The sequence below is a fragment of the Gordonia sp. SCSIO 19800 genome (assembly GCF_018132775.1).
Classification (GTDB): Bacteria; Actinomycetota; Actinomycetes; order Mycobacteriales; family Mycobacteriaceae; genus Gordonia; species Gordonia hongkongensis.
In genome coordinates this window covers 56,335-113,352 of the sequence record NZ_JAGRQM010000006.1, presented here as the reverse complement: position 1 = coordinate 113,352, position 57,018 = coordinate 56,335, and the positions used below count along the sequence as shown (strand labels likewise).

The 57,018-nt window shown below is 68.5% G+C and carries 50 protein-coding genes and 1 tRNA gene; 28 read left to right on the top strand and 23 right to left on the bottom strand.

Annotated features, from left to right (window positions below):
- Positions 1 to 44 precede the first annotated feature (44 nt).
- Positions 45 to 119 (top strand) — tRNA-Thr (locus KB201_RS09470).
- Between the two features lie 71 nt (positions 120 to 190).
- Here the strand turns inward: KB201_RS09470 and KB201_RS09465 are convergent.
- Positions 191 to 544, bottom strand: coding sequence for a Fe-S protein (locus KB201_RS09465; RefSeq protein ID WP_065631513.1), 354 nt, complete (start codon positions 542 to 544; stop codon positions 191 to 193).
- Between the two features lie 72 nt (positions 545 to 616).
- Here KB201_RS09465 and KB201_RS09460 point away from each other — a divergent pair, with 72 nt between their 5' ends.
- A complete protein-coding gene (locus tag KB201_RS09460) occupies positions 617 to 2,254 on the top strand; it encodes a carboxylesterase/lipase family protein (protein WP_175401152.1) in 1,638 nt (545 codons plus the stop codon).
- 241 nt (positions 2,255 to 2,495) lie between these two features.
- Here the strand turns inward: KB201_RS09460 and KB201_RS09455 are convergent, their stop codons facing one another.
- Entirely contained in the window at positions 2,496 to 6,269 is a 3,774-nt protein-coding gene (locus KB201_RS09455) for a PD40 domain-containing protein (RefSeq protein WP_211539030.1), read from the bottom strand.
- A 498-nt stretch (positions 6,270 to 6,767) separates the two neighbouring features.
- Between KB201_RS09455 and KB201_RS09450 the strand changes: the two genes are divergently transcribed.
- The 4 genes from KB201_RS09450 to KB201_RS09435 are packed head-to-tail and all read left to right on the top strand — an operon-like array spanning position 6,768 to position 9,869.
- A complete protein-coding gene (locus tag KB201_RS09450; protein ID WP_211539028.1) occupies positions 6,768 to 7,976 on the top strand; it encodes a winged helix DNA-binding domain-containing protein in 1,209 nt (402 codons plus the stop codon).
- Between the two features lie 42 nt (positions 7,977 to 8,018).
- On the top strand, positions 8,019 to 8,381 hold the full coding sequence (locus tag KB201_RS09445; protein WP_165630605.1) for a helix-turn-helix transcriptional regulator: 363 nt from the start codon (positions 8,019 to 8,021) through the stop codon (positions 8,379 to 8,381).
- Positions 8,378 to 9,466, top strand: coding sequence for an ACR3 family arsenite efflux transporter (gene arsB, locus KB201_RS09440; RefSeq protein ID WP_211539026.1), 1,089 nt, complete (start codon positions 8,378 to 8,380; stop codon positions 9,464 to 9,466). Before KB201_RS09445 ends, arsB begins: the two co-directional genes overlap by 4 nt.
- Positions 9,459 to 9,869, top strand: a complete 411-nt coding sequence (locus KB201_RS09435) for a low molecular weight phosphatase family protein (RefSeq protein WP_211539024.1) — start codon at positions 9,459 to 9,461, stop codon at positions 9,867 to 9,869. Before arsB ends, KB201_RS09435 begins: the two co-directional genes overlap by 8 nt.
- A 324-nt stretch (positions 9,870 to 10,193) precedes the next feature.
- Here KB201_RS09435 and KB201_RS09430 read toward each other — a convergent pair whose 3' ends face one another.
- On the bottom strand, positions 10,194 to 10,679 hold the full coding sequence (locus tag KB201_RS09430; protein WP_211539016.1) for an ArsI/CadI family heavy metal resistance metalloenzyme: 486 nt from the start codon (positions 10,677 to 10,679) through the stop codon (positions 10,194 to 10,196).
- A 101-nt stretch (positions 10,680 to 10,780) separates the two neighbouring features.
- Between KB201_RS09430 and KB201_RS09425 the strand changes: the two genes are divergently transcribed.
- A complete protein-coding gene (locus KB201_RS09425; protein ID WP_211539014.1) occupies positions 10,781 to 11,143 on the top strand; it encodes an Rv2640c family ArsR-like transcriptional regulator in 363 nt (120 codons plus the stop codon).
- A gap of 37 nt (positions 11,144 to 11,180) precedes the next feature.
- Here KB201_RS09425 and KB201_RS09420 read toward each other — a convergent pair whose 3' ends face one another.
- Entirely contained in the window at positions 11,181 to 11,420 is a 240-nt protein-coding gene (locus KB201_RS09420; protein WP_211539012.1) for a three-helix bundle dimerization domain-containing protein, read from the bottom strand.
- Positions 11,421 to 11,577: 157 nt separating this feature from the next.
- On the opposite strand from KB201_RS09420, the gene KB201_RS09415 reads away from it, so the two are divergent.
- From KB201_RS09415 to KB201_RS09400, 4 genes are all read left to right on the top strand, one after another.
- The gene (locus tag KB201_RS09415; protein ID WP_137810474.1) at positions 11,578 to 11,790 is read left to right on the top strand and encodes a hypothetical protein; all 213 of its coding nucleotides are present in this window, start codon (positions 11,578 to 11,580) and stop codon (positions 11,788 to 11,790) included.
- 87 nt (positions 11,791 to 11,877) lie between these two features.
- The gene (locus tag KB201_RS09410; protein ID WP_211539010.1) at positions 11,878 to 12,564 is read left to right on the top strand and encodes a DUF899 family protein; all 687 of its coding nucleotides are present in this window, start codon (positions 11,878 to 11,880) and stop codon (positions 12,562 to 12,564) included.
- 93 nt (positions 12,565 to 12,657) lie between these two features.
- Positions 12,658 to 13,380, top strand: coding sequence for a response regulator transcription factor (locus KB201_RS09405; RefSeq protein ID WP_058251237.1), 723 nt, complete (start codon positions 12,658 to 12,660; stop codon positions 13,378 to 13,380).
- Positions 13,381 to 13,441: 61 nt separating this feature from the next.
- On the top strand, positions 13,442 to 14,836 hold the full coding sequence (locus KB201_RS09400; protein WP_175404308.1) for a cell wall metabolism sensor histidine kinase WalK: 1,395 nt from the start codon (positions 13,442 to 13,444) through the stop codon (positions 14,834 to 14,836).
- Here the strand turns inward: KB201_RS09400 and KB201_RS09395 are convergent.
- Positions 14,833 to 15,672, bottom strand: coding sequence for a hypothetical protein (locus KB201_RS09395; protein ID WP_058251235.1), 840 nt, complete (start codon positions 15,670 to 15,672; stop codon positions 14,833 to 14,835). The genes KB201_RS09400 and KB201_RS09395 overlap by 4 nt on opposite strands.
- Before the next feature lie 17 nt (positions 15,673 to 15,689).
- Positions 15,690 to 16,685 carry a DNA adenine methylase gene (locus KB201_RS09390; RefSeq protein ID WP_211539139.1) on the bottom strand — a complete coding sequence of 332 codons (996 nt, stop codon included), beginning with the start codon at positions 16,683 to 16,685 and terminating at the stop codon, positions 15,690 to 15,692.
- A gap of 200 nt (positions 16,686 to 16,885) precedes the next feature.
- Between KB201_RS09390 and KB201_RS09385 the strand changes: the two genes are divergently transcribed.
- Entirely contained in the window at positions 16,886 to 17,311 is a 426-nt protein-coding gene (locus KB201_RS09385) for an HIT family protein (RefSeq protein WP_004020640.1), read from the top strand.
- Positions 17,312 to 17,402: 91 nt separating this feature from the next.
- Here the strand turns inward: KB201_RS09385 and KB201_RS09380 are convergent, their stop codons facing one another.
- Positions 17,403 to 19,523, bottom strand: a complete 2,121-nt coding sequence (locus KB201_RS09380; RefSeq protein WP_211539008.1) for an ATP-dependent DNA helicase RecQ — start codon at positions 19,521 to 19,523, stop codon at positions 17,403 to 17,405.
- A gap of 137 nt (positions 19,524 to 19,660) precedes the next feature.
- Between KB201_RS09380 and KB201_RS09375 the strand changes: the two genes are divergently transcribed.
- Genes KB201_RS09375 through purD form a run of 3 tightly spaced genes read left to right on the top strand, consistent with a single transcriptional unit; the run spans position 19,661 to position 24,309 of the window.
- A complete protein-coding gene (locus tag KB201_RS09375) occupies positions 19,661 to 20,926 on the top strand; it encodes a bifunctional glycosyltransferase family 2/GtrA family protein (protein WP_078111678.1) in 1,266 nt (421 codons plus the stop codon).
- The gene (locus KB201_RS09370) at positions 20,923 to 23,001 is read left to right on the top strand and encodes a glycosyltransferase family 39 protein (protein WP_078111677.1); all 2,079 of its coding nucleotides are present in this window, start codon (positions 20,923 to 20,925) and stop codon (positions 22,999 to 23,001) included. Before KB201_RS09375 ends, KB201_RS09370 begins: the two co-directional genes overlap by 4 nt.
- A gap of 54 nt (positions 23,002 to 23,055) precedes the next feature.
- Positions 23,056 to 24,309, top strand: coding sequence for a phosphoribosylamine--glycine ligase (purD, locus tag KB201_RS09365; RefSeq protein ID WP_175401151.1), 1,254 nt, complete (start codon positions 23,056 to 23,058; stop codon positions 24,307 to 24,309).
- Between the two features lie 68 nt (positions 24,310 to 24,377).
- Here purD and KB201_RS09360 read toward each other — a convergent pair whose 3' ends face one another.
- The 3 genes from KB201_RS09360 to KB201_RS09350 form a co-directional block, all read right to left on the bottom strand.
- A complete protein-coding gene (locus KB201_RS09360) occupies positions 24,378 to 25,322 on the bottom strand; it encodes an alpha/beta hydrolase family protein (protein ID WP_058251229.1) in 945 nt (314 codons plus the stop codon).
- Between the two features lie 80 nt (positions 25,323 to 25,402).
- A complete protein-coding gene (locus KB201_RS09355) occupies positions 25,403 to 25,894 on the bottom strand; it encodes a nucleoside deaminase (protein WP_058251228.1) in 492 nt (163 codons plus the stop codon).
- Positions 25,895 to 25,947: 53 nt separating this feature from the next.
- Complete coding sequence (locus KB201_RS09350; protein WP_058251413.1) at positions 25,948 to 26,703, bottom strand: DUF6882 domain-containing protein; 756 nt, start codon at positions 26,701 to 26,703, stop codon at positions 25,948 to 25,950.
- A 181-nt stretch (positions 26,704 to 26,884) separates the two neighbouring features.
- On the opposite strand from KB201_RS09350, the gene KB201_RS09345 reads away from it, so the two are divergent.
- From KB201_RS09345 to purB, 3 genes are all read left to right on the top strand, one after another.
- Entirely contained in the window at positions 26,885 to 27,478 is a 594-nt protein-coding gene (locus KB201_RS09345) for a TetR/AcrR family transcriptional regulator (RefSeq protein WP_175404307.1), read from the top strand.
- Between the two features lie 99 nt (positions 27,479 to 27,577).
- The gene (locus KB201_RS09340; protein ID WP_058251411.1) at positions 27,578 to 27,979 is read left to right on the top strand and encodes a hypothetical protein; all 402 of its coding nucleotides are present in this window, start codon (positions 27,578 to 27,580) and stop codon (positions 27,977 to 27,979) included.
- A 63-nt stretch (positions 27,980 to 28,042) separates the two neighbouring features.
- A complete protein-coding gene (gene purB / locus KB201_RS09335; protein ID WP_211539006.1) occupies positions 28,043 to 29,470 on the top strand; it encodes an adenylosuccinate lyase in 1,428 nt (475 codons plus the stop codon).
- 252 nt (positions 29,471 to 29,722) lie between these two features.
- Here the strand turns inward: purB and KB201_RS09330 are convergent, their stop codons facing one another.
- Positions 29,723 to 30,010: a SelT/SelW/SelH family protein gene (locus KB201_RS09330; RefSeq protein ID WP_211539003.1), complete on the bottom strand. Its 288-nt coding sequence runs from the start codon at positions 30,008 to 30,010 to the stop codon at positions 29,723 to 29,725.
- An 89-nt stretch (positions 30,011 to 30,099) separates the two neighbouring features.
- Here KB201_RS09330 and KB201_RS09325 point away from each other — a divergent pair, with 89 nt between their 5' ends.
- Complete coding sequence (locus KB201_RS09325) at positions 30,100 to 30,996, top strand: phosphoribosylaminoimidazolesuccinocarboxamide synthase (RefSeq protein ID WP_078111676.1); 897 nt, start codon at positions 30,100 to 30,102, stop codon at positions 30,994 to 30,996.
- Entirely contained in the window at positions 30,996 to 33,164 is a 2,169-nt protein-coding gene (locus tag KB201_RS09320) for a S9 family peptidase (RefSeq protein ID WP_078111675.1), read from the top strand. Before KB201_RS09325 ends, KB201_RS09320 begins: the two co-directional genes overlap by 1 nt.
- Positions 33,165 to 33,337: 173 nt before the next feature.
- Here KB201_RS09320 and KB201_RS09315 read toward each other — a convergent pair whose 3' ends face one another.
- Together KB201_RS09315 and KB201_RS09310 are read right to left on the bottom strand one after the other, a co-directional pair.
- Complete coding sequence (locus KB201_RS09315; protein WP_058251223.1) at positions 33,338 to 34,885, bottom strand: DHA2 family efflux MFS transporter permease subunit; 1,548 nt, start codon at positions 34,883 to 34,885, stop codon at positions 33,338 to 33,340.
- 132 nt (positions 34,886 to 35,017) lie between these two features.
- Positions 35,018 to 35,524, bottom strand: coding sequence for a MarR family winged helix-turn-helix transcriptional regulator (locus KB201_RS09310; protein WP_058251222.1), 507 nt, complete (start codon positions 35,522 to 35,524; stop codon positions 35,018 to 35,020).
- Between the two features lie 126 nt (positions 35,525 to 35,650).
- On the opposite strand from KB201_RS09310, the gene KB201_RS09305 reads away from it, so the two are divergent.
- The 4 genes from KB201_RS09305 to KB201_RS09290 all read left to right on the top strand — a co-directional run bounded on the left by KB201_RS09305 (position 35,651) and on the right by KB201_RS09290 (position 38,466).
- Entirely contained in the window at positions 35,651 to 36,133 is a 483-nt protein-coding gene (locus KB201_RS09305; protein WP_058251221.1) for a glutathione peroxidase, read from the top strand.
- Between the two features lie 95 nt (positions 36,134 to 36,228).
- Entirely contained in the window at positions 36,229 to 36,468 is a 240-nt protein-coding gene (gene purS, locus KB201_RS09300; RefSeq protein ID WP_010844201.1) for a phosphoribosylformylglycinamidine synthase subunit PurS, read from the top strand.
- A 10-nt stretch (positions 36,469 to 36,478) separates the two neighbouring features.
- The gene (gene purQ / locus KB201_RS09295; RefSeq protein ID WP_058251220.1) at positions 36,479 to 37,159 is read left to right on the top strand and encodes a phosphoribosylformylglycinamidine synthase subunit PurQ; all 681 of its coding nucleotides are present in this window, start codon (positions 36,479 to 36,481) and stop codon (positions 37,157 to 37,159) included.
- 14 nt (positions 37,160 to 37,173) lie between these two features.
- Complete coding sequence (locus tag KB201_RS09290) at positions 37,174 to 38,466, top strand: M18 family aminopeptidase (protein ID WP_078111960.1); 1,293 nt, start codon at positions 37,174 to 37,176, stop codon at positions 38,464 to 38,466.
- Positions 38,467 to 38,832: 366 nt separating this feature from the next.
- On the opposite strand, the gene KB201_RS09285 is transcribed toward KB201_RS09290, so the two are convergent.
- Both KB201_RS09285 and KB201_RS09280 read right to left on the bottom strand, forming a co-directional pair.
- Positions 38,833 to 39,597 carry a lytic transglycosylase domain-containing protein gene (locus tag KB201_RS09285; RefSeq protein ID WP_078111674.1) on the bottom strand — a complete coding sequence of 255 codons (765 nt, stop codon included), beginning with the start codon at positions 39,595 to 39,597 and terminating at the stop codon, positions 38,833 to 38,835.
- A gap of 217 nt (positions 39,598 to 39,814) precedes the next feature.
- Positions 39,815 to 41,125: a PQQ-binding-like beta-propeller repeat protein gene (locus tag KB201_RS09280; RefSeq protein WP_211538996.1), complete on the bottom strand. Its 1,311-nt coding sequence runs from the start codon at positions 41,123 to 41,125 to the stop codon at positions 39,815 to 39,817.
- 117 nt (positions 41,126 to 41,242) lie between these two features.
- Between KB201_RS09280 and KB201_RS09275 the strand changes: the two genes are divergently transcribed.
- Positions 41,243 to 41,716 (top strand): DUF1772 domain-containing protein, encoded by a 474-nt coding sequence (locus tag KB201_RS09275; protein WP_078111672.1) that lies wholly within the window; start codon positions 41,243 to 41,245, stop codon positions 41,714 to 41,716.
- Position 41,717: 1 nt separating this feature from the next.
- Here KB201_RS09275 and KB201_RS09270 read toward each other — a convergent pair whose 3' ends face one another.
- The 3 genes from KB201_RS09270 to KB201_RS09260 all read right to left on the bottom strand — a co-directional run bounded on the left by KB201_RS09270 (position 41,718) and on the right by KB201_RS09260 (position 44,528).
- Positions 41,718 to 43,049 carry a VOC family protein gene (locus KB201_RS09270; RefSeq protein WP_078111671.1) on the bottom strand — a complete coding sequence of 444 codons (1,332 nt, stop codon included), beginning with the start codon at positions 43,047 to 43,049 and terminating at the stop codon, positions 41,718 to 41,720.
- A complete protein-coding gene (locus tag KB201_RS09265) occupies positions 43,046 to 43,540 on the bottom strand; it encodes an RNA polymerase sigma factor (RefSeq protein ID WP_058251215.1) in 495 nt (164 codons plus the stop codon). The genes KB201_RS09270 and KB201_RS09265 overlap by 4 nt, the downstream gene beginning before the upstream one ends.
- Positions 43,541 to 43,658: 118 nt before the next feature.
- Positions 43,659 to 44,528, bottom strand: coding sequence for an alpha/beta fold hydrolase (locus KB201_RS09260; RefSeq protein ID WP_078111670.1), 870 nt, complete (start codon positions 44,526 to 44,528; stop codon positions 43,659 to 43,661).
- Positions 44,529 to 44,596: 68 nt separating this feature from the next.
- Between KB201_RS09260 and KB201_RS09255 the strand changes: the two genes are divergently transcribed.
- The gene (locus tag KB201_RS09255) at positions 44,597 to 45,199 is read left to right on the top strand and encodes a TetR/AcrR family transcriptional regulator (protein ID WP_058251213.1); all 603 of its coding nucleotides are present in this window, start codon (positions 44,597 to 44,599) and stop codon (positions 45,197 to 45,199) included.
- Positions 45,200 to 45,212: 13 nt separating this feature from the next.
- Here KB201_RS09255 and KB201_RS09250 read toward each other — a convergent pair whose 3' ends face one another.
- The 4 genes from KB201_RS09250 to KB201_RS09235 all read right to left on the bottom strand — a co-directional run bounded on the left by KB201_RS09250 (position 45,213) and on the right by KB201_RS09235 (position 52,186).
- Complete coding sequence (locus tag KB201_RS09250) at positions 45,213 to 46,781, bottom strand: GMC family oxidoreductase (RefSeq protein ID WP_211538988.1); 1,569 nt, start codon at positions 46,779 to 46,781, stop codon at positions 45,213 to 45,215.
- Positions 46,778 to 48,304, bottom strand: a complete 1,527-nt coding sequence (locus tag KB201_RS09245) for an aldehyde dehydrogenase family protein (protein WP_078111668.1) — start codon at positions 48,302 to 48,304, stop codon at positions 46,778 to 46,780. The genes KB201_RS09250 and KB201_RS09245 overlap by 4 nt, the downstream gene beginning before the upstream one ends.
- Positions 48,304 to 50,490 (bottom strand): choline BCCT transporter BetT, encoded by a 2,187-nt coding sequence (gene betT / locus KB201_RS09240; protein ID WP_078111667.1) that lies wholly within the window; start codon positions 50,488 to 50,490, stop codon positions 48,304 to 48,306. The genes KB201_RS09245 and betT overlap by 1 nt, the downstream gene beginning before the upstream one ends.
- Positions 50,491 to 50,563: 73 nt before the next feature.
- Positions 50,564 to 52,186 (bottom strand): HNH endonuclease signature motif containing protein, encoded by a 1,623-nt coding sequence (locus KB201_RS09235; protein WP_211538981.1) that lies wholly within the window; start codon positions 52,184 to 52,186, stop codon positions 50,564 to 50,566.
- A gap of 632 nt (positions 52,187 to 52,818) precedes the next feature.
- Between KB201_RS09235 and KB201_RS09230 the strand changes: the two genes are divergently transcribed.
- Together KB201_RS09230 and KB201_RS09225 are read left to right on the top strand one after the other, a co-directional pair.
- Positions 52,819 to 55,359 carry an ATP-dependent Clp protease ATP-binding subunit gene (locus KB201_RS09230; RefSeq protein WP_058251205.1) on the top strand — a complete coding sequence of 847 codons (2,541 nt, stop codon included), beginning with the start codon at positions 52,819 to 52,821 and terminating at the stop codon, positions 55,357 to 55,359.
- A 145-nt stretch (positions 55,360 to 55,504) separates the two neighbouring features.
- Entirely contained in the window at positions 55,505 to 56,371 is an 867-nt protein-coding gene (locus KB201_RS09225; protein ID WP_078111666.1) for an enoyl-CoA hydratase-related protein, read from the top strand.
- A gap of 4 nt (positions 56,372 to 56,375) precedes the next feature.
- Here the strand turns inward: KB201_RS09225 and KB201_RS09220 are convergent, their stop codons facing one another.
- The gene (locus KB201_RS09220) at positions 56,376 to 56,750 is read right to left on the bottom strand and encodes a hypothetical protein (RefSeq protein WP_078111665.1); all 375 of its coding nucleotides are present in this window, start codon (positions 56,748 to 56,750) and stop codon (positions 56,376 to 56,378) included.
- Between the last annotated feature and the right edge of the window lie 268 nt (positions 56,751 to 57,018).

Here is a 57,018-nt window from a genome sequence, read left to right as displayed (position 1 = left end):
GCGGATGAAGCGGGAGCGGTCCGGCCGATATACTCGCCCCGCGCGCCTCCTTAGCTCAGTGGTAGAGCACTCGCCTTGTAAGCGAGCGGTCGTCGGTTCAATCCCGACAGGGGGCTCCACGCACGAACGCCGCGCACCTGTTCCGGTGCGCGGCGTCTGTCGTCTCGCGGGTTCGGCTCGCGGGCCCGGGCTACCAGATGACGGCGAGGCCCGCGGCCAGCAGGGACAGGGCGCCGACGGACCAGAACAGGGCGCGCGGTACGGGTTCGCCGGTGCGCTTCTGCCGAGCACTGCCCATGCCGAGGATTCCGCCGAGGACGAGCAGGATCACCAGCTTGATGCCGATCTTCGGGTAGTTCAGCTCGATACCGGCCGGCCACGGCGCCGCGAGCGCGAGCCCGGTCAGCAGGGACAGCAGCAGTCCGTAGTCCATCACGCGGGTGAACCGGAACTCGCGAGCCACGAGTTGGGTGACCCAGCCGCCGAAGGTCACGGCGAAGCCGATGATGTGCAGGAAGATTACGACGTTGCGTAGTAGCTCCATGCGGTCACCATACCCAGCAGACACGGCCGAGTTCTGGATTACGAGAACGGGTTCACGGTGCACGATGGACGGATGAAGCACGACGAACCGGGCACCTCCGCCAACTCGACGTCCCCGACCGACGGCGTGGCTCCGGACGGGACCCGCCCAACGGCCCAGACCCGGGTCGGCACCTTCCGCGGGGTCGCCGGGGAACGGGCCGACGTGTGGCGGGGCATCCGGTACGCCCGCCCGCCCGTGGGGGAGTTGCGCTGGCGCCGTGCGATTCCCCTCGAGGAGGCCGATGCGCCCGAGGATGTGGTGGATGCCTCGACCTTCGGCGCGGTCTGCCCGCAACAACTCAACCCCGCCGTACGTCTCGGTCCCGATGTGGTCATGGACGAGGACTGCCTGTTCCTCAACGTCTGGACCCCGCCGGGGGCCGCGGAGCACGCCGACGACGCCGTCGGACTCCCGGTCATGGTGTGGCTGCACGGCGGCGCCTACGTGCTGGGGTCGGGGGCCCAGCCGTTCTACGAGGGCTCGAACCTCGCCGCCACCGGCGACGTGGTTGTCGTGACGCTGAACTATCGGCTCGGTGTGCTCGGGTTCGCCGACCTGTCGTCGATCGACCCGCGGTTCGAGTCGAATGCCGGCCTCAGTGACGTGCTCACCGCGTTAGGCTGGGTCCGCGACCACATCGCCGCCTTCGGCGGTGATCCCGACAAGGTGACGGTGTTCGGCGAGTCGGCGGGCGCGGGACTGGTCACCGCGCTGCTCACCATGCCGGCCGCGGCCGGGCTCTTCGGCCGGGCCATCGCGCAGAGTTCGCCCGTGACGTCGATGTACGGTGCCGACCGGGCCGCGCGGGTCGCCGACCAACTGCTCGAGGCCGCCGGCATCGACGCCGGTGGACTCGACACCGGCGAGATCGTCGGGCGTCTCGAACAACTCGACGGCATGACCTGTTCGGCGATCACCACCACCCTGTTCGAGAAGGTCCCCACCGAGGTGCCGGGGACCATCGCGTTCGCACCGGTCATCGACGGCGATCTGCTGCCCGAACATCCCCTCGACGTCTATCGCGCGGGTCGGGCGCATCCGGTGCCGCTGATCATCGGGACCAACCGCGACGAGGCGAATCTCTTCAAGTACATGAAGTCGCCGCTGATGCCGATCACCACCGCCGACATCGAGCGCATGTTCGCCGGGATGGCGAAGGAGTATCCGGACGTCGTCCTGCCCGAACGTGCGCAGGTGCTCTCCGCGTATTCCGGTCTGCGCCCGAAGGTCACCGGACTCGGCGTGGCCCGTGACGTGGCGTTCCGCATGCCCACGCTGTGGCTCGCGGAGGCGCATGCGCGTTCGGCGCCGGTCTATGTCTACCGCTACGACTGGACGACGCGAATGTTCCGGCTGCTCGGTCTGGGGGCCGCCCATGCGACCGAGGTCCCGTACGTGTGGGGGAATCTGGGCAACGGGCCGAAGGACATCACGTTCCTGCTCGGCGGGCGTAAGCAGGGAGAAGCGGTGTCGGAGAGGATGATCCGACGGTGGACCGCATTCGCACACGGTCAGGAGCCGGACGCCGGGGCGCTCGGGGATCCCTGGCCGACCTACGACACCGGCCATCGCCCGGTGTTGCGCATCGACGCCGAGGACCGGGTCGTGCAGAACCTCGACGGCGACATCTGGGAGGCGTGGGGCGACGAGGTGCTCGGCTTCCGTTGATGGGCCCCTCCGCTGGCCGAGCAGCGTCGTCGATGTCACCAAGTGGCTTCGACACGGCTCCTCGACCTCGACGCGCTCCTTCGTCGCTTGCTCGGCCCGGCGGCTGCGCTCGGTGCCGGCTCAACCAGCGGGTGGGGGCTTTCGCAGGCGGAGCGGGGTCGGGCCCCTCCGCTGGCCGAGCAGCGTGGACCGAGCGCAGCGAGGACGCCGCGTGTCGAGGTCACCTGTCTCGCAACAAGCCTCAGTCCCGACGGCAGTCCGCGCGAGCGTCGATGTGCGGGAGATAGGCGTCGCGCTGGGCGTCGGTGACGGGTGCGGTGCTGGCGCAGATCCAGTCGCGGGCCTCGTCGAGATCGAGCGTGTGCAGGTAGACGTTCCCGGTGGTGTCGCCGCCGGAGATGATGTGCTCGTCGGTGGGGAGTCGGGCGGGTAGTTGCCAGGTGGTGGTCGTGTCGGTGGTCGCGAGCAGCGTCCCGACCGGTTGCGGGTCGGTGAGCCGGCCGTCGTCGTCGAGGGCGAAACTGATCAGCTCGTGCGTCGCGGTACCCACCGTGAGGCGGTTCGGCGCGACGGACACCGTCGAGGCGAACATGTCCTCCTCCCGGTCGATCAGTTCGGGTTCGGCGTCCGTGCCGGCCGGCGGGAGCCGCCACGTGGAGAGGTCGCGGGAGGCGACCACCAGCACATCGCCGTCGAATACGGACTGGGCGGCCGGCGCCTCGGTGGTGATGACGTCGACCGGGTCCGCGCCCGGCGACGTCAGGTCGTACAGGTAGACGCGTTTGTCGTCGGAGGTGACCGCGACCCGCAAGCCGTCGGAGCTGAAGGCGACGTTGCGGATGAGGTCGGTGGGTCCGCGCAGCGGTGCGCCCACGCGTCGCGGGGAGCCGGGCACCGAGGTGTCCCACAGGGCCACGGTGGTGTCGGTGTCTCCGGTCGCGAGCAGATGGCCCGACGGCGCGAAGGCGACCGGGAACGAATAGCGGGTGGCGACGTCGAGGGCCGCGGCGCGTCGCGGGGCCGCGGTGTCGGTGATGTCCCACAACTCGACGAGCCCGCCGTTGTTGTTGGCGGTCGCGGCGAGGGTGCCGGGGCCGTTGAGGCTGACCCGCGGATGGTCGTTGACCCGACGCTGGATGGGCGTGCGCGATCGCAGGGTGAGGCCGTCGGACATCGTCCACAGGTTCAGGGTGGTGTCGGCGCCGACCGTCGCCAGGACTCGTTGCGCGTCGTCGGTGTCCACGCCGGTGATGGTCCCGCCCCGGTCGGGTTCGGTTCGGCCGGGCAGGCTCCAGACGTCGATCGTGCCGTCGGAGCGGCCGGAGACGAGTTGGCGGCCGCTGGGGTCGAACCGGGCCGCGAAGGTCCGCACCGAGCCCTGTTCGGAGGTCGTCTGCAGCGCCCACTGCAGGATCGGCGAGGCCGGGTTCGCGGTGTTCCACACCCGGACCAGGCCGTCGGCCCGGGCGGAGGCCAACTGCGCACCCGAACCGTCGAAGGCGATCGACCACGACCCGGCCGTGCTGTTGGGCAGCGACGTGCTCAGCGGGCGGGGTGCGAGCGGGTCGGCCACGTCCCAGAGTTGGGTGTTCGGACTGTCGCCGGTGATCGCCAGCGAGCGGCTGTCCGGGCTGAACGCGACGGCATGGGTGATGCTGGGGAAGCCGGTCAGCGGCCCACCCAGCGGCTGCGGCGATTCGCCGGTCGTCCACAGCCGGACGGTCCGGTCGTCGCCGCCGCTGGCCAGGACGCGTCCGTCGGGGCTGAAGGAGAGGGTGCGCGCCGCGGCGGTGTGGCCGCGCAGGACGGCCGTCTCCCGGATCGCTCCGGTCGGTGAGACGGCGTATATCGTGATCGTGCCGTCGTCGGACGATGCGGCCAGGGTCCGCCCGTCGGCGGCGAACCGCACCATGTAGACGGTGCCGTGGCCCGGGGACACCGTCGTCGCCAGCCGCGGGTTCGGTGCGTCGGTCAGGTCCCACATCCGGACGGAACCGTCCCCGCTGCTGCTCGCCAGCAGTTGCCGTGTCGGGTGGAAGTCGGTGCTGGTGACGTAGTTGCCGAAGCCGCGCAGGACCGCGACCTCCCGATAGTCCGACGAGCCGGACCGGGCCCAGACGCGCACGGTCCGGTCGCCGCTCGCCGACGCGAGCTGCGTGCCCGTCCGGTTGAACGACAGGTCGTAGACCGGGCCGGTGTGGCCGGTCAGCGGGGCCACCAGGGGCGTCGTCGCGGCGCCGCGCAGACGGCTCTGGACGGTCGGGTCGTCGGGATAGACCTCGTGGGCGACGAGCAACAGTCGCGCGGCCAGCGACGGGTTGGAGTACTGGATGCTGTCGATGTGCGACAACAGCGCCGAGCGTTCGGCGGCGTTGCGCTGTTCGCGCAGGTCGTGGGCCTGTCGGAAGCCGATGGCGGCGGTGATGGACGCCGCGATGGCCAGCACGACGATCACCGACACCGCGCCGACGCGCGTGATGCGGCGCCGCTGCTGCATGGCGACCGCCGCGTCGAGGAAGGCGTCGTTCTCGCTGCTCAGCAGATGCAGGTAATCGCTGCGCAGGGTTCGTCGCCGGCGCTTGGCGTCCTCGAGGCGCGACCCGGTGTAGAGGAACGACCGGCCGCGCCCGTTGGCCAGCCACGCCGCGGTGTCGGCGTCGACCTGCTGGCGCCAGAGGTGGTTGTCGGTGTCGTCGGCGATCCACTCGGCCAGACGTGGCCAGGCGGTGAGCACCACGTCGTGCACGAGCATCACCGAGTCGGTGGACACCGTGAGCAACCTGGCCTGGGCGAATTCGTCGATGACGGTCGCGACCTCGGGCGGGAACCGGTTCGCGATGGTCGCCGTGGAGAGCGGCACGCGCAGCGCGATGCCGGCCGGCCCGACGTGCACCAGGGCGAGGAGGACCGCGCGCGCGAGATCCCGATGACGCGGATCGATCGCCGCCCAGGCCGTCTCGGCGGTGTCGGCGACCGCGCGGGCGATACCGCCGGTGGCCCGGTACCCGGACAGGGTCATGCGGTTACCGGTCCGGCGTGCCCAGGTCGCCTGGAGAACGTGCGCCAGCAACGGCAGGCGGCCGGCGCGGTCACCGCCGGTCGACGCCTCGTACAGCTCGGTGATCATCACGTCGGCGAGTCCGGTCTCGATGCGGCCGCCGGCGAGTCGGACGGGCGCGGTGATCACCTCGCGCAACTGCGTGCGGGTCATCTCCGAGACGATCACGCAGCGGTGCTGCCACGCATCGGCGAGGAACGGATGCTCGACGCACTGACTGAAGAAGTCGGCTCGCACGCCGACCACGACCACGACGTCGGACGCCAGTTCTTCGACCTCGCGCAGCGTCTCGGTCCGCAGCGGGTCCTCGAGCGAGAAGACGTTCTCGAACTGGTCGATGACGATGACCGCGTCCCCGGTCGTCGAGGCCGGCGCATCGGTGTCGCCCGGCACGTCCGGGTCGGCGATGACGAGCCCACTCGGGGTGATCTCGCCGAGTCGGGGCGACGACAATCGCCTGTCCCGGGCGAGGCCGGCACGGAGCAGCGATGACTTGCCCGATCCCGAGACCCCGGTGACCACCACCAGTCGCGACGCGGGGGACAGCGGTGGCGGTCCGGAGCGGGCCGACAGGATCGCATCGACGAGGGTGCTGACGACGTCGTCCCGGCCGAAGTACATCTGACTGTCGGCCGCGGTCAGGGTGGCGAGGCCGGGGAACGGCCGGGCATGCTGCGGTGCGGGCGGCTCGGCGGTGGGGGTCTCGTCGGGCGTCCGGCGGTCCCACATCTCCCGCCACTGCGGGATGGTCAGGACGTCGTCGGCCCCGGCGGCGACGGCGCGTGCGGTCAGCCAGACGAGCAGCGGTTCGACGGTCGCGAAGTCGCGGGGGAGATGACGGCCGTTGCGCCAGTCACTGATCCGCTGCGCCGAGACCCGGGCCCGTGTCGCCGCGGCGCGCAGCGTGGGCCGACCGGCTTGCACGAACAAACGCGTGAGTGCCTGACCGAAATCCACTCAGCTGTCCTTGTGCTCGCCCCGACAGATCGACCGCACCATCATGCGATAGCCGAACCCACCGCGCCACCATCGGCGATCCGATGTGGTGACGGCCACACCGCGGACCGCGGATCACCGGACGTGACAAGCGGATCCGGAACCGGTTCTGTCCGGTCCGGATAGTCCGTTAGCGGCTTGATCTGCGCTTATGTGCCGGTTTCCGGAACGGGGGTGGAGTGGGTCGCGTTCGTGGGGTCTGCTGGTGGGGCGCAACTCGACGGGGGTCGGGAAGCGCACAGGTTGCGTCGGTCGAAGGACACACCGAAAGTGTCGCGAACACTGCCCGTCGGGGGCTGTGTGTCGTTCGGCCCACACGACCGCGCGGGTGCCGGACACCGGGTCGACGGGGGTCGGCGGTCTCCGGCACCCGCGTCCCCTCCTCGCCTGCCGGGTCACCCGGGCTGTCGGCTCCGATCACTACGATCTGTCCATGCGACCACCCCGGGTGCCCGTGCGATGAGCCGCCGCCTGTCGATCACCGACGCGCAACGCCGCGCTCGCCTCATGCGCCGGCAACACCTCGATGTCTCGTCTCGAGCCGCCGACTCCGTAGAAGCCGCTGCCACGATGGTCGGTCTGCACGCGACCACACCGTCGAGCGTCCACCTCGCCGCATGGGCCCGGGTCGATCCGGAGCTCTCGCGCGAGTCGGTCGACGCCGCCCTCTACGACGACCGGACGCTCGTCAAGCACCTCGCGATGCGTCGCACGCTGTTCGTCTTCCCGCGGGACATCCTGGCCGAGTCCGTCGGAGCCCTCGGGCCGCGGATCTCGGCGTCGGAACGTACCAACATGTTGCGCGACCTCCGCCGCAGTCCCGACTTCGACGACCCGGAGGGCTGGATCGAGACCGCCCGGCAGGCAGTCCTGGCCGAACTCGCCGGTGGTGAGTCGCTGACCTCTACCGAACTCCGCGAGCGTCTGCCCGCACTCGACGGCTACATCAGCCACGGCGCGGGCACCACGTGGGCGGGACGCGCTCCGATGGGCCCGCGTGTGCTCAACATGCTCGACGCCGAGGGGGCGATCGTCCGCGGACCCAACCGGCTGCGCTGGCATCTGTCGCGGCCGGCGTGGACATCCATGCCGCTCTGGCTCGGCGAGGACCTGCCGTCGATGAGCGTCCACGACGGGCACTGCGCGCTGATCGGACGCTGGCTGCGGACCTACGGACCCGGCACCGAGACGGACCTGGTGTGGTGGCTGGGGTCGACCAAGACCGCGGTCCGCGCGGCCCTCGCCGAACTGGAGACCGTCCAGGTCGACCTGGAGGGTGGCGGAGTCGGCCACGTCCTGCCCGACGATCTACCCGACGGCACCGGGGTCGACGGCACGGGGGACGAGCCGGTCGAACCGCAGGCCGTGCTCCTTCCGGAGCTCGACCCGACCACCATGGGCTACAAGGAGCGCGGCTTCTATCTCGGCGGCCACGCGCCGCAGGTCTTCGACTCCGCGGGCAACGGGGGCCAGACCGCCTGGTGGGATGGTCGTATCGTCGGTGGCTGGTATCGCCGCGCCGACTCGACGATCGACGTCGTCCCGCTCGAACCGTTGTCCGGAGAAGCGCGCCGGGCTCTCGATGCCCGGGCCGAGGAGCTCGCGGCATGGCTGGGGGACGAACCACTGAAGACCGGCTACACCGCGCCGTACGCGAAAGGGTTGTAGGTCGACGCCTTCGCTTGGTTCGACATCTGTCAATATTGATGAATGTCGAACCAGAACCTGCTGGCGACGGTCTCCCGCGGCCTGACGACCGACGAGGCGGAGACCGTCGCTCCGGCGTTGAAGGCACTCGCGGACCCGGTCCGGTTGCGGTTGTTGTCCGAGATCGCCGCGCATCCGGGAGGTGAGGCGTGCGTGTGCGACATCTCCGGACCGTTCGACCTCTCGCAGCCGACGATCTCGCACCATCTGAGAGTGCTTCGCGAAGCTGGTCTGGTGACGAGCGAGCGACGCGCGACCTGGGTGTACTACCGCGTGAACATTGTTGCGCTACAAGAATTGTCGGGGCTGCTCGGCTGTCTCGCCACGGTTCTGGGGGAAGCACGTTCGTGTGAGGCCGGACGATGAACGTCACGGAAACCGCCGTTGCGGGCAGGCTGTCGATGCTCGACCGGTTCCTGCCGGTGTGGATCGGCGCCGCGATGGTGGTGGGTCTGCTGCTGGGCCGCAGTGTTCCCGGCGTGGGCGACGCGCTGGCGGCCGTCGAACTCGACGACATCTCGTTGCCGATCGCACTCGGGTTGCTGATCATGATGTATCCGGTGCTGGCCAAGGTGCGCTATGACCGGCTCGACTCGGTCACCGCCGACCGTCGCCTGCTGCTCGGGTCGCTGGTCCTGAACTGGATCATCGGCCCGGCGTTGATGTTCGCGCTGGCCTGGCTCCTGCTCCCGGACCTGCCGGAGTACCGGACCGGACTGATCATCGTCGGGCTGGCCCGATGTATCGCGATGGTCATCATCTGGAACGACCTGGCCTGCGGCGACCGCGAAGCCGCTGCCGTTCTGGTCGCGCTGAACTCGGTGTTCCAGGTGATCATGTTCGCCGTGCTGGGCTGGTTCTACCTTTCCGTGTTGCCTGGCTGGCTCGGCCTGCAACAGACGACCATCGACGCCTCGCCGTGGCAGATCGCGAAGTCGGTGCTGATCTTCCTCGGCATCCCGCTGGTCGCCGGGTACCTGACCCGCCGGATCGGTGAACGGACCAGGGGGCGTGAGTGGTACGAGTCCGCGTTCCTGCCGCGCCTCGGACCGTGGGCCCTCTACGGTTTGTTGTTCACCATCGTCATCCTGTTCGCGTTGCAGGGTGAGCAGATCATGTCGCAGCCCTGGGACGTCGCGCGTATCGCTCTGCCGCTGCTGATCTACTTCGCGGTGATGTGGGGCGGTGGGTTCGTGCTCGGCGCCGCGATGGGTCTGGGGTATGCGCGCACCACCACGCTCGCGTTCACCGCGGCCGGCAACAACTTCGAACTCGCCATCGCCGTCGCGATCGCCACCTATGGTGCGACCTCCGGCCAGGCCCTGGCCGGGGTCATCGGACCGCTCATCGAGGTCCCCGTCCTCGTCGCCCTGGTCTATGTGTCCCTCGCGTTGCGGAAGCGGTTCTCTGCAACACCCGACTCGACTGGGGAGCCCGCGCGCCATGTCTGACCCCATCAATGTGCTGTTCGTGTGCGTCAGCAACCGTGGCAAATCTGTGATGGCCGAACGTCTCTCGGCAACGGTCACCGACCGGATCGCGGCGTCGTCCGCCGGGACCAACGCGAAGATCGGCGGGCAGGTCAACGAACTGTCCGCGCGGGTGCTCGCCGAGGTCGGAGCCGACGCCGGCGGACATCGGCCACGACAGCTCACGGACGAGATGATGCGAGCCGCGGACCTGGTCGTGGTGGTCGGCACCGCCGAGGTCACCCCGCCCGACGGGGTGAGTGTCGAGGTGTGGAACACCGACGAACCCTCCGATCGAGGCATCGACGGCCTCGAACGGATGCGGTTGATCCGCGACGACATCACCACCCGCATCCGCGCCCTCGCCAACCGCTTGGAGCGGTGAGCGTTCAGAACGGTGCGGGGTTGGCGGGGTGCCCGCAAGCCCACCCCTTTTCCAGATTCCCACCACGCTCGGACCAGGTGGATTCACGGAAAAGAGGTGGGTTTGCCGGAATGTGGCGGGTGCGGTGTTCGGTACGGCGTAGGTGATCGACGCGCAGTGGGTGATGACGTCCACGAGTTCACCGGCGGACAACTCGGTAACGGAAAGCGCTGCAGACAGCGACATTTCGTCTCCGGGCTCGATACCCGAAGCGCCTGTGTCATCGCCCCCGAACTGCATGACATCACCGTACGACCACCCACCGACAAGTACGACGACGCTCGGTCAGCAGCAGGCTGTGCGCGCGTCGGCGGGGTCGGTGGCGCTACCGCCGCAGCACACCGACCCCTCGGCGGATTCGTCGACACCGCTCTCGGCCAACAGCTTCGGGCTGGTTCCGAAGGTGTCGGAATCCGCGAGCACGGTGTAGATCTCCCACTTTTCGTCGCTCGGACCGGTGACCCACACTTTGTCTTGCGTTGCGAAACAACAGGTGGAGTTGATCTCCTGCTGTGTGAACATGCCTTCGCCGGACAGTCGGGCGATCTCGGCATGCACCGTCTCGCTCGATTCGACCTCCACCCCGAGATGGTTGATCGTGCCGCCCTGACCCGGATTCTCCAGGAGTACCAATTTCAGCGGGGGTTCGACGATCGCGAAGTTCGCGTATCCGGGCTTCCGCTTGGCCGGGGCGGTGTCGAACAGCTTGGAGTAGAACTCGATCGCGGTATCGAGGTCATCGACATTGAGTGCGAGTTGCATACGGGACATGAGGGGAACCACCTTCACCTGTGAGACATATGTCAAATCCGGACGTTCTTGCAGAATGCCACCTTTTCGACATATGTCAATACAGCCGGTAGGGTCGGACCATGCCCAAGACCCTGCCGATGGTCGACATCAGCGCACCCATCTGCTGTGCGCCCGTGTCGGCAGCGCCACTCGACGACGCCACGGCTCTCGAGATCGCGTTGCGGCTCAAGGCTCTTGCCGATCCGGTGCGGATCAGACTGGTCTCGATCCTTCTCGCCGACGGCGGTGACGGGATCTGCACCTGCGATCTCGCGACCGCGGTCGGGCTCACCGAAGCAACGACGAGCCATCACCTGGGTCAACTACGCAAGGCCGGGATGGTCTCCCCCGAACGTCGCGGGATGAATGTCTATTACCGCCCGAGGCCAGAGTCTCTGGAAGCGCTGCGCCAGGTACTCAATGCGACCACCGGGTGCTGCTGACCACCGGGACCTCCCACGGACGCGACCCCGGCCCGGCTCACTCCCCGACGTGCGGCGGGACGGTCGTCGGGTCGGCCACCACGTCGGTGCCGCCGAGAGCCTTGTTCGCGCGGCGTTCCACCAGCAGCGGCACGAAGTCGCGGACTTCGGTCCCGCTGAAGTGCTCGTAGGCCTGCTCGACCGCGGCGGCGACGTCTTCTGGTCGTCGGTGTGAGTAGAGGCCGATCAGCCGGTCCTGTACTTCGCTGATCTGACGCCGCTCGTCATTAGCATCCATGCACACAATTTAGTGCGAATGCGACAACGTCGACTGTCACGACGGATGGATTCACTGACAGTTCATCTCGCCGCCATCGAGACTCAATCTCGACCGGCCCGTACGCACCGCTGATGATCGTGGGCGGTTGACGATCGGAGAACCTACGATGACACCCATGGTTCCGTCACGGCGACCCATCGACCCGGCCGCGCAGGCGCAGGCGCGGGTGCTGGTCGAAGAGCTGGAACGCGTCGCGGACTCGCTCGTGGACCGGCTGCAGGCCGGTGTGGGTGGCGAGAAGGCGCAGCGAGCAGCGCGTCGGGAGCTGTATGAGGTCCGCGAGCACGTCCGACGGCTTCAGAGCACATACGCCCTTTCCCCTTCGTAGAGCTGTGCCCCCTTTCCGATGAATTTCCGCCACGGGCGCGGGTCAGACCCGGTGGACTGTTCTCACCACCGAGCGAAAGGCTTCGTCATGACCGCGGCACTCCCACCCGTAGCCGACCGCGACACCTGGGCGGCGGCGCTGGCCGACCTGCGGCGCCGCGAGAAGGCGGCGACCCGCGAACTCGACGCCATCGCCGCGCAGCGTCGTCGACTCCCGATGGTCGAGATGGACGACTACGTCCTCACTGGGCCCGCCGGGCCGATCCGTCTGGTCGACATCTTCGACGGACGCTCACAGCTGATCGTCTACAACCACATGTGGACCGACGGCGCCCGGTTCCAGTGTCCCGGCTGCACCGGTTTCACCACCCAGTTCAGCCGACTCGACTACCTCGCCGACTACGACGCACGGTTCGTCATCATCACGCACGGGCCGATCGACGAGGTGCTGGCGTACAAGCGGCGGGTCGGCAATCGCATGGACTGGTACTCGTCGGCGGGTACGACGTTCTCCGCCGACGTCGACGCCGCGCCGGGCGAGGGGTTCGCCGTGAATGTGTTCCTCCGGGACGGCGACACCGTCTATCGCACGTGGCACTCGACGGGACGCGGCACCGAACAGCTGGGCTTCACGTTCGGACTACTCGATGTGCTGCCCTACGGGCGGCAGGAAGAGTGGCAGGACTCCCCAGACGGATGGCCCCAGAGTCCGACCTATTCGCGGTGGCGTGGCTCGGAGGAGATGGCCGCGGCGTATGGTGATCCCGACGCTTGAGTTCACGTCGAGGTGAATCCGCTGGTCAGCGTTCACAGGAATCTCCCAGCGTGCCTACAGTGAGGTTCCAGGGCCGCCTGGGACTCTGGTCGTGTGAGTGAAGCGGCGAAACAGAACAACACGCGCGGCGCGAAGGTCCTCGTGGTCGACGACGAGGAGAACATCCGTCAATTGCTGTCGGTGTCGCTGAAGTTCCAGGGCTACGAGGTCGAGACCGCCGCCGACGGTCCGGCGGCCCTCGACCGATGCCGCATCGCCAAACCCGACGTCCTCGTCCTCGACGTGATGATGCCGGGAATGGACGGGTTCGGGCTGCTGCGCCGGCTGCGTGCCGACGGGGTGGAGGCGCCGGCACTGTTCCTGTCGGCGCGCGACACGGTGGAGGACAAGATCAACGGCCTCACCATCGGCGGTGACGACTACGTCACCAAACCCTTCAGTCTCGAAGAGGTCGTCGCCCGGTTACAGGTGTTGCTGCGCCGCAGCGGTTTCGACGACCAGAAGCGCGCGTCGTCGAAGATCACCTTCGCCGACATCGAACTCGACGACGAGACCCACGAGGTGTTCAAGGCGGGCGAACTGGTCGCCCTCTCGCCGACGGAGTTCACGCTGTTGCGCTACTTCATGGTCAACGCGGGCACGGTGTTGTCGAAGCCGCGCATCCTCGACCACGTCTGGAACTACGACTTCGGCGGCGAGGTGAACGTCGTCGAATCCTATGTGTCGTACCTGCGGCGCAAGCTCGACACCGGGGACAAGCGACTCATCCACACCCTCCGCGGCGTCGGCTACGTGATGCGTGAGCCCCGTGACTGATGCGACGGTGACGAGTGCCGGCCGCGGCACGCGGAAGCGCGGTGTCCCACTGCGGATCTCGATGGTGGCGCTGACGGTGTTGCTCGTCGCCGTCGGACTCCTCGCCTCCGGTGTCGCGGTGACCTCGTCGATGCGGCAGGACCTCATCTCCCGCGCCGACGAGGGGCTGGAGAACGCGGTACGCACGTGGGCCGAACCCCGTGGTCTCCTCGGCGACGGCCCCGGCCCACCCGGGCCGCGTCGGCCGCCGTCGCCCTACTACGTCGAGTCCGTCGTCTACGGGCCCGGCGGGATGTCGGCCGACAACGTCTACAACCAGTTCGACGACGCACCCGACCTCAGTGGACTGACCGGTGACAACGCCGGACCCGTCACCGTCCCGTCGGTCGACGGGGACGGGCCGCAGTGGCGGGTCATCAAGCACAGCAACAGCTTCGGCAGATCCATCGTGGCCACCCCGATGTCCGACATCGACGACACGGTCAGCAGGCTGGTCTGGCTGCAGCTCGCGATCGGCGCGCTGGTCGTCCTGCTCATCGGGGTGCTGAGCTACGTCCTGGTGCGCACGAGTCTGCGCCCGCTCCGCCGGGTCGAGGAGACCGCGCACGAGATCGCGGAGGGCAATCTGACGCGGCGGGTGCCGCCGGCGCCGCCGAACACCGAGGTCGGCAGTCTGTCGGACTCGCTGAACCGGATGCTCGGCCAGATCCAGCATGCGTTCGCCTCGACGGCCGCGTCCGAACAGCAGGCCCGCGCCTCCGAGGAGCGGATGCGCCGTTTCGTCGCCGACGCCAGCCACGAACTACGGACCCCGCTCACGTCCATCAAGGGATTCGCCGAACTCTATTCACAGGGCGGCGTCCCCGACGTGACCGACGCGATGCGGCGCATCGACGACGAGGCCGGCCGGATGAACCTGCTGGTGGAGGATCTGCTGATGCTCGCGCGACTCGACGCGCAGCGGCCGCTGGACTCGGCACCCGTCGACCTCCTCGGCCTGGCCGCCGATGCCGTGCAGAGCGCCCGTGTCGCCGCCCCCGAGCGCGAGATCCGGCTCGACGTCGTCCCGGGCGATCGGCCGCCGGTCGTGCTCGGCGACGGGCCCCGCCTGGTCCAGGTGCTGCGCAACCTCATCGGCAACGCCGTGAACCACACCCCGGCGGACGCCTCGATCACGGTCGGGGTGAGCGTCGACGACGCCGCGAGCCCCGGGGAGGCGGTGCTGACCGTCGCCGACACCGGGCCGGGGCTCTCGCCCGAGGACGCCGAGCGCGTCTTCGAACGCTTCTACCGCGGGGACTCGTCCCGACATCGCGGCTCCGGCGGCGGTAGCGGCCTCGGCCTCTCGATCGTCGCGGCACTGGTCGCCGCGCACGGCGGCCGCGTCGGTGTGGACACGAGCCCCGGTGCGGGAGCGACGTTCTGGGTGCGCCTACCGCTCGCGGAGGCCGATTAGATCAACCGGCGCAACTTCGCGAATTCGGTGACGTCGTCGCGGAACCGGTCGAGTCCGACGAGCGTGTACATCCCGTCGATCTGCCGGTTGGCCCACAGCTGGTGGATGCGGCGTAGGTCGGATTGCCGTGACTTCCAACCGATCCCGTCGATCACCGCGAGGACGAGCTGGGTCGGCAGCCGCACCTCGGCCATCTCCTCGATCTCACGGACCGCGTCGGTGAGTTTGGAGCCCGTCGAGTCGAAGCCCTTGGCCGCGACCACGATGTCGGCCGACGCCGGGTCGCCGACGATGAGGTCGGCGGGCGCGGTCCGGCCGTTGCGTCCCGCGAACCGCGAGCGGGTGACGTAGTCGAGGCCGATGTCGCGGGCGATGTCCTCGATCTCGTCCTCGACACGCCGGCCCGACGCGCCCGCGCGGGTGGCGGTGGCGCGGGTGCCGGCGCGGGCCACGAGAATGTCGGCGAAGGTGAACGTGCGGGACAGCTGGGTGCGCAACATGCGGACCAGGTCGAATTCGGTGTCGAGCCAGGTCACCAGCTCGACCGGTTGTGCGCGCGCCAATGCATGCCACCCACTGGTGTCGAACCGGTCGCGTAGGGCGTTCTTCAGCTTCTCCTGGGACAGCCCGACGGCGAGCCCCAGTACGGGGACATCGGTGGGGTTGTCACGCACCCACGCCGCCAGTCCCGCGATGTCGGTGTCGAGCAGTTCACCGAGACGCGCCGTGGCCTGGGTGATCCGCTCGGCCTCCGGCGTCGACGCGGTGGGGTCGACGTGAGAGGTCAACCGTCCCAACGATTGCAGATAGTCGTCGAAGTCGCCCGCGGTGCTCATCGTGGAAAGTCGTCCACTCAGTCCCGGCCGATGAACAGGTACTCGCTCACGTCGCGGCGGGTCGCCGCCGCGTGGGTGCCGAAGCTGTACTTGTGGTCGATCGCGATGACCTCCACCGACGGCTTGACCTTCCCGAGCAGGTCGACGATTCGGTCCTTGCCCGGCAACGCATTCGACGAGTACGACAGCACGATGGCGCCGGCGTCCTCGAAATGCTCGAAGGTACGCAGCAGCGCGTCCTCGATGGTCCGCTTGTAGGCGAACGGCGTGAAGCGTTTCGGCAGCTTCTTGGTCTTGGTGTTCTCCATGATGCTCATCCCGCGCCAGTAGGCCGACAGGCCTTCGAGGAAGTGGTAGCGCTTGATGTAGTCGTTGTCGTCGGTCGGCGGGGCATACGGGGGGTCGAGGTACACGAGGTCCGGTGCTGCCCAGGGTAATTCGAGGTCGAAGATGTCGCCCTGCACGCTCCGGCTGTTGCGTCCGTTGCTGAACACGGTGGCGTTGTAGTCCGCGGCCGCCCGCAGACGGAAGTGGTCGCGCAGCGACATCGTCAGGTCGCGACGACCGTCGGCGTAACGCGTCGAGTCGGTGAAGGTGAACACGCCACGGGGCTGTTTGCGGGCGGCCGAGAGAACGAGGGCGGCGATCGCGAGATCGCGTCGGTAACCGCGCAGTGCGTCGATGTGCGACCACGCGGAGTCCAGGAACGCACGGTCCTCGGTGGTGAAGTACAGCCCGTCGAAGGTCCGCGAGATGTAGTCGCGATCGTCGGCGGGCGGACCGCAGATGGCCTCGATCAGTTCCGGCTCGAGCCGGACACTCGAATTGGCCACCGACGCGCGGGTGATGATGTGCGGGAAGTTGAGGAAGTCGTTGCTGACGACCTCGAAGCCCTGCGCCTTCAGCAGATAGGACACGACTCCGGAACCGGAGAACGCGTCGACCGCGGTGGACCCGCCGATCTCGGCGAAGGTGCGTTCGAGGTGGGGCAGCAGCCGGTACTTCGACCCCATGTACCGGAGGCGGGGGAACCGTTGGGCGCGGGCCAGGACGTCGCTGGATCCGACGACGGCTCGGGAGGTGCGTCCTGCCCGGGATGATTCTGGCCCACTCACACCGAAAAGAATGTCATGGACCCCCGACATCCCGGGACAACACTCGCCGTCGACCGCAGCGTCACCGTGGCGACGCCCGCACCACCTAGACTCGGCCCATGGCATCGGTCTTCAGCATGATCATTAATGGCGATCTCCCCGGTCGATTCGTCTGGAAGGACGGCGAGGCGGTCGCGTTCCTCACGATCGAACCGGTCACGCCCGGTCACGTCCTGGTGGTTCCCCGCGCCGAGGTCGACCACTGGGAGCAGATGGACACCGCCGCGTTCGCGCACCTCAGCGCCGTCGCGCAGAACGTGGGTCGCGCGGTGAAGGACGCCTTCGACGCGCCGCGGATGGGCCTGCTCATCGCCGGCCTCGAAGTCCCGCACGTGCACGTCCACGTGTTCCCGGCGCTCTCGATGCAGACCTTCGACCTCGCGAACGCGAACAAGAACGCCCGCCCCGAGGACCTCGACGCCGCGGCCGAGAAGATCCGCGCCAGCCTCCGGTCGCTCGGGTACGGCGAGTACGTCGCCGATTGACCCGACCGTCCGGCAAACCCACCACTTTTCGGCGAACCCACCCCTCGTCAGGGTGCTGGGTATGCCGAAAAGGGGTGGGTTTGCGGAGGGCTCACACCGTCCGGTGGATCAGCAGCGGTAGCACCGCGGTGGCGCCGGCCTCGCGGAGGGCGGCGGCGGCCAGGGTGATCGGCCAGCCCGAGCCGTTGGCGTCGACCACGAGCAGCACGGCGCGGCCCGCGACGTCGGGCGGGTCGCCGAGGTGGTCGCGCCAGTACGCGGCCTCGACCGCGCCGGTCGCGTCGGTGGGCGGATCGCCCATGCGCACGGAAAAGCTGTCGCCCTCGCGTTTCCCGACCTTCCGCAGGTGGTCGGCCAGGGTCTCGGCCAGGACGGTGCCGGTCAGCCGGAGCGACACGATGACGTCGGCCCGGATACCGGTGTCGCGCACCCACGCGGCCAGCGTCGCAACCGCGGCGTCGCTCAACTCGGCGAGCGCGCGCTCGTCGCCGTTGCGGGCCGCGGCCAGCACCTCGACCCACTCCGGGGCGTCGGCATGGGCCAGGACACGACCTGGCTCGGCCAGGAGATCGGCGGGAATCCTTCCGCGACGGCCGAATTCGCCGCCCGGCCACATCTTGCGGGGGTCCAGGGTCTGGGCCTTGCGACGCAGCGTCGAGGTCACGGTGCGGACGATCTCGGCGTCGACCGAATCGGGGAGTCCTTCGCTGAGGGCGCCCCGGCAGACCGAGCAGCGACCGCAGTCCGCGGCCTGCGGGTCGTCGAGTGATTCGGTCAGCAGCCGCATCAAACAGGTGCGCCCCGCGATGTAGGCGCGCATGATGTCGGCCTCCCGACGGCGCACGGCGAGGATGCCCTCGTAGTGCTCGGACTCGTAGGTCCAGGGCTTGCCCGTGACAACCCACCCGTCTGGGGTTCGGTCGGTGACGCCGTCGACCGCCAGCTGCTTGAGCATCAATTCGATTCGGGTGCGCCGGAATCGGGTGGCAGCCTCGAGCTGCACCACCGACTGCGGCTCGTCCGCGGACTCCAGCGCGCCGAGCAGATCTCGCATCTTGTCCGGGTCGGGGATCGTCGCGGTGGCGAAGTGGTCCCAGATCCGATCGTCGGTCTGTGACGCCAAGAGCATCACGACGGCGTCGTCGAGGGCGCGTCCGGCACGGCCGACCTGCTGGTAGTAGGAGACCGGCGACGGCGGGGACCCGACATGCACGACGAATCCGAGATCGGGTTTGTCATAACCCATTCCGAGCGCCGACGTCGCGACGAGGGCCTTGACCTCGTTGCGCAGCAACGCGTCTTCGAGTTCGTGGCGGCGGTCGGCGTCGAGCTGGCCGGTGTAGGCCGCCACCGCGACGGAGTCACCGTGGACCGCCCGGATGGCCTCGACCAGGCGGTCGGCGTCGGCGACGGTCAGCACGTACACGATGCCCGACCCCGGCAGGGCCGGCAGCGCCTGGGCCACCCACCCGTACCGCTGGACCGGGGAGAGGCCGTCGAGGACGTTGAGGTGCAGAGACTTTCGCGCCAGCGGGCCGCGGAGGACGAGGGTGGGCTCACCGCCGGCCCCGGCGTCGAGCTGGGCAGCGACGTCCTCGGTCACACGGCCGTTGGCGGTGGCGGTGGTGGCCAGGACGGGCGTCGTCGGGTTGACGGTGCGTAGCACGTCGGCGACACGGCGGTAGTCGGGGCGGAAGTCGTGACCCCAGTCGGAGACCGCATGCGCCTCGTCGATGACGAGCAGACCCAGGTTGCCGGCGAGGGCGTCGAGGACCCGGCGGCCGAAGCCCGGGTTGGCGAGCCGCTCCGGCGACACGAGCAGGACGTCGAGGTCGCCGGCGCGCAGCTGTGCCTCGATCATCGACCACTCGTCGACGTTGGACGAGTTGAGGGTGGCCGCCGACAACCCGCCGCGGGCGGCGGCGGCGACCTGGTCGCGCATTAGGGACAACAGCGGGGACACGATCAGCGTCGGCCCGCCACCGCCCGAGCGGATGATCGCGGTCGCCGACCAGTAGACCGCCGACTTGCCCCACCCGGTCGCCTGGACCACCAGGACCCGCGCACCGCGTTCGGTGGGGTCGGCGGGGCGGCCGGCCAGCGCGGTCACGGCCCGGAGCTGGTCGTCACGCAGCGCGGCGCCCTCACCGGCCAGGCTGGTGATGACGCGGTTGGCGGCGGTCAGCTGGTCCGGGGCGAGGGTTGCGGCCATGCGCCCCAATGTAGTGGCGCCGTCGGACACGCTGACATGGTCTGTCCACACGCCCCGATCACAGGGCGCATGCGTTCACAGGAACCTGGCAGCTCGCACGCAGAGTGACGGGAGCCTGGGGACCGAGAGTCGTCGGCATGATCCCAGAAGCACCGCCGGGCGACACGGCACTCATGTACACCCTCGCCGACAGCTCCACACCGAATCCGGTACTCGACATCGTGGTCCCCGTCTACAACGAACAGGCCGACCTCGCGTCGTCGGTGCGTCGTCTGGCCGACCACCTGCGCGCGCATGTGCCGTACGCGTCGCGGATCACCGTCGCCGACAACGCCAGCACCGACGAGACCCTCGAGATCGCCGTGGCACTGGCCGGTGAACTCGAGGGCGTTCGCGTCGTCCACCTCGAACAGAAGGGCCGCGGACGCGCGCTGAGCGCGGTGTGGCAGCACAGCGACGCCGAGATCGTCGCGTACTGCGACGTCGACCTCTCGACCGACCTCAACGCCCTGATGCCGCTCATCGCCCCGCTGGTGTCGCGGCACTCCGACATCGCGATCGGGACGCGCCTCAACCGCTCCGCACGCGTGGTCCGAGGACCCAAGCGCGAGTTCATCTCCCGCTCGTACAACCTGATGCTGCGCACTGCGATGGGCGCCCGGTTCTCCGATGCGCAGTGCGGATTCAAGGCCATGCGCACCGACATCGCCCGCGAACTGCTGCCGTTCGTCGCCGACACCGGTTGGTTCTTCGACACCGAGCTCCTGGTCCTCGCCGAACAGATCGGTCTGCGGATCGCCGAGGTGCCGGTGGACTGGGTCGACGACCCCGACAGCACCGTCGACATCGTGCCGACCGCGATCGCGGATCTGAAAGGCTGTGCGCGCGTGGGGCTCGCACTCGCGATGGGCCGGTTGCCGATCGCCCAGCTACGCGCCTCCATCGGCCGCGACCGGGCCGCGGGACCACAGCTCGACGGGGTGCCGACGGGCATGGTCGGGCAGCTCGCCCGCTTCTGCGTGGTGGGCGTGGCCTCGACGCTTGCCTATGCGGTGCTGTTCCTCGCGCTGCACTCGTTCCTCGGCGCCCAGATCTCGAACGTGGTCGCCCTCGCGATCACCGCGGTCCTCAACACCGCCGCCAACCGGCGCTTCAGCTTCGGCATCCGCGGACGCGACAACGCCCTGCGTCACCAGCTCTTCGGCCTCGGCGTCTTCCTCTTCGGCTGGGTCGTCACCTCGGGTGCGTTGTTCGTTCTCCACACCGTCGCCCCCGACGCGACCAAACACATCGAACTGATGATCCTGGTGATCGCGAACCTGGTGGCGACGCTCACCCGGTTCGTCGGTCTCCGCTGGGTGTTCCGCAAGGCACCCGCTCACCACACGGAGGTTGCCGCATGAGTACCACCCTCGTCTCCCCGGCGGGCTCCGTTGCGCCCGCAGACTCCCTAGGAGTGACGCGTTCACCGGCGAAAAGTGCCATCTGGGAACGTCTCTCGCTGGCGGCGCTACTGGTCGGCACCACGGTGGCCTATCTGTGGAACCTGTCGATCAACGGGTGGGCCAACTCCTTCTACTCGGCTGCGATCCAGGCCGGTTCCCAGTCGTGGAAGGCGTGGTTCTTCGGGTCGTCGGACATGGCGAACTCCATCACGGTCGACAAACCGCCTGCCTCGCTGTGGATTCCGGGTCTCAGCGCCCGGATCTTCGGGGTCAACTCGTGGTCGATCCTGGTGCCCGAGGCGCTGATGGGCGTCGCCTCGGTGGCGCTGCTCTACCTGATCACCCGGAAGTACTTCGGCCACTGGGCCGGCATCGTCGCGGGGGTGACCCTCGCGGTGACCCCGGTCGCGGCGATGATGTTCCGCTTCGACAACCCCGAGGCGCTGCTCATCCTGCTGATGATCGCCGCGGTCTGGTCGATGATGAAGGGACTCGAGGACGGTCGCTGGCGGTGGTTGATCCTGACCGGCGTGTTCGTCGGCTTCGGTTTCCTCACCAAGCAACTCCAGGTCATGCTGATCGTGCCCCCGCTGGCGATCACCTACCTCGCGTTCGGGCCGCGTGGTTGGTTGCGCCGGATCGGACAACTGTTCGCCGCGCTCGGCGCGATGATCGTCAGCGCGGGCTGGTGGATTCTGGCCGTCGAGCTGTGGCCCGCATCGTCGCGTCCGTACATCGGTGGCTCGCAGAACAACTCGATCCTCGAGCTGACCCTCGGTTACAACGGCCTGGGCCGGCTCAACGGCAACGAGACCGGCGCCGTCGTCCCCGGTGGTGGGGGAAACGCGATGGAGGGCATGGGCGGTGGACCGGGTGGCCCCGGAGGCGGGGGCGGCGCGTGGGGCGAGACCGGCTGGCTGCGGATGTTCGAACCCGCGCAGGGCGGTCAGATCGCCTGGCTCATCCCGACCGGCCTGATCCTCGCCGCCGTGGCACTCGTACTGATCGGCAGGGCCCGACGAACCGACCCGCGCCGTGCGTATCTGGTCGTCTGGGCGCTGTGGCTGCTGGTCACGATGGGTGTCTTCAGCTTCATGGCCGGGATCTTCCATCAGTACTACACGGCGGCACTGGCTCCCGCGGTCGCCGCGGTCGTCGCCGGCGGCGCGGCGGTGTGCTGGTCGCACCGGGACCGGCTGTGGGTGCGGATCGCGCTCGGGATCTCCGTCGCGGCCGCCGCGATCTGGGGCTTCGTCCTGCTCGATCGCACACCCGACTTCGTGCCGTGGCTGCGATACGCGGTCCTCGTCGTGGGACTCCTCGCCGCGGTGGCCATGGTCTTCACCCAGCGTCGGACCGTCGCGGCCGCAGCGCTCATCGGGGCCATCATGGCGGGCCTGGCCGGGCCGGTCGCCTACACCGTCGACACCATCGCGACCGAGAAGAGCGGATCCATCATCACCGCCGGACCGCGCGTCGAGGGCGAATTCGGTCCCGGTGGCGGTGGGCCGGGTGGACGAGGTGGCCCGGGTGGACCCGGCGGACGGGGCATGCCCGGCATGCCACCGCAGGGATCGGGAGCACCCGGGCAGGGGATGCCCGGTATGGGTCAACAGGATGGGGGCGGTCGCGGTGGCGACGGAGCCGCCGGGGGACTGCTCCGTGGTTCGACGCCGTCGGCGGCGCTCGTGGACAGGCTCACCGCCGACGCCGACGAGTACACGTGGGTCGCAGCTGCCGTGGGCTCGATGTCGGCGTCGGGCTACCAGCTCGAGACCGGACACTCGGTGATGCCGATCGGCGGATTCAACGGCAGCGATCCGTCGCCGACCCTGGCCGAATTCCAGCAGCTCGTGGCCGCGAAGAAGATCCACTACTTCATCGGTGGCGGTTCTGGTCCCGGTATGGGGGGCGGCATGGGCGGCAACTCGTCGCAACCGTCGTCGCAGATCAGCACCTGGGTGCAGGAGAACTTCACCGCCGCAACCGTCGACGGCGTGACCCTGTACGACCTCACCCAGCCCACGAGCTGACCGGCGCCGACACCGTTTGGGCGGTCACGGGTACCGGCGTTTAGAGTCATGGACGTGCGCGTACTCGTGATCGGCTCGGGCGGCCGCGAACATGCCCTCCTCATCGGTCTGGCGAACGATCCGGCGGTCACCGACCTGCACGTCGCCCCGGGCAACGCCGGCACCTCGTCGATCGCCACGAACCATCCCGTCGACGCCGTCTCCGGCGACGCGGTCGTCGCGCTGGCACGCGAGATCGGCGCCGACCTCGTGGTCATCGGTCCCGAGGTGCCCCTGGTCCTCGGGGTCGCCGACGCCCTGCGCGCGGCCGGCATCGCGACCTTCGGTCCGAGTGCCGAGGCCGCGCAGATCGAGGGGTCGAAGGCGTTCGCGAAGGACGTCATGAAGGCCGCGGGGGTCACGACCGCCCACGCCGAGATCGTCGACAACCCCGCCCGGCTCGACGCCGCGCTCGACCGCTTCGGCCCGACCTGGGTGGTCAAGGACGACGGACTCGCCGCAGGCAAGGGCGTCGTCGTCACCGCCGACCGCGACGTCGCCCGCGATCACGCGGCCGAGTGCCTCGAGAGCGGCCACCCCGTCCTGCTGGAGAGCTTCCTCGACGGGCCGGAGGTGTCGCTGTTCTGCCTCGTCGACGGCGAGACCGTGGTGCCCCTGCTGCCCGCGCAGGACCACAAGCGCGTCGGGGACGACGACGCCGGACCGAACACCGGCGGGATGGGTGCCTACACGCCGTTGCCCTGGCTGCCCGCCGAGATGACCACGCGCATCGTCGACGAGGTCGTCAAACCCGTTGCCGCCGAGATGGTTCGACGAGGCATCCCGTTCTCCGGCCTGCTGTACGCCGGTCTGGCGATCGGGTCTGACGGGCCCGCCGTCGTCGAATTCAACTGTCGCTTCGGCGATCCGGAGACCCAGGCGGTGCTGGCCCTGCTCGAATCGCCGCTCGGGCAGGCGCTGCACGCGACCGCCACCGGCACCCTCGCCGACCTCCCGCCGCTGCAGTGGCGCGACGGGGCCGCGGTCACCGTCGTGGTCGCCGCGGAGAACTACCCCGGCAAGCCGCGCACCGGCGACCTCATCACCGGTGCCGACACCGACGGGGTTCTGCACGCCGGCACCGCGCGCAACGCCGACGGCGCCGTCGTCTCCTCGGGTGGGCGGGTGCTCGCGGTGGTGGGCACCGGCGCCGATCTCGCCGAAGCCCGCGAGCAGGCCTACGCGCGGATCGCGAACATCAAGCTCCCCGGTTCGCACTTCCGCCGCGACATCGGCCGCAACGCCCTCGAGGGCCGGATCAGCATCTGAGTCTCGCTCCCTCGTTCCCGTTCACCGAAATCGGTTGAGCGAGAACGAAATAGGGAATGACGGTCGACTCAGACCGCCAGGTTCCGCCCGAGGAACTCGACCTGCTCGGGCAGGACGCTGCGCCAGTAGCGATTGGTGTGACCACCCGCCGCGGTCCCGAACGCCGCCGGTGGCCGGAGTCCGGCGGCCCACTGCCGTGTGTAGGTGTAGAACTGGTCGCTCGAGCCGATGTTGATCAGCAGCGGGATCTTCGCGAACTTCGGCTGGGCCCCGAACAGCGAGTTCGCCTGGTAGTCGGCGAGGCCGTCGAAGGCGCGCGGCGGGAAGTTGCGCGGGTCGGCCCACATCGCGGGGGAGCTGACCGCGACCGCGGCGACACGCGGCGAACCCAGCATGGCCGCCAGGCGCAACGCGCCGTACCCGCCCATCGACCATCCGAACAGGCCGATGCGTTCGGTGGACAGGTCCAGGTCGGGGTTGCTCGCGAGCATCGGCAGGAACTCGTCGAGGATCATCGCGCCCCCGTCGGCGCCGTCGGTGCGTCGGTGGTAGTAGTTGCGCCCGATGTCGGCGGCGGCCAGCGCGAACGGCGCGTTCCCGGCGTCGACGTACTGCTGCATCACCGACTGCATCTCGAGCTTCGGCCCGAAGATCGACTTCTCGTTGGTGTTGAGCGCGTGCAGCACGACGACGACGGGCAGGGTGCCCGTCACCCCGTTGGGCCGGGCGACGGCCCAGCGCGTGTCACGCCCGGCCATGCGCGCCGAGCGGAAGCTGCCGGTGATCAGCGGTGGGCCGCCGGTGACCGGTGGCGGCGACGCCTCGACCGGTAGTTCATCGTCGGCCCGACCCTCGAGCTTGCGGGGCTCCACCGACGTCGGCGGGGTCGACCCCGAGCACGCGGCGACCCCCAGGGCGGCGGCGCCGAGGCCGGCGGCCAGGACAGCACGACGCCCGACGAACGCACGGGCGTGTTCGTCGGGATTGCTGGGGAGGGGTGGCACTCGGGTCATCGAGTCAACAGGGTAATGGCCGACCCCCGTCCCGCCGCAACGGAATGGCTCCCGACGCGCACCGTTGTGAGGAATTCCTCTCAGCTGTGCTGCCAGAAACCGTCGTGGACCTCGTGTGCGGCGTCGATCGCGAACGGACCGCGTACCACGATCGGCCGACTGCCCGCCTCGAAGACCCGTCGGCACGGCATCGCCAGCGTGGGATTGGCGGGATCGTCGCCGGTCATCTCCCGCAGGTCGTCCTCGCCGAGCGCGTAGACGACCGTCCCGACCCCGGCCCAGTAGATCGCGCCGGCGCACATGGCGCACGGCTCGGTGCTGGTGTACAGCGTCAGCTCGGCGCGCGTGTCGAGATCGAGGTGCCCGACCGCGCGGACGACGTTCGTCTCGGCATGCCCGGTCGGGTCACCCGAGGTGTCCACGGAATTCATCGCTTCGGCGACCACGCTGCCGTCCGGCGCCACAAGCAGTGAGCCGAACGGGTGGTCGCCGCGCGTCCGGGCCCGGGCGGCGAGGTCGATCGCCTGCCGGAGATGGGTGATGTCGGGGTCCTCGTGACTGTCGGGGGACATGTCCCGATCGTCGCACGGTTCCGCACGCCGGCGTGGGGCGAACGGCGAGTGTCTCAGGCCTGCCCGACGAGTTCACAGCTGAAGTCGACGGGCCGCGCGCGCCGGTCGAACTCGACGTGCGCCACCGACTCGCCGTCGGTGACGTCGCAGATCGGCGACCGGCCGCCGTCGGAGCCGGTGCGCCAGCTGATGTGCCAGCCGCGTCGCGCGGCCATCCCGTGGATCGCGACCCGATGATCGTTGACCGCAAGTGATCTCATCACCGTCGGCATCGTGGTGGCGAAGTCGGCGAAGGTCGGTTCGGGCAGCGCGACGTCGTCGAGGAGGTACACCGCGAGATCCCCGTCGTCGTGCTGTGCCGTCCAGTACGGACTGATCCCGGTGCTCTCGACCGCGGCCGCGGCCACGATGTCGATCGCCTGCGTCCGGTAGTCGGCGATCTGGTCGCGAGAGAGGCTGGGCGGCAACGACACCCGGGGAACGGCGAAATCATCGACGCCGAATCGGGCGCCGACGTCGCGCAGCGCGGCGGCTGGACCCGCCGGTTCGCCGCGAGGATGGGCCCACCCCCACACGATCGCGTCCGATTCGATGACCGCGATCAGGGTGGCACGTGAACGGACACAGTCGCGGTGCCCGTCCGGGTCGGACGAGGCCGTCGAGGTGAAGACGACGGACCGCTCCGCCGGGTCGCAGCGCGACTCGAAGCTACCGAGCCGTTCGCGCAGGAAGTCGGCGAACGCGACCTGCCGCAGACAGGTGTAGAGCGCCGCGTAATCGGCGACAGCATGGAGGCCGTCGAACTGCATGAGGTCACGGTAACCGCGGGTGTGGTCGTCGTACCCCTCTGTCCGACGTCCGACTGACGGCCGACCGCCGTCGGGCATTCCGCCGAGGTCAGCGGGCTTATACGGGAATCCGCCTGGGCGTGTATCGCTTTGGTGAAAGCGATACGACGGTACCGGCCCTTTGGCAGCATTGACTCCCATGATGACCTCGGCGGCGACACCGAAGGGTGCGCGGCGGCGGTCTCGACTGATCGAGGCTGCCGGCGAGTTGCTGCTCGAAGGAGGCTTCGATGCGGTGCGTCATCGCGCGGTGGCCGAGCGCGCGCAACTACCGCTGGCGTCGACCACCTATTACTTCGGTTCCCTCGACGACCTGATGGCCGAGGCCGCCGCCTATCTGTGCGCGCACGACGAGACCGCAGTCGCCGCCCGCTGCAACGCTCTTCCGCGCCGGCACCGGGGCAGCACGGCGACGGCGGGTGCCCTCGCCGACGTCTTCGTCGGTTCCGACACCACCCTCCAGCAACTGTCCGCGCGGTACGAGATGATCGCGCTCGCGGCCCGGTATCCGCTTCTGCGCGAGGTCGTCGCGAGCCGGGGGCAATCGCTGGCGTTCCACCACTGCGAGGTCTTGGTGAAGTCGCACCGGGTCGCCGATCCGGCGCACATCGCGCAACTGATCGGCATCGAGGACGGAGCGATCGTGGGAGCGTTGTCCCAGACGGCCGTACGACCGGTCGACGCGGTGCGCGACGCCCTGCTCGACGTCGTCGACGTCCTCGCCCCACGGGAGTGACCGGACGGAGTGTCCGGGCCGAACCTCGCGAACTCACCGCGCGGTGGACGCGGCGATGACACGATGGGGCGTCAGGTCACCGACGGGGAAGGGGATCGCGTGTCAGCGAGACGATGGATGGTGGGAGTCGGGGCCGCGCTCGGCGCGGCCGTCATGGCAGCGACGGCGTTCGTCGCCCCGACAGCGCAGGCCGCGCCGGCCGGGCGGGTCGATGCGTCGGTCCCGTTCTCCTCGGCGGTCTACGGCACCGGCTGCACCTATCCGCTGACCGTGGCGGTCAACTCGTCCGGCTGGGTCGAGTTCTTCGAGGTCAAGGCGGGTCTGCCGCCGCGCTTCGTCGGACGCGACCTGCCGCAGGGTGCGCTCGCCTCGACCACCTGGGTGCCGCACCGGACCGGTGACAAGTATCTGTATGCCGTGCAGAACGGGAAGGTGTCGGCGCCGACGTTCGTCCGCGTGCGACAGGGTTACGGGTCCAACGGGGCGTGCATCGCGTTCTGACCGCGTGTGCGCGGCCCTCTCCGGGTTTTGAGGATCGCGACGGCCGCGACCTACACTGACCGGGTGTCGAAGCCCGTCATCGCCAACGTCCTGGCCAGCCGCTATGCCTCCGCCGATCTCGCCGAACTGTGGTCGGCGAGCACCAAGATCGAGCTCGAACGGCGACTGTGGATCGCGGTCCTCAAGGCGCAGCGCGACCTCGGCATCGACGTACCGGCCGACGCCATCGCCGACTACGAGCGCGTCGTCGACCAGGTCGATCTCGCATCCATCGCCGAGCGTGAACGGGTCACCCGCCACGATGTGAAGGCCCGGATCGAGGAGTTCAACGCCCTGGCCGGCCACGAGCAGATCCACAAGGGCATGACCAGCCGCGACCTCACCGAGAACGTCGAGCAGCTGCAGATCCTGCGTTCGCTCGAACACGTCCACGCCCACGGCGTGGCAGTGCTCGCGCGCATCGTCGCACGCGCCGCCGACTACTCGTCGACGGTGATGGCCGGACGCAGTCACAACGTTGCCGCCCAGGCCACCACGCTCGGCAAGCGGTTCGCCTCGGCCGCCGACGAGCTGATGATCGCGCTCACCCGGTTGCGCGAACTCATCGACCGCTACCCGCTGCGCGGGATCAAGGGGCCGATGGGCACCTCGCAGGACATGCTCGACCTGCTCGGCGGCGACGCGGTGAAGCTCGCCGACCTCGAGGGCCGGGTCGCCGATCACCTCGGGTTCGCCCGCTCGTTCACCTCGGTCGGCCAGATCTATCCGCGGTCGCTCGACCACGACGTGGTGTCGGCACTCGTGCAGCTGGCGGCCGCGCCGTCGTCGCTGGCCCACACCATCCGGCTGATGGCGGGCCACGAGCTGGTCACCGAGGGCTTCCAGCCCGGTCAGGTCGGCAGCTCGGCGATGCCGCACAAGATGAACACCCGCAGCTGCGAACGCGTCAACGGGCTCGCGGTCGTACTCCGCGGATACGGCTCGATGGCCGCCGAACTGGCGGGCGCGCAGTGGAACGAGGGCGACGTCTTCTGCTCGGTCGTCCGTCGCGTGGCCCTGCCCGACGCGTTCTTCGCGATCGACGGACTGATGGAGACCTTCCTGACGGTGCTCGACGAGTTCGGCGCCTACCCGGCCGTGATCGCCAACGAACTCGACCGTTATCTGCCGTTCCTCGCGACCACCAAGGTCCTGATGGCCGCGGTGCGCGCCGGCGTCGGGCGGGAGACCGCGCACGAGGCGATCAAGGAGAACGCGGTCGCGGTCGCGCTCGCCATGCGGGAGGAGGGACGCGAACCCGACCTCCTCGACCGGCTCGCCGCCGACGACCGCATCCCGCTCGACCGCGCGCAGCTCGACGCGTTGCTGGCCGACAAGACGGCCTTCGTCGGTGCCGCCGAACAGCAGGTCGCCGACGTCATCGCGGCCGCGGAGAAGATCATCGGGCAGTACCCCAACGCCGCGGGCTACTCGCCGGCGCCAATCCTGTAGCTCTCCGCCATCTCACTTCGGCGCGGTGACGTCGGAGTGCCTGCTACCCCCTGCTCCCTGAGGTGCGAGGAGCGCGACCCCATTTGCTCCCTGAGGTGCGAGGAAAGCGACCCCATCTGCTCCCTGAGGTGCGAGCGAAGCGAGCCACGAAGGGCCTGGTGAGGTGTCTCGCGAGCCCTTCGTGGCTCGTCGCTTTCGCTCCTCACACCTCAGGGAGCAGTGATGTGCGGCTCCTCGGATTAGGGAACGGGGTCACTCCGGCGCGCTGACGTCGGAGTGGCCGAGGTTCCAGTCCGGGAGGGCGGTGTCGCGCACGCGACGCTTGAGTTCGGGAGCACCGGGGAAGCCGCCGTCGCGCTTGCGTTCCCAGATCTGGGTGCCGTCGACGTCGATGGCGAACACCCCGCCCGTGCCAGGGACGAGGGTCACCGAGCCGATCTCGGTGCCGAAGGTGTTCAGCAGTTCCGAGGCCATCCACGACGCCCGCAGCAGCCAGTTGCACTGCGTGCAGTAGGTGATGGTGATGTGCGGCTCGCTCATCGGTCCAGGATCGCAGACCCCGGGGCCCACGGCCGGACGGGTGGTCCCTGCCGCCCCGCGGGGTCACCTCACCCTCTAGGGTCGAGTCCATGCGTCCTGAACTGCAGTCCTACCGTCATCTGGCGTCGGGGAAGGTCCGCGAGATCTACGAGATCGACGCCGACACCCTGTTGCTGGTGGCGTCCGACCGGATCTCGGCCTACGACCACATCCTCAGTCCCGCGATCCCCGACAAAGGGCGCATCCTGACGGCGATGAGCTTCTACTGGTTCGACGAACTCGGGGTGCCCAACCACCTGGCCGGCGGCCCCACCGACGAACGGATCCCGGCGTCGGTCGTGGGCCGGTCGATGGTGGTCCGTCGACTGCCGATGGTGCAGGTCGAATGCGTCGCCCGCGGCTACCTGACCGGGTCGGGCCTGCTCGACTACCAGGCGACCGGGTCGGTGTGTGGTGTCGAACTGCCGGCGGGACTGTCGGAGGCGAGCAAGCTCCCCGAACCGATCTTCACGCCGGCCACCAAGGCCGAGCAGGGTGAGCACGACGAGAACATCAGTTTCGAGCGGGTCGTCGAGCAGGAGGGGGAGGAGTTGGCGCAGGCGCTGCGATCGGCCACCCTCGACATCTACGCGCGCGGCGCCGCCGTCGCCGCCGAGCGCGGAATCATCCTCGCCGACACCAAGTTCGAGTTCGGCCGCGGGGCCGACGGCGAACTCGTCCTGGCCGACGAGGTGCTCACCCCCGACTCGTCGCGGTACTGGGAGGCCGCCACCTACGAGGCCGGCAAGGTGCAGCCCAGCTTCGACAAGCAGATCGTGCGGAACTGGCTCACCGGTGCCGAATCCGGGTGGGACCGGGCGTCCGATGAAGCGCCGCCGCCGTTGCCCGACGACGTCGTCGACCGTACGAGGCAGCGCTATATCGATGCCTACGAATGGATCTCGCGAAAGTCCTTCGCGGACTGGCCCGACGCAGAGGTGATCTGATGACCGACGAGAAGACCATCATGAACGCCGCTCCGGTCACCGCGCCGGTGGCCAAAAAGGTGCCCACCGAACGCACCCACCACGGTGACACCTTCGTCGACGACTACGAATGGTTGCGCGACAAGGACGATCCGGAGGTCATCGCCTACCTGGAGGCGCAGAACGCCTTCACCGAATCACACACCGCGCAGCTGGCGGACCTGCGCACGCAGATCTTCGGTGAGATCAAGAGCCGCACCAAGGAAACCGACATGTCGGTGCCCAACCGGCGCGGGCGGCATTGGTACTACGGGCGAACCCATGAGGGCAAGCAGTACTCGACGTCGTGCCGGTGCCCGATCCGGTCCGAGGACGACTGGACCCCGCCAGAGGTGGGCGACGACCCGCTGCCCGGCGAGGAGATCCTGCTCGACGCCAACGTCGAGGCGGAGGGTCACGATTTCTTCAGTCTCGGGGCGCTGACCGTCAGCGACGACGGCAACTGGCTCGCCTACAGCATCGACATCGTCGGGGACGAGCGATACACCCTGCGCGTCAAAGACCTTCGCACCGGGGAACTGCTCCCCGACGAGGTTCGCGACACGTCGGGGGGTGCGGTGTGGTCGGCGGACGCCCGGCACGTCTTCTACTCGACGGTCGACGCCGCCTGGCGCCCGGACACGGTGTGGCGCCACGACATCGGTGCCGGGACTGCCGACGTCAAGGTATTCCACGAGCCCGACGAGCGGTTCTGGGTCGGGATGGGCACCACCCGGAGCGACAAGTACCTCGTCATCGGCGTCGGGTCCAAGATCACCTCGGAGAGCTATCTGCTCGCCGCCGACGATCCGACGGGTGAATTCCGCAGCGTCGCACCGCGGATCGACGGTGTCGAGTACAGCGTCGAGCACGCCGTCATCGGTGGCGAGGACTATCTGGTCATCGTGCACAACGAAGTCCGCGACGGGCAGAAGGCGGAGAACTTCGCGATCGATCTCGCGCCGGTCGCCGACTTGTCGGCCCGTCGTCCGCTGATCGCGCACGATCCGCAACGCCGGATCGAGGACCTGGACGCCTTCGCCGACTACTTGGTCCTGTCCTACCGCCGAGATGCGTTGCCGCGTCTCGCCATCGCCGATCTGCGGCAGATCGACGGCATCCCGGTCGAATCGGATTTCCACGAGGTGACCTTCGACCAGGAGCTCAGCTCCGCGGGCCTCGGCGCCAACCCGGAATGGCGTGCCCCGAGGCTCCGCATCGGATACGGCAGTTTCATCGAACCGGCGGAACTGATCGAGCTCGACGTCGCCTCCGGCGAGCGGACCCTGCTCAAGCGGCAGCCCGTGCTCGGTGGTTACGACCCGGCCGACTACGTGCAGTCGCGGGAGTGGGCCGTCGCCGAGGACGGCACCCGTATCCCGCTGTCGGTGGTGCGGCGCAAGGAAACCGACGCCGCCAAGCCGGCGCCCCTGCTCCTCTACGGCTACGGCTCCTACGAGGCGAGTATCGACCCGTACTTCTCGGTGGCGCGACTGTCGATGCTCGATCGCGGCATGGTCTTCGTCCTCGCCCACATCCGCGGCGGTGGGGAGATGGGGCGCTACTGGTACGAGAACGGCAAGGAACTCAGCAAGCGGAACACCTTCACCGACTTCGTCGCCGCAGGACGGCATCTCGTCGACACCGGGTGGACGACACCGCAGCAGATGGTCGCCGAGGGCGGGTCCGCGGGCGGATTGCTGATGGGTGCGGTCGCGAACCTCGCGCCCGAGTTGTTCAACGGGATCCTGGCGTCGGTGCCGTTCGTCGACGCGCTGAACTCGATCCTCGATCCGTCGTTGCCCCTCACGGTGATCGAGTGGGACGAGTGGGGTGACCCGCTGCACGACCCGAAGGTCTACGAGTACATGAAGACCTACACGCCGTACGAGAACGTCGACGCGAAGCCGTATCCGCCGATCCTCGCCTTGACCTCGCTCAACGACACCCGGGTGCTGTTCACCGAGGCGGCGAAATGGGTTGCGCGACTGCAGGAGAAGACCACCTCGGACAACCCGGTACTGCTGAAGACCGAGATGTCCGCCGGCCACGGCGGCGTCAGCGGACGCTACAAGCAGTGGGAAGAGGTCGCCTTCGAGATCGCGTGGATCCTGCAGCAGTCGGGCGCGCTCGATACTCCCGCTGGTTGAGCTCACCTTCCGCTGGTTGAGCTCACCTTCCGCTGGTTGAGCTCACCCTTCCGCTGGTTGAGCTCACCTTCCGCTGGTCGAGCTCACCTTCCGCTGGTTGAGCTTGTCGAAACCACAAAGCCCCATCGACCCGGGAGTCGGTGGGGCTTTGGTTTGCGATCAGCAGGCGATGATCAGTGCATCATGATCGGACCGCGGTCCATGTCCTCTTCGGTGAGAGGCGACGCGATCTTTTTGCGGGGCAGGAAGAACGCGGGGATCAGGGTGAGGACGATCAGGACCACCGAGATGGTGAACGTACTCGAGAACACGTCCGCGGCCGTCTCGAAGAACGACTCCGGCAACGGGTTCGGCACGCCCGGCGGCAGCGGATCGTCGGAGGTGTTCGCCATGATCGCCAGTCCCGCCTCGGGTCGGCTCGCCAGACTGCTGGCCAGGATCACCGAGATGACGGCCGTACCGATCGACGTGGCCGACTGCTGGATGACGTTCAGCAGCGTCGAACCGTCCGGGACCTGCGGGTTGCTGAGTGTCGCGAGAGCCGCGGACATGATCGGCATCATCGTCATGCCCATGCCGAGACCCTGCACGAACAGCGAACCGCAGATCAGCCAGTACGAGGTCTCGGCGCCGAGGAACATGAACGTACTCAGACCCAGCACGATCAGGACGATGCCGGCGAGCACGAACTTGCCCGGACCCATCTTGTCGGTGAGACGGCCGGCGATCGGCATGGTGAGCATGGCGCCGATGCCCTGCGGGGCCAGCAGCAGACCGGCGGTCAACGTGGACTCGCCGCGCACGCCGATGAAGTACTGCGGGAACAGCAGCGCCGCACCGAAGAACGCGACCATGAACAGCACCATCGTGATGACGGAGATGCTCAGTGTGCGGTTCGCGAAGAGCCGCAGGTCGAGCAGCGGGTTCTTCTTGCGCAGGGCGTGCACGATGAAGGCCACGATCAGCAGTGCACCGATGATGGTCGGCACCAGAACCGATGCCGTGACGAACGTGCGGTGCTCGGCGCTCGAGGAGATACCGAACAGGAACAACGCGAGCCCCGGCGACAGGAGCAACAGACCGACGACGTCGATCGAGGGGCGGCTGGTCTCCGCGTCATCGCGCAGGACGATCCACGAGTAAACCAGCGCGATGATGCCGATCGGGACGTTGATCAGGAAGATCCAGTGCCAGCTCAGCTGCTCGATGAGGACGCCGCCGAGGATCGGGCCCGAGATCGGACCCAGGAGCATCGGGATACCGAGCACGGCCATGACCGAACCGACCCGCTCGGGACCGGCCGCCTTGGTCAGCATCATCATGCCGATCGGCATCAGCATGCCGCCGCCGAGTCCCTGGATCACGCGGAAGGCCACGAGCATGCCGATGTTCGGCGCCAGCGCGCACAACACCGAACCCACGGTGAACAGGACCAGCGAGACGAGGTAGACGCGCTTGGTGCCGAAACGCGATGCCGCCCAACTCGACAACGGGATCACCGCCGCCAGTGCCAGGGTGTAACCGGTCGCGGTCCAGGCGGCGCCCGCGGCGTCGGTGCCGAACTCCTGCTGGAAGGTGTTCTGGGCGACCGCCACCACGGTGACGTCGAGGATCGACATGATCGCGCCGAGCACGACCACGCCGGCGACCAGCAGGACGTGACGGTCCAGCTTGGTGTCGGGTGGGCCGTCGTGCAGATGGCCACCTGTGGATGAGGTCATTCGCGTGTTCCTATCGGTCGGGCGAGAAATGGGCGTGCCGCGGCCATCCGCGGCAGAGAAGTCTGTGGGCTCGTTCGACCCCGTGAGGGTCGGTGGTCAGAGATCAGGGAGCGACGAGGTAGGAGAGGGGAGTCACGAGGCCTGCCGTCCGTCGGTGGGCAGACAGAAATGGTCGACGCCGTCGTCGACGATGGGACGCAGTGCCGCGCAGAGGTTGTCGCGCATGTCGGCGGGCAGGTTGGCGACGAAGTGCCGGATGGTCCCGCGCTTCACGGCCAGATGGGTCTCGAGGTAGCGCCGGCCCGCGTCGGTGAGGGAGATGCGCTTGACCCGACGGTCGGACGGGTCCTCTCGACGGTCGACGAGACCTCCGGTCACCAGCTTGTCCACCGTCCGGCCGGCGGCCGCGAGGGACAGCTGAACGTGATCGGCGATCGCGTTGACCGGCATCGGCCCGGGCTGGCATGCAAGCGTGGAGAGGATCCGGAGCTGCGAGAACGTGACCTCGCTTGCCGCCAGACTCTCCAGCGCCTCGGGCCGGCTCAGATCGATGAGCCGCTCGAGGAAGGCGTTGAGCGCCGACGACGCAGCGTTCACCGACTCGTCGGCGCCGCTGTTCGACCTGCATTCTCCGGACACCGAAAGATGCTAACCCGAATGCAACTATTGCCGAAACGCAATTAACGGTGACCTTGCGCATACCGTGGCGGCACCTGTGACCCGGGTCTCCCGAAGGCGGCGCGGGCGCCGTCTAATCTGACAGCCATGGCCAACATCAAGGACATCCCCGTTACCGCTCTGGACGGCTCCGACGTCTCGCTGAAGGACTTCGGCGGACCGCTGCTCGTGGTGAACGTCGCCAGCAAGTGCGGCCTCACGCCGCAGTATGCCGGCCTGGAGGAACTCGCCAAGACGTACGGAGACAAGGGACTCACCGTCGTCGGAGTGCCCTGCAACCAGTTCATGGGGCAGGAGCCGGGTACCGCCGAGGAGATCGCGACCTTCTGCTCGGCGACCTACGGGGTGACCTTCCCGCTGCTGGAGAAGACCGACGTCAACGGCGAGGCGCGTCACCCGCTCTACGCCGAACTCACCCGGCACGCCGACGCCGACGGGGAGGCCGGCGACATCCAGTGGAACTTCGAGAAGTTCCTCGTCAACGCCGACGGTGAGGTGGTCAACCGCTTCCGTCCGCGCACCGAGCCGACCGATCCGACGGTCGTCGCCGCCATCGAATCCGTGCTCTGAGCCGATTTGGTGCACCCGGTAAGCTGACCGGCGTGAACTGATCGGGAGAACACCGGTCAGGCGACAACCGACCAGCAGACATTGAGGAGCGGTCCATGGCGCGAGTGGTGGTCGACGTGATGCCCAAAGCCGAGATTCTCGACCCGCAGGGGCAGGCCATCGTCGGCGCCCTGGGCCGGCTCGGGTTCAGTGGGATCGGCGACGTCCGTCAGGGCAAGCGCTTCGAGCTCGAGGTCGACGACACGGTCGACGACACGACGCTGGAGCGCATCGCCGAGGAGTTGCTGACCAACACCGTCATCGAGAACTTCAACGTCTCGCGCGTCGCGGAGTAGAGAGCAGCACATGACAGCACGCATCGGGGTCATCACCTTCCCCGGCACCCTCGACGACGTCGACGCCGCCCGCGCGGTCCGGCTGGCCGGCGCCGAACCGGTCGCGCTGTGGCACGGCGACGCCGACCTGAAGGGCGTCGACGCGATCATCGTCCCCGGCGGATTCTCCTACGGCGATTACCTGCGCGCGGGGGCCATTGCCCGCTTCGCTCCGGTGATGGGATCGGTCGTCGAGGCAGCCGGCAAGGGGATGCCGATCTTGGGAATCTGCAACGGTTTCCAGGTGCTCTGTGAGGCCGGGCTGCTGCCGGGTGCCCTGACCCGTAACGAGGGCCTGCACTTCATCTGTCGCGACGAGTGGCTGCGCGTCGAGTCGAACACCACGGCCTGGACGACCCGCTTCGAGCAGGGTGCGGAGATCCTCATCCCGCTCAAGTCCGGCGAAGGACGTTACGTGGCCTCGCAGCGCAAGCTCGAGGAGCTGGAGGGTGAGGGGCTCGTCGTGTTCCGGTTCCCCGAGCGGAACCCGAACGGTTCGTCCCTCGACATCGCCGGTATCTCGAGCCCTAACGGGCGGATCGTCGGCCTGATGCCGCATCCCGAGCACGCCACGGAGCCGCTCACCGGACCCAGCGACGACGGCCTCGGCCTGTTCTACTCGGCGATCGACTCGGTCCTCGCCTCGGCGTGAATGCGCGTTCGTCGATGAGTGCGTCCGCCAGGATTCCGACCAGCGCGACCGCACGCGGCCTCGGCGAGTTTGTCGACGCCTCGCCGTCGCCGTTCCACGTGTGCGCGACGGTGGCCCGCGAACTCGAAAGCGCCGGGTACACGCGGCTGTTCGAGGATCAGCCGTGGGCGGACGCCGGCCTCGACGCCCCGTCGGCGCGGCACTACGTCATCCGCGGCGGCTCGATCATCGCCTGGGAGACCGGGCAGACCGGCACCTTCCGCATCGTCGGCGGACACACCGACAGCCCCAACCTGCGGCTCAAGCAGCATCCCGACCGCTCGTCGGCCGGAGTCGCGATGGTCGCGCTCGAACCCTACGGCGGCGCCTGGCTCAATTCCTGGCTCGACCGCGATCTCGGCCTCTCCGGCCGCCTCGCGTACCGATCGGGGAACTCGGTGGCGCACACGCTGGTTCACGTGACCGAACCGGTGGTGCGGGTACCCCAACTCGCCATCCACCTGTCCGAGGACCGGAAGGGCGTGTCGCTCGATCCGCAGCGGCATGTCAACGCGGTGTGGGGAATCGGCGACGACGTCCCCGACGTCCTCGGCTGGGTGTCGGAGTACGCGGGCATCGACCCGGACGCGCTCCTCGGCTGGGAACTCATGACCCACGACGTCGCGCCGTCGGCGATCATCGGCGCCGACGGAAACCTGCTCAGCGCACCGCGATTGGACAACCAGGGGACCTGCTACACGGGTCTGCGGGCGCTGCTCGACGCCGGCTCGTCGGCGCACACGAAGATGCTGGTGCTGTTCGATCACGAGGAGGTCGGCAGCGGTTCCGAGCGTGGTGCCGCCTCGGACTTCCTGGGGTCGATCTGCGAACGAATCGTGCTCGCGCGCGGCGGATCACGCGCGGACTTCCTCCAGACGATGGCCGCGAGCATCTGCCTGTCCGGCGACATGGCCCACGCGACCCACCCGAACTATCCCGAGCGCCACGAACCCGGGCACCGCATCTCGATCGGCGGCGGACCGGTGCTGAAGGTCAACCAGAACCTGCGCTATGCGTCGGATGCGGTGGGAGAGGCCGTCTTCGCGCTCGCGTGCGACGCCGCGGGCGTCCCCATGCAGCGATATGTCCATCGCGCGGATCTGCCGTGCGGGTCGACGATCGGGCCGATCACGGCATCACGCACCGGGCTCACGACGATCGACGTCGGCGCGCCGCAGCTCGCGATGCACTCCGCGCGTGAGCTCATGGGCGCCGACGACGTGCCGATGTATTCGGCTGCGCTGCAAGCGTTTCTGACGCAGGGCTAGGAACGACGCGCGAGCAGGCACCGCTCCCTGATCCGAAAGAAGCGACCCCCGCTGCTCCCTGAGGTGCGAGGAGCGTTAGCCGCCGGGCCGAGCAAGCGACGAAGGAGCGCGTCGAGGTCGACGAGCCACGAAGGGCTTGGCGACGCATCTCACCAGGACCCTTCGTGACGGCCTCCGCAAGCTCCGGCCTCCTCAGGGAGCAGTAATTGGGCCCCCTCCGAGCACAACGGGGTCTCTCGGAGTCCACGACGGCCGCCAGGCCGCAGATACTGAGGAGCGAGCTTGCGAGCGTCGCCCACTGCTCCCTGAGGAGCGCCCGGAGCTTGCGGAGGGCGCGTCACGAAGGGTCCTGGTGAGGCAGCGGGATCAGTATTCGCGGGCGAAACCGAGGACCTTGTTCACGTACTCCATCGAGTTGTTGTACCGCAGGACGGCGGTCACCAGCGAGGACGAGTCGCGCAGGTCGAGATCGTCGTCGCACAGGTAGTTCGCGGTGGTCAGCGCGGCGTCGAAGATGTTCTGCGGGTCGGACTTGCCGTCACCGTTGCCGTCGGCGGCGTACATCTTCCACGTCGACGGCAGGAACTGCATCGGGCCGACCGCGCGGTCGTAGACCGGGTCGCCGTCGAGTTCGCCGCCGTCGGTGTCACCGATGACCTGGTTGCCGGCGAGGGAGCCGTCGAGGCGCGGACCGAAGATCGCGCTGCGCAGGACGCCGTCGGGGTTCACGTTGCCCTGGTCGGCGTGGTGGGACTCGACCCGGCCGATCCCGGCGATCACCTTCCAGTCGATGCCGCAGCGCGGGTGGGTGCTCGTGACGGACTTCGCGGCCGCCTCATACGCGTCGTAGTTGGTCACCGGGACCGTGCCCGTCGTCACGCTCGCCGGCCGAACCGGCGGCGGCGGCGGAGTGGGTGCCAGCGGGTGGGCCTTCACAGCCGGCGTCACGGACGGTGGCGTGGTCGGGGTCTCGGACGTCACCTGCGGCGCGGACACCGGCGTGGGGGCCAGCGTGTTGCCGGAGAGTTCGGCCCCGGCGGTCGCCGCGCCGGCCAGAACGCCCACCGGCAGCAGGGCGGTGGCCCACAACGGTGTGCGTGACTTCTTCCGTGGCTTGGAGTGCTTACCCAAAACTGATCGACCTCGCGTGTACATCTCGTGGTTCGTGCTTGCGGAACCGAGCCGACCGTACACGCGGTCGTGAGCAAAGCGTTACCTTGTCGTGATCAATTCAGGTCTGGACACCACCACCGATTCGTGTCCTTGCAGGTGAGGCCGAAAGCTCGGCCCGTCATGTGAAACGGCCCACAAAAGGGAGTGAGACCTCGGGTTAACGGGAAGAGCGGGGTCAATTCGGGCGGAGCATCGACAGGGTGCTGCCCTCGCTGACGACGATGTATCCGTCGACGACCCGCACGAGTCCGGGGGAGGACAGGCCGCGCTCCCAGGCCGCGGTGTTCGCCGGGGTGAGCCCGGTCAGCAGGCCCTGGTTGACGACGACCATGGTGGTGCCGCTGGACCCGACGCACCGCGGGTTGGCGAGGATCGGCTGCTGCGGTCCCGGCGGCGGTCCGCTGCCGATGTGCGCGCCGTCGGCGAGCGCGTAGGTCGTCCGCGAACCGTCCAGGCGGCCGAAGTTCACGAGGGACCCGCACGCGATGGCATTGGCCTTGGACAGTTCGCCGTCGCGGATCTGCCACAGCGCCCCCGGACGTGCCGGGTCGCGGACCTCGTACTGCCCCTCGGCGGCGAAGACCAGGTTCGCCGCGTTGAGGACCGGGAGGGTCGACGGCCCGGGCAGCACGCTCAGACCGCCGGCCTCGGCGACCGGATCGGCGTCCACCCGGCCGTTGACGGTGGCGTAGGTGACCACCTTCTCCTCGCCGTGCGTCTGGTGATCGACGGTCACCCCGGTCGGGTAGAGCTTGATGCTGCACTGATCGCAACCGATGCGGTCCTCACCGGTGGCGGGGTTGACCAGGTACTCGCTGGCGTCGGCGGTCCTGATGACCACGGTGTCGCCGGTGACCTCGATACCGACGACCGGCGCCGCGAAGGTCCGAGCCCAGATGCCGTTGCCGGCCGGCGTGTTCAGGGTGACCTGGTGCCCGACCCGGTTGACGCGCAGGAAGTTGTTGCCGAGGCCCTCCACCGATTTGGTGTCCAGGTATTCGGCGGTGCGGGTCGGGATGCCGGCGTCGTCGACGAGGTAGAAGCCGTCCTCGAGTGGGGTGCCGAGCTGTACCGCGCAACCGACCTGGCCGGCCTCGTTGACTGCGCAGTCGCCCTGCCCCGCGTTGATGGGGCTGTCCCACAGCAGGTTTCCCGATCGTCGGTCCACCATCACGAACGAGCGCCCCAGCCCGGAGGGGTAGGTGATGAGCCATCCCTCGTCGGAGGTGTCGGCGATCTCGATGGTGACCTCGCCGGAGTAGTCCGGTAGATCCTCCTGCCCGACTATCGTCCAGGCGGTCCCCGGTTCGCGTTCGTAGCCGCGCAGCTCGCCGTAGGCGTAGTCGCCGTCGTCGGTCTGGTCGGTGCCGCTCGCCAGCACCACGCCGCCGGTCACGACCAGCGCGGCGCACAGGGCGAAGACGACGGTCCCGATGCCGAAGGGCAGACGCGCGGACAGGGCCCGGACGCGGGAGCGAGAGGACATGGGTAAGAGTCAACCATGACGGTGGTGGCCGCTCCGGAGCCGGGAGCCGGACGGCGGAGCAGGAAATTCGCCGGTCCGGTCATGGTTTTCGCGCCCGCAGGGCACTGGACTGTTCCCATGGACCTGTTGCGTGATGTGTTGGTGACCCTGACGGTCGGGACCACCGGCCTCAGTGCCGGTGTGCTGGCGGGATTCGGCTATGCCGTGATCCCCGGCCTGACCCGGGCCGGCGCCGACGTCGCGGTCGCGGCGATGCAGCGGATGAACAGCGCCATCCTCAACCCGCTCTTCGCGGTGATCTTCGGCGGCGGCGTGGTGTTCGGCGCGCTGACCGTCTGGGCCTCGTGGGGTTCCGGGCTCCGATGGTGGGTCCTGACCGCGACGGTCCTGACCGCGCTCGGTGTCGTCATCACGATGGTCGTCAACGTCCCGGCCAATGACCGCCTCGACGCCGCGGGCGTCGTCCGCGGCGACGAGGCGGTGGGGGTCTGGACGCGGTTCACCGCCGTCTGGGTGCCGTGGAACATCGTGCGGTCCGTGCTGACCACCGCGGCGGTGGCGGTGCTCGTCGTCGGGTTGGCCGCGGGGTGACTCAGAACAACTGACCGAGGTAGAACTGAGCGCCCTGGTCGTCGGTGCACCGCGCCGAGATGCCGTAGGGCGCGGTGCTCGGTTCCTCGAGCACCGTGCCGCCCGCGGCCCGGACACGTTCGACCGTGGTCACGACGTCGTCGGTCGTCCACATCGGCACTGCCAGCGAGCTCTCGGCGCCGCCCGCGAGCCCGACCTGCGGTCGCGAGTCGTCGACCTCCCAGCCGTCGTCGATGCGTCCGCCGTGGAACGTCCAGCCGAGGACCGATCCGTAGAACGCGCGGAAGCGGCCGCTGTCGGGCGTCAACACCGTCAGGTAGGTCATGGCCCCGGGGTCGCGCGGGTGGGCCTGCGGGCGTTCGTCGTCGGGGTTCGCGGCGTAGACCGCGAACCGGACGCCCTGATCGTCGACGGCGTCGACGACGCGATGACCGTCGGGGCTTGCGCCGAACTCGCCCCGCCCGCCCGCTGCGACGATGCGCTCGTGCGCGGCCTCGAGGTCGTCGACGGCGTACGCGCAGAAGACCGTCGGTGTGCCGTCGGTCTCGAAGATGCCGAGGCGGTGGCCGACGTTGGTGACGCGCCGGCCCTCGGTGTCGAACTCCCAGCCCAGGACGTCGCCGTAGAAGCGCCGGGCGCGGGCCGCGTCGGGTGTGTTCAGGGACATGTAGCCGATGTCGCCCTGATGGACCATCTCGGTGCCCACGGTCTTCGACGGTCCACTCAGCATCCAGCGGTGGCCGAACGGGTCGACGATCACCGCGGTGCGGGTGCCGTGGGCTTCATACGGCTCTCGGATCACCGCGGCTCCCGCGCGGGCGGCCGTGGCGGCCGCGTCGTCGGTGTCGTCGACGGCGACCATCAGGCTGACCGAGACCTGTCCGGGTGCGGGCGCCCGGAGTCCGAGGTCCGGGAACTCGGCGGCGAGATAAACCGCGCCGCCGCCCAGTTCGAGTTCGGCGTGACCGATCACGCCGTCGGACATCACGATCGGCTCGCCGCGCAGCCGGGCGCCGAGCGTGTCGACGTACCAGTCGATCGCCGCCTGCGGTTCGGCGACGACGAGATACGGGAGGGCGCCGGGACGTTCGACCGTCGGTTCCGGTCGGGCGGGCGCCTCGGTCCGGACGGTCTCGGTTGCGTCGAGTTGTGTTGCGGTGGCCATGACGACTCCTTCGGGTAGGGTCGCCCCGCGCTCGAGGCGGTCCCGCAGCGCGGCGGCGAAATCCAGGTCGGGACGGACCGGATCGTCGAAGCCCGGCGTGCGCGCTGCGTTCAGGACGTGCAGCGGATCTCGTGCTGCGTCGAAGCGCGAGCTGTTCCGGGTGCTCATGCGTGACCTCCTCTCCCGCTGGGCTGGGGTTGTGTTTCGGGGTAGGCGGCGCGGAACGCCCGCTTGGCCCTGGTGAGAAGCGCCTCGGTGGCGCCGACCGTGCGGCCCAAAATCTCCGCGCACTCGCCGACGGGGAGGTCGTCGACGTAGCGCAGCGTCAGCACCGAACGGTGGATCGGCGACAACTGGCCGAGCGTGTGATGGGCGACCATCCGGTCGAGTTCGGTGTCCCACGGGTCGTCCCCGTGGTCGGGCAGGTCGTCGACCGGTTCCGGCGTGCGCTGTGCACGTCGCCAGTGGTCGGCGAGTTTGTGCCGGGCGATCCCGATGAGCCACGGAGTGGTCGGTTCGGTGTCGCGGCGTCGTCGGACGGAGTCCATGGCGGCCAGGAAGGTCTCCGAGGTGACGTCCTCGGCGGTACGACGATCCGTGCAGCGCCGCACGACGAAGCCGTACACCTCCGGCAGTGCCTGGTCGTAGACCGCCAGCAATCCCTCTGGTCCCCGGGCCGAAGAAACCGGTTGGTCGCTGCTCACACCTCTATCGTCGCGGCCGGACCCGATGATCCGACGCCCGTGGCGAAAAAAACTTGCGCCGTTCTCCGGGCGGTCACGGAGCGGTGCGTTCTCCGACGGTGAGCTCGATGATCTCGTCGGCCAGAATCTGTGGCTGGTCGAGTGAGACGAAGGTCCGGGCGTCGGGAACCTCGACGAACGGCGCCCCGCCCGGGAAGACGGCGGCCAGGCGGCGTCCGTGGGCCGGGGTGAAACACCGGTCGTCGCGACCCCACACCATTCGGACCGGGAGGTCGACGCGCGACATTCGCGGGGTGATCTGCGCCAGTTCGGCGGGGCGGATGCCGCGGAGGAACTCGATGAAGTCGTTGCGGATGCGTACGTCGCGCTGCAGCGGTTCGAAGACCGAGCCGGTGAGGTCGGGATCGGGATCGTTCAACAGCAGACCGACGCCCAGCGCGGAATGGCGTAGTGCACGCAGGCGCATCGCCTCGGCCAGCGGTTTCAGCAGAAGTCGGTGCTTCATCAGCGCGAAGTACAACCGGAACGGCTGCGGCGGAAAGAGATCGAAGGCATCGCAGTTGGTGAACACCAGCCGGCTGACGAACGCAGGATCGTCGTCGAGGGCGAACTGGGTGATGGCGCCACCGGAGTCGTTGGCCACGAGGGTCGCGTCCGACAGGTCGAACCGGTCGACGAGCTCACGTAGGAGCTTGCTCATCCCGCGCGGCGAGCGGTCGGCTCCGGGGCCGAGCGGGATGCGGTGCGAGCCCAGCGGCATGAGGGGCACATGGCACCGGAATCCGCGCTCGGCGAGCAACCGTGCCGTCGGTTCCCACAGCCGGTGGTCGACGACGGCGCCGTGGACGAAGACGACCGGCGGATGCGCCGAGTCGTCCGGACCGTAGGTCGCGTACTCGATGACGCCGGACGGAAGTTCGACGGTCGGCAGTGCAGTCGTCATGGCGAGACCCGCTTCTCGTAGACTCGGTAACTTACGAACACTCAGTACGAAAGTTACGTGCAACCTGTATGAAAGTCAACCGTCGTACCCAGGCCGAGCGGACCGCGGCGACCCGCGCGTCATTGATCGACGCCGGCCGGAAGCTGTTCGGCGAACGCGGCTTCGCCGACGTCGGCACCCAGGAGATCGTCGCCGAGGCCGGCGTGACACGCGGTGCGCTCTACCACCAGTTCGACGACAAGAAAGGGCTGTTCGTCGCCGTCTACGACGACGTGGAACAGTCGATCGTCGCGCAGATCGCGGCGGCCGTGGGGGAGCGCGCCGCCGAGGACCCGCTCGCCGCGCTGAAGGCGGGTATGCGTCTGTTCCTGCGGTTGTGCACCGAACCGGAGGTGCATCGGATCACGCTCGTCGAGGCACCGTCAGTGCTCGGATGGAGTGAATGGCGTGCTCGCGGAGAAGAATTCGGATTCGCACTCGTCGAAGGCCTGATCGCGGCCGCGATCGCCACGGGCCAGGCGGTCGAGCAGCCCACCCGCCCGCTGGCCCACGTCGCGATCGGCGCGCTCGACGAGGCGGCGCTCTACGTCGCCGCCGCCGACGATCGCGAGGCCGCCACCGAACAGGTAGCTGCGGTCCTGGAACGGATCGTCGACTCGTTCGCGACCTAGTCGCTCCTGGCGGTCAGTTGCTGTCGGCGCGCACCAGCTCGGCGCAGCGTTCGCCGACGAGCATCACGGTGAGGTTCGGGTTCACCGTCGTGTGTTCCGGGAACACCGACGCGTCGGCCACCCGAAGTCCTGCAACACCTTTCACGCGGAGTTCGGGATCGAGCGGCGACAGCTCGTCGTCGGGCGCACCCATCCGCACGGTGCCGACCGGGTGGTAGACGGTGTTGTGGGTGCGGGTGATGTAGTCGGCCAGTTCGGCATCGCTCGTGGTGGCGGGGCCCGGATAGAGTTCGCGCGCAACCCACGTCGCCAGAGGCTCCGCGGCGGCAATCTGCCGCGCCTTGCGCAGGCCCGCGATCATGATCCGCATGTCGTAGCCCTCGAGATCGGTGAAGTACCGCGGGTCCACGCGGGGCTTGTCGCGGAAGTCACGGGAGCGCAACCGCACCGTGCCCCGTGACCGCGCGTGCGTCACGTTCGGTGTCAGGCAGAAGGTGTTGTCACTGGTCGGATAGCCCTGACGAAGGGTGTGCATGTCGAACGGCACGCTGCCGTAGTGCATCATCAGGTCCGGCCGGGTCAGACCCGCATCGACGGTGGTGAAGATGCCCGCCTCCCACCACTGGGTCGACTCGCGGACCATCGGCTTCGCGGTCTCGAACCCGATCACCCCTTCGGGGTGGTCCTGCAGGTGTTCACCGACCCCCGGCGCGTCGACGAGGGCCTCGATCTCGTGCTCGCGCAGATCGTCGGCCGGCCCGATTCCCGAGAGCATCAGCAACTTCGGGGAGTCGATCGCCCCCGCCGACACGATCACCTCGCCCCGGGCCTCGATCCGTGTCGTGCGACCGAACGCGTTGTCGGTGATGTCGACGCGCACGGCGCGTAGCTCGCCGTCGACCCGCTCGATCACCACCCGTTTTGCCCACGACCCGGTGCGGATGGTGAGGTTCGGCCGGTCGAGGTGCGGGTGCAGATAACTGACCGACGACGAGGCGCGCACACCGTCGGGTCGTCGGTTGATCTGGAAGAAGTTGGCCCCGTTGACAACCGTGCTGCCGCTGTTGAACTCGACGCGGGGGATGCCGATCGACTCGCAGGCGTCGAGCAGGGCGACCCCGCACGGGTCGTTCGGCGGCACCGTCATGAGGTGGACCGGGCCGCTGCGACCGTGGTGCGCGCCCGGCGCGTCGTTGGTCTCGATCTGCGGGTAGAGGCGGTGCAACTCCGCCGAACCCCATCCGGCGCACCCGAAGTCGCGTTCCCAGGAGTCGAGGTCCTCGCGCGGCGCCCAGAAGGCGATGCAGCTGTTGTGCGAACTGCACCCGCCGAGGACCTTCGCCCGGGCGTGGCGCATGAAGTCGTTGCCGTTCTCCTGCGGTTCGATGGGATAGTCCCAGTCGTAACCGGATTCGAGGAGTTCCATCCACCGGTCGAGCCGCAGGATCGCGTCGTCGCCGACATCGGACGGACCCGCCTCCAGCAGGCACACCGAGACCGAGGGGTCCTCGGACAGCCGCGACGCCACCACGGCACCCCCGGAGCCGCCGCCGACGACCACGTAGTCGTAGGTCTCGCTCATCGTCGCTCCTCGCCGTCTCCGGACCGGTCCGCGAACCAGCCGGTCACGCCCGGTCGGAGATTCTCGTAGACATGTTTGGCCTCGCGGTACTCCGCCAGACCGGAGGGTCCGAGCTCCCGCCCGAATCCCGACTGGCCGTAACCGCCCCACTCGGCTTCCGGCAGGTACGGCCCGAAGTCGTTGACCCACACCGTTCCGGCCCGGATTCGTCCGGCGATGCGGCGGGCGCGTGCCGCGTCGGCCGACCAGACGGCCCCCGCGAGACCGTAGACGGTGTCGTTGGCCAGGGTCACGGCCTCGTCCTCGGTGGCGAAGGTCTCCACGGTGACGGTCGGTCCGAACGCCTCGTCGTGCACGCAGGCCATCGAACGGTCGGCGCGATCGATCACGGTGGGCAGATAGAACCATCCGTCGTCCAGGCGCCCCGAACCCGCATCGCCCGTGGCGAACGCGCCACCGGTGCGAATGATCGCGCCATCCGCACGAGCCTGTTCGACGTAGGCGTGCACCTTGTCGCGGTGTGCCGCAGAGATGAGCGGTCCGGTCTCGGTGCCCTCGGAGTAGGGCAGGCCCAGCCGGATCTGCTCCGCGCGGCGGACCAGCTCATCGACGAAGCGATCGTGTGCGGACTCCTCGATGATGAGCCGCGCTCCGGCCGAACAGACCTGCCCCGAATGCAGGAACGCCGCGTTGAGTGCGTTGTCGACTGCTGCTGCGAGGAGGTCGTCGGTGGCGCAGGCGTCGGCGAAGACCACGTTCGGGTTCTTGCCCCCGAGTTCGAGCGCGACCTTCTTCACCGTCGCCGCCGCCTCGCGGGCGATGACCCGGCCGGTCACGAGCCCACCGGTGAACGAGACCAGGTCGACGTCAGGATGAGACGACAGCGGAGCGCCGGCCTCGGCGCCCGCGCCCAGGACGAGGTTGCCCACGCCTGCCGGGAGACCGACCTGCTCGAGGACCTGCATGAGCAGGATCGACGTGTGCGGGGTGAGTTCGGCGGGCTTGAGCACGAAGGTGTTGCCCGCCGCCAGTGCCGGCGCGACCTTCCACGCCGCCTGCAGCAGCGGGTAGTTCCACGGTGTGATCAATCCGCAGACGCCGACCGGTTCGTACACGATGCGCGAATCGGCGTCGGGTGACCCGGTGTCGACCACACGCCCGGCGTCGGCCGCCGCGAGCTTGCCGAAGTACCGGAAGCAGTTCGCGATGTCGGTCATGTCGATGTCCGACTCGTAGGGCCGCTTGCCGGTGTCGAGGGTCTCGGCGCGGACGAACTCGTCTCGGCGCTCGTCGATCTGGGCGGCGACGCGGAGAAGGAGGTCCCCACGGTCGGCGGCGGGTGTGGCGCTCCACTCGCCGGCGTCGAACGCGCGGCGGGCCGCCGCGATGGCCTGCTCGGTGTCGGCCGCACCGCCCTCGGCCACCACACCGACGAGCGAGTTGTCTGCGGGACAGCGGATCTCACGGGTCCCGCCGGAGGCTGCGGCCCGCCAGCGGCCGTCGATGTAGAGGGTCTCGCTCATCAGGCCGGTGCTCCTTCAGAACTGCTGTCGGGGATGTCCGTGTCGTTGTCGGGCACGGTACCGTCGTCGGCGTCCGGATCGGGTTCGGGGTCGTGGTGATCGCCCTCGGAGTCCCGCAGATGTAGGTAGCCGAGATGGCGCTCGTACTGGTCGAGGATGTCGCCGATGATCTGGTCGCGGGTGTACCCGGCGAGCGAATAGCCCTGCGAGCCCTCGGTGAGGTACACCTCGCACCGGAAGTAACGATCATCGGAACGCTGCGTCCGGACCGCGTACGTCGGTGTCGGTGCCGAGACCGGCCACACGCAGTACTCGAAACGGGGAACTTCGGCGAGTTCGACGATCAGGCGCGGTGACGGCAGCCCTTCGTTCTCGGCCGACTCGTCGACCGTCGCGGTGATCCCCTCCCGGCCGAATTGTTCGGCGACCTCGGTCATGGCCGGTACGACGTTGGCTTCGATGAACTTCCGGGTCCCAACCCGGCCGGGGAAGCGCAGGGTGCCGATGAGTCGCTGTCGCCAGCTGCCGTGTTCCGTCGGGCCGCGCCCGACGGCGATCACCTTGGGCAGCGTCGTCCGGAAGCTGTCGAGTTTCACCGACTCGTTGCGGACGGCACGGAGCAGTGAGATGCCGATGAGCCCGAGGACGAAGGAGAACGGCAGGCCCATGATCACCGTCGCGGCCTGCAGGGTCAGGATCGACCCGTCGCCGCCGCCGGCGAACAGCATCGACAGGGTCAGCAGACCGATCGCCACCGACCAGAAGATACGAAGCGACCGTGTGCAATCGGCCATCGGGTCGTCGAGGCGGCTGGTGAAATTGCCCATCACGAGCGAGCCGGAGTCGGCGCTGGTCACGTAGAAGAGCAGGCCGGTAATCGTGGCGATCCCGATGAGCAGCGTCGAACCGGGGTATTGCTCGAGCAGCGAATAGAACCCGGCCTCGGGTGTGGACGCGGTCGTCTCGGCGAAGTCCGCATCGCCGCGGGCCACCTGCAGGGCGCTGTTTCCGAAGATCGAGATCCACACCAGGATGAAGCTGAACGGGACCACCAGAACGCCGAAGATGAACTGTCGCAACGTGCGTCCGCGCGAGATGCGCGCGAGGAAGAGCCCCACGAACGGCGCCCAGGCCACCCACCAGGCCCAGAAGAACAGGGTCCAGCCATCGACGAAGGCGCGGGCGTCGTTGCCGGGCGGCGGGTTCACCTGGTCCCACGCGAAGGTGTCGAGCGTCCGGTCGGCGAAGGTGGAGACGTAATCGCCCGCGTTCTGGACGAGGCCGTTGAGCAGGAAGTCGGCGTCCTTGGCGACCGTGATGTAGACGAGCATGCAGATCGCCAGGATCACGTTGATCTCGGAGAGGCGTCGGATGCCCTTGTCCACACCCGACGTCGCGGACGCGGTCGCGATCACCACCGCCAGGACGATGAGACCGATCTGGGCCGCCTTGCCCTGCTCGATCCCGAAGATCTCGTTCAGCCCGAAGTTGAGCTGGACGACCCCGATCCCCAGTGAGGTGGCGATGCCGAAGATGGTGCCGAGGACGGCCGCGACGTCGATCGCGTCGCCCCAGCGGCCTTCGACACGTTTGCCGAAGATCGGGTAGAGCGCTGCCCGGATCGTCAGCGGCAGATTGTGCCGGAAGGCGAAATACGCGAGCGCGCCGCCCATGAGCGCGTACATCGCCCACCCGGTGACCCCGTAGTGGAAGACCGTCCACGTGACCGCCTCGCGCGCAGCCTCGTTGGTCTCCGCGGGCCCGGTCGGCGGGTTGAGGAAATGGGTCACCGGTTCGGCGACCGAGAAGAACATCAGATCTATGCCGATCCCCGCGGCGAACAGCATCGCCGTCCAGGTGAACAGGCTGTACTCGGGGCGCGATTCCTCCGGTCCGAGCCGGTAGCGCCCGTACTTGCTGAGGCCCAGGAAGACCACGAGGCCGACGATGGCGGTCGCGAGGATGAAGTACCACCAGCCGAACCACCGGGTGATGAAGTCGCGGACGTCGTTGATCGTCGACTCGGCCGCCGCCGGGGCCGCCAGCGCCCAGGCGGCGAAGGCGACCACGATGACGGCCGAGGCTATGAAGACGGTCAGATTGACCCGGCGCGTGGGCAATCGCCGCTCGCCGGTCTTGGTCTCGGCATGGACCGACGTGGACGGTCGAGCGGCGTCATCACTCATGGACCACGACGCTAGTCCGATCGCCGATGGGGCGGACTGTTTGGACGGATCCGTGTGAGTTGTTCTACCCGGTTCAGTGGGTGGCGAGTAGCTCCATGAGGTGCGCTTCGACGAGGGAGGGGCGGACCTGTCGTCGGCCGGGTCGGGGTGGTCGGACGTCGATGACGTGGCTGACTGTCGCCCATGAGCGGCGTGCGTCGTCGTGGGTGTGGCCGTCTGGGCGTGGTTGATCGCCGGGCCGGGTTGGTGGTCCGTGGATGTCGTTGCGCACGGTGCTGAGGTGGTGTGCGAACCGCCTGGGTATGTCGGGTCGGCGGTTGAGGCGTTCGGGGTTGGGTGGTGCGCCGGGTTCGGCGTTCAACCGCCAGAGGCAGCGGCCTTCGTCGGGTCCGTCGCGAACCACTCGGGTGGTGTATTGGCCGGGCTGGTTGCCGACCATGCGGTTGTGGCGTGGGCAGGCGGGGGCGAGGTCGTCGATGTCGGTGAGCCCACCCTTCGCCCAATCCTTCTGGGCGTGATGCATGTCGACCTGGGTGGCGGGCTGATCACACCCGGGTGCCGAGCACACTTCACCGTCGGGGCGGGCAAACGACGCCAGGCGTTGTTCGCGGGTGGCGAGACGTTTGCCGCGTCCGAAGTACAGTGGGACGGTGGTGGCGTCTTTGAAGATCGCCAACCACGGCTGAACATCACCGGCCATCGCGATCAGGTCCCGGATGGGCAGCAGGGTTCCGGTGGCGGTGGTGGCGAGTCCGGCACCCCGGATCAGATCACCGAGGTCGGCTTTGATGATCAGTTGCATCGGCAGCCCACGATGCGTGGTGCCGAGAGTGCCGTCAGCAAATTTGGCGGCCAGTGCGGCGTCGAGTGCGTCGTGATTGGTCTGGGCGAGGGTGCGGCCGTCGCGGTCGGCGGCGGCTGTCAGGGCATCGGGGTCAGCGCTGCCGGCCGGTCCGGACGGCGACTGCGGGTCGTCGGGGTTGTTGAGTCCGGGTTTACCCCAGACAGCGAACATCATCGACAACCGGGCGTGGAGTTCGGGAGTGACGGTGCCGGAGATGGTGGCGGTGCCATCAGCGCGTTGCCGACCGATCCACAGGCCGCGACGCCGTTTCTGATCCGAATCGTCGGCGAGGGTGCCGTCGGGGTCGAGATGAGCGAGCAGCCGAGCACCGAGTTGGGTGATGTCAGCAGGTGTGTGGTCGGCGGCGATCTCGGCCATCTGTCGTTCGGCGGCGACCTTGATGTCGTGGTCGATGGCGACTGGGATGCGGTCGAGGACATCCAGGGCGGCCTGCACGTGTCCGGAGCCGACCGCTCCCACAGCGAACGCCTCGGCCAGCGTGGGGTGTTCGGGCTCCAGAATGTCGCCGCCGAGGCTGGTCCGGTGGGAGGTGGCATCCATCTGCTTACGACGCCGCACCGGGTTGGACACCCGCAGCCGGTGGGTCATGAACTGCATGAGTGTCCTGCAGCCTGCCTTGCGGGGGAGGTCGCGGGCCTCGACCTGATCGATCTGCCGGTCACCGGCCACGGTCAGCCGGGCGATCGCTTTCTCGGTGTCGGCCGCCAGATCAGCCAATTCGGCATCGGTACACGGCGCCAGGTCCACGGTCTGCAACTCGTCGAGGATGCGGTGGAGGTCGGCCACCAACTCGACGGCACGCGGTAGCGGCGTCGTGGTCTCGTCAGACATGGTCACCTCCCCCGAGAACCGTTGCTGCGAATGTACGTTCGAGTGTACACGGCCATCGGTCGCCGTCAATACCAAAAATGTTGTCGTGCAACAGAACTGAGCGCCTACATCTTGTCGGTGTCGTGTGATAGGCGTCCGCCGCGTGTCGTGGCCGTGCTCGCCGTGTATCGGGCCGTACCCGGATGCACCCTGCTGCTCGTTGGTGTGCGACGGTCGCAGTCAAGCGAGGGCCAGATCTACCGAGGCCCGGCAGCGGCCCGGGTGGTCCCCACTCGCCTCCTGTGGTCTCGTCGGCCGGCGGTTTCCGCGATACCCGGCTGCTGTCGGGCACAACGCGGGCGCCGCGTCGCGGGTCCCAGCGCCCGGTGGGGGCGCATCCCGGGCCGTCGGCGGCCCGTTCGCTCTCGGCGTAGACGGCGGGGAACACAGCCCCGGCCTGCGCAGTTGTACTGTGCACATCCCCGCCGCATCGGTGGATCGATGCACCCTGCGCAGGCGTTAACTGCAGGTGCACCCGAGACGACCTCTAGAGTGGAAGCAGGCTGGTCGTCGTCTATCCGCACCGGTTGTCCTCTGGGACCTCCGAGGTGGTCTCCGCGGCGGCCGGGGCGCTAGCAATGTGAGGGAGAACAATGTTCGAACGGTTCACCGACCGCGCGCGTCGGGTTGTGGTTCTGGCCCAAGAAGAAGCGCGCATGCTCAACCACAACTACATCGGTACCGAGCACATCCTCCTCGGCCTCATCCACGAGGGCGAGGGCGTGGCGGCCAAGGCGCTCGAGTCGCTCGGGATCTCGCTCGAAGGGGTTCGCAGCCAGGTCGAGGAGATCATCGGCCAGGGCCAGCAGGCGCCGTCGGGACACATCCCGTTCACCCCGCGTGCCAAGAAGGTGCTGGAGCTCTCGCTGCGCGAGGCCCTGCAACTCGGCCACAACTACATCGGTACCGAGCACATCCTGCTCGGCCTGATCCGCGAGGGCGAGGGCGTCGCTGCCCAGGTGCTGGTGAAGCTCGGCGCCGACCTCAACCGGGTCCGCCAGCAGGTCATCCAGCTCCTGAGCGGATACCAGGGCAAGGAGCCGCAGGAGGCGGGCACCGGCGGTCGCAGCAGCGAGTCCGGCACCCCGTCGACCTCGCTGGTCCTCGACCAGTTCGGTCGTAACCTGACCGCCGCGGCCTCCGAGGGCAAGCTCGACCCGGTCATCGGCCGGGAGAAGGAAATCGAGCGCGTCATGCAGGTGCTCAGCCGCCGCACCAAGAACAACCCGGTGCTGATCGGTGAGCCCGGCGTCGGCAAGACCGCCGTCGTCGAAGGCCTGGCGCAGGCCATCGTGAACGGCAAGGTCCCCGAGACCCTCAAGGACAAGCAGCTCTACACCCTCGACCTCGGTTCGCTGGTTGCGGGCAGCCGCTACCGCGGTGACTTCGAGGAACGCCTCAAGAAGGTGCTCAAGGAGATCAACACCCGCGGCGACATCATCCTGTTCATCGACGAGCTGCACACGCTCGTCGGCGCAGGTGCCGCCGAGGGTGCCATCGACGCCGCAAGCATCCTCAAGCCGAAGCTGGCCCGCGGCGAGCTGCAGACCATCGGCGCGACGACCCTCGACGAATACCGCAAGTACATCGAGAAGGACGCCGCACTCGAGCGCCGCTTCCAGCCCGTGCAGGTGGGCGAGCCGTCTGTCGAGCACACCATCGAGATCCTCAAGGGCCTGCGCGACCGGTACGAGTCGCACCACCGCGTCTCGATCACCGACGGCGCGCTGGTCGCCGCCGCCACGCTGGCCGACCGCTACATCAACGACCGGTTCCTGCCGGACAAGGCGATCGACCTCATCGACGAGGCCGGCGCGCGCATGCGCATCCGCCGGATGACTGCGCCGCCAGACCTGCGTGAGTTCGACGACCGCATCGCCGATGCGCGCAAGGAGAAGGAAAGCGCGATCGACGCGCAGGACTTCGAGAAGGCCGCCAGCCTCCGCGACAAGGAGAAGCAGCTGGTCGCCGAGCGCGCCGAGCGCGAGAAGCAGTGGCGCAGCGGTGACATGGACGTCGTGGCCGAGGTCGACGACGAGCAGATCGCCGAGGTCCTCGGCAACTGGACCGGCATCCCGGTGTTCAAGCTCACCGAGGAGGAGACCACGCGTCTGCTCCGCATGGAGGAGGAGCTGCACAAGCGGATCATCGGGCAGGAGGACGCCGTCAAGGCGGTCTCGAAGGCGATCCGTCGTACCCGTGCCGGCCTGAAGGATCCGAAGCGGCCGTCGGGCTCGTTCATCTTCGCCGGTCCGTCCGGCGTCGGTAAGACCGAGCTCTCCAAGGCGCTGGCGAACTTCCTGTTCGGCGAGGACGACGCCCTCATCCAGATCGACATGGGCGAGTTCCACGACCGCTTCACCGCGTCGCGTCTGTTCGGTGCCCCTCCCGGGTACGTCGGCTACGAAGAGGGCGGGCAGCTCACCGAGAAGGTGCGCCGCAAGCCGTTCTCGGTGGTGCTGTTCGACGAGATCGAGAAGGCCCACTCGGAGATCTACAACACCCTGCTGCAGGTCCTCGAAGATGGTCGTCTGACCGACGGTCAGGGTCGCACGGTCGACTTCAAGAACACCGTGCTGATCTTCACCTCGAACCTCGGTACCTCGGACATCTCCAAGGCCGTGGGCATGGGCTTCTCGTCGAGCGACGGGACCCAGTCGAACTACGAACGGATGAAGCAGAAGGTCAACGACGAGCTCAAGAAGCACTTCCGCCCCGAGTTCCTCAACCGCATCGACGACATTGTCGTGTTCCACCAGCTCACGCGGGAAGAGATCATCCAGATGGTCGATCTCATGCTGACCCGCGTGGAGGGTGCGCTGAAGAACAAGGACATGGCTCTCGAGGTCACCGACCGCGCGAAGGCCCTGCTGGCCAAGCGCGGCTTCGATCCGGTGCTGGGTGCGCGTCCGCTGCGTCGCACCATCCAGCGCGAGATCGAGGACCAGCTCTCGGAGAAGATCCTGTTCGGCGACATCGCTCCCGGACAGATCGTCCTGGTCGACGTCGAGAACTGGGACGGCGAGGGCGACGGCGACGACGCCCGGTTCGTCTTCACCGGCTCGGAGAAGCCGCGCATGGTTCCCGACGCACCGGTCGAGCTCACCAAGGCCGGCGAGGCCGACGCGAGCTGAGCGCAGCCCGTCTGAGCTGATCTGACACCAGCGGCGGCGTCACCCGACAGGGTGGCGCCGCCGTTGTGTTGTGCCCGGCTGGTGCGCGGTTCCGCGGATTGACACAGCCGACGCGGAGTGTCCCAGCGCCCGATAGCATCGATCTGTGACGAGCGATACATCAGAGGTCGGGCGCAAGTCCCGACAGGACCAGCCCACCATCACCGTCGAGCGAGATGGGGAGATCGCGATCTTCCGGCTCAATCGACCCGACCGGCTCAACGCCTTCACCATGCAGATGGGGGAGGAACTGCGGGCCGCGTTCGACGACACCGACGCTGACGACTCCGTTCGTGCCGTCGTGCTGACCGGCAACGGCCGCGCGTTCTGCGCCGGCGCCGATCTCGAGGCGGGCGGGTCCACGTTCGACGCCTCGTCGGTGGTGGACTCAGACGAGGTTCCAGCGGACGAGGGCGGGAAGTTGACGCTGCGGATGTTCGCCTCGCTCAAGCCGATCGTGGTGGCGGTGAACGGTCCGTCGGCCGGCGTCGGCGTCACGATGACGCTGCCCGCCGACGTCCGGATCGCCTCGGAGGACGCGAAGTTCGGGTTCGTCTTCGCCGCCCGCGGCCTGGTGCCCGAAGCCGCGTCGAGCTGGTTCCTGCCGCGGCTCGTCGGGTTGCCGACCGCACTGCAGTGGACGATCGGCGCGAAGATGGTGCCCGTCGCCGAAGCCCATGAACGCGGGCTGATTCAGCAGGTGGTCCCCAAAGACCAGGTGCTCGAGACCGCGATCGCCGTCGCCCGCGAGATGACCGCGAACAGCGCCCCCGTCTCGGCGGCGCTGACCCGACAGCTGTTGTGGCGGATGGCCGGTGCGCCCAGTCCGCTCGATGCCCACCACGCCGACTCGAAGGCGATCTTCTACCGCGGGCAGTCCGGTGACGTGTACGAAGGCGTCATGTCGTTCCTGGAGAAGCGTCCGGCGACCTACCCCAACACCGTGTCGGAAGATCTACCCGAGATCTTTTGATCACTCAGTCGAGGGTCCCGGCCTGAATGCCGATCTCGAGTACCACGAAGATCATCGCCAGCTGGATGGCGCAGCACCACGCAGCGGCCGGCCAGGCCGGGAGTCCTCGGCGCACGCGGCGGACGACGAGGGTCACCGACACCGCCACCAGCACCACGGCCGACCCGATGCCCACCCCGATGGCGACCTCGGTCCAGACCGGACTCCCGCACTCCTCGAAGGCGCACGCGTCGGTGACGAAGACCGTCAGGCCCGCGACGGCGATCGTGATCATCGCCAAGACGGCGTGCACCAGTCCCAGCACCACCGACGCGAACGCGGCGAGGGTCGACACGGGTGGCTGCGGAGGGGGATTCTCGGCGGTCTCCTCGGTGGGCATCCGCCGACGATAGCGTCGGACATTCTCCCGCGGGACCGGCGCGCGGTGAAAAACTCCTGCAAACAGCCCGTGTGAACTGGGTGAACATCCGAACACGCCGGACATAAACGGTGGCAGCGTCCATCGACCGCGGTTATCGTGGCGACAGAGCAGGCCCGACCAACGAGAGGAGGTGACGCAGATGTCGATGGGTGACAAGGCTTTCGCCGGCGAGTGGCGGACGGCCCCCTCCGACCGTCCGTGCGGACTGAAGTCCGACGGAAGGCCG

Bases quoted from the DNA above. Each gene is read 5' to 3' on its own strand.
- KB201_RS09415 (WP_137810474.1), top strand. From the start codon at position 11,578: ATGGTTCCGTCACGGCGACCCATCGACCCGGCCGCGCAGGCGCAGGCG.
- KB201_RS09380 (WP_211539008.1), bottom strand. From the start codon at position 19,523: ATGGCCGCAACCCTCGCCCCGGACCAGCTGACCGCCGCCAACCGCGTC.
- KB201_RS09465 (WP_065631513.1), bottom strand. From the start codon at position 544: ATGGAGCTACTACGCAACGTCGTAATCTTCCTGCACATCATCGGCTTC.
- purS (WP_010844201.1), top strand. From the start codon at position 36,229: ATGGCGCGAGTGGTGGTCGACGTGATGCCCAAAGCCGAGATTCTCGAC.
- KB201_RS09290 (WP_078111960.1), top strand. From the start codon at position 37,174: ATGAGTGCGTCCGCCAGGATTCCGACCAGCGCGACCGCACGCGGCCTC.
- KB201_RS09350 (WP_058251413.1), bottom strand. From the start codon at position 26,703: ATGCAGTTCGACGGCCTCCATGCTGTCGCCGATTACGCGGCGCTCTAC.
- KB201_RS09385 (WP_004020640.1), top strand. From the start codon at position 16,886: ATGGCATCGGTCTTCAGCATGATCATTAATGGCGATCTCCCCGGTCGA.
- purQ (WP_058251220.1), top strand. From the start codon at position 36,479: ATGACAGCACGCATCGGGGTCATCACCTTCCCCGGCACCCTCGACGAC.
- KB201_RS09430 (WP_211539016.1), bottom strand. From the start codon at position 10,679: ATGTCCCGTATGCAACTCGCACTCAATGTCGATGACCTCGATACCGCG.
- KB201_RS09375 (WP_078111678.1), top strand. From the start codon at position 19,661: ATGATCCCAGAAGCACCGCCGGGCGACACGGCACTCATGTACACCCTC.
- KB201_RS09370 (WP_078111677.1), top strand. From the start codon at position 20,923: ATGAGTACCACCCTCGTCTCCCCGGCGGGCTCCGTTGCGCCCGCAGAC.
- KB201_RS09360 (WP_058251229.1), bottom strand. From the start codon at position 25,322: ATGACCCGAGTGCCACCCCTCCCCAGCAATCCCGACGAACACGCCCGT.
- KB201_RS09450 (WP_211539028.1), top strand. From the start codon at position 6,768: ATGAGCCGCCGCCTGTCGATCACCGACGCGCAACGCCGCGCTCGCCTC.
- KB201_RS09255 (WP_058251213.1), top strand. From the start codon at position 44,597: ATGAAAGTCAACCGTCGTACCCAGGCCGAGCGGACCGCGGCGACCCGC.
- KB201_RS09435 (WP_211539024.1), top strand. From the start codon at position 9,459: ATGTCTGACCCCATCAATGTGCTGTTCGTGTGCGTCAGCAACCGTGGC.
- KB201_RS09245 (WP_078111668.1), bottom strand. From the start codon at position 48,304: ATGAGCGAGACCCTCTACATCGACGGCCGCTGGCGGGCCGCAGCCTCC.
- KB201_RS09420 (WP_211539012.1), bottom strand. From the start codon at position 11,420: ATGGATGCTAATGACGAGCGGCGTCAGATCAGCGAAGTACAGGACCGG.
- KB201_RS09320 (WP_078111675.1), top strand. From the start codon at position 30,996: ATGACCGACGAGAAGACCATCATGAACGCCGCTCCGGTCACCGCGCCG.
- KB201_RS09400 (WP_175404308.1), top strand. From the start codon at position 13,442: ATGGTGGCGCTGACGGTGTTGCTCGTCGCCGTCGGACTCCTCGCCTCC.
- KB201_RS09270 (WP_078111671.1), bottom strand. From the start codon at position 43,049: ATGAGCACCCGGAACAGCTCGCGCTTCGACGCAGCACGAGATCCGCTG.
- arsB (WP_211539026.1), top strand. From the start codon at position 8,378: ATGAACGTCACGGAAACCGCCGTTGCGGGCAGGCTGTCGATGCTCGAC.
- KB201_RS09220 (WP_078111665.1), bottom strand. From the start codon at position 56,750: ATGCCCACCGAGGAGACCGCCGAGAATCCCCCTCCGCAGCCACCCGTG.
- KB201_RS09390 (WP_211539139.1), bottom strand. From the start codon at position 16,685: ATGGGGTCGAAGTACCGGCTGCTGCCCCACCTCGAACGCACCTTCGCC.
- KB201_RS09325 (WP_078111676.1), top strand. From the start codon at position 30,100: ATGCGTCCTGAACTGCAGTCCTACCGTCATCTGGCGTCGGGGAAGGTC.
- KB201_RS09445 (WP_165630605.1), top strand. From the start codon at position 8,019: ATGTCGAACCAGAACCTGCTGGCGACGGTCTCCCGCGGCCTGACGACC.
- KB201_RS09330 (WP_211539003.1), bottom strand. From the start codon at position 30,010: ATGAGCGAGCCGCACATCACCATCACCTACTGCACGCAGTGCAACTGG.
- KB201_RS09395 (WP_058251235.1), bottom strand. From the start codon at position 15,672: ATGAGCACCGCGGGCGACTTCGACGACTATCTGCAATCGTTGGGACGG.
- KB201_RS09355 (WP_058251228.1), bottom strand. From the start codon at position 25,894: ATGTCCCCCGACAGTCACGAGGACCCCGACATCACCCATCTCCGGCAG.
- KB201_RS09305 (WP_058251221.1), top strand. From the start codon at position 35,651: ATGGCCAACATCAAGGACATCCCCGTTACCGCTCTGGACGGCTCCGAC.
- KB201_RS09250 (WP_211538988.1), bottom strand. From the start codon at position 46,781: ATGAGCGAGACCTACGACTACGTGGTCGTCGGCGGCGGCTCCGGGGGT.
- KB201_RS09345 (WP_175404307.1), top strand. From the start codon at position 26,885: ATGACCTCGGCGGCGACACCGAAGGGTGCGCGGCGGCGGTCTCGACTG.
- KB201_RS09410 (WP_211539010.1), top strand. From the start codon at position 11,878: ATGACCGCGGCACTCCCACCCGTAGCCGACCGCGACACCTGGGCGGCG.
- KB201_RS09280 (WP_211538996.1), bottom strand. From the start codon at position 41,125: ATGTCCTCTCGCTCCCGCGTCCGGGCCCTGTCCGCGCGTCTGCCCTTC.
- KB201_RS09230 (WP_058251205.1), top strand. From the start codon at position 52,819: ATGTTCGAACGGTTCACCGACCGCGCGCGTCGGGTTGTGGTTCTGGCC.
- KB201_RS09460 (WP_175401152.1), top strand. From the start codon at position 617: ATGAAGCACGACGAACCGGGCACCTCCGCCAACTCGACGTCCCCGACC.
- KB201_RS09275 (WP_078111672.1), top strand. From the start codon at position 41,243: ATGGACCTGTTGCGTGATGTGTTGGTGACCCTGACGGTCGGGACCACC.
- KB201_RS09425 (WP_211539014.1), top strand. From the start codon at position 10,781: ATGCCCAAGACCCTGCCGATGGTCGACATCAGCGCACCCATCTGCTGT.
- KB201_RS09260 (WP_078111670.1), bottom strand. From the start codon at position 44,528: ATGACGACTGCACTGCCGACCGTCGAACTTCCGTCCGGCGTCATCGAG.
- KB201_RS09235 (WP_211538981.1), bottom strand. From the start codon at position 52,186: ATGTCTGACGAGACCACGACGCCGCTACCGCGTGCCGTCGAGTTGGTG.
- betT (WP_078111667.1), bottom strand. From the start codon at position 50,490: ATGAGTGATGACGCCGCTCGACCGTCCACGTCGGTCCATGCCGAGACC.
- KB201_RS09315 (WP_058251223.1), bottom strand. From the start codon at position 34,885: ATGACCTCATCCACAGGTGGCCATCTGCACGACGGCCCACCCGACACC.